Below are 56,730 nucleotides of genomic sequence, written 5' to 3'. Positions count from 1 at the left end.
GCCGTCAGCCTGGCCCGCGCCCTGGGCCTGTCGGAGCTGGTGATCGGCCTGACCGTGATCGCCATCGGCACCTCGCTGCCGGAGCTGGCGACCTCGATCATCGCGGCCTTCAAGGGCGAGCGCGATATCGCCGTGGGCAATATCGTCGGCAGCAATATCTTCAACCTGCTCTGCGTACTGGGCCTGACCGCCCTGGTGTCGCCCCAGGCCGTGGCCGTGGCGGCCAACGCCCTGGCCTTCGACTTCCCGGTCATGATTGCCGTGGCCGTGGCCTGCCTGCCGATCTTCTTCGCCGGTTACCGCATCAACCGCTGGGAAGGTCTGCTGTTTCTCGCCTATTACGTGGCCTATACGGTTTACCTGGTGCTGTCCTCGACCGGACGCCCGTTCGCCGAGGTATTCGGTGACGCCATGCTCGGCTACGCCCTGCCGCTGACGGCCATCACCCTGGTGATCATTGCCGGGCGTGCCTGGCACAAACAGCGCGACGAGGCCGTCTGAGCATGAATAACGACCGCGAACAGGGACTGCAAGTACGCCGCGAGGTAATGGGCGATGCCTTTGTCGACCGCGCGCTGAATAACGCGACCGACTTTACCCAGCCGCTGCAGGACTTCGTCAATGAACACGCCTGGGGCGGCGTGTGGACCCGCGAGGGCCTGGACCGCAAGACCCGCAGCCTGATCACCCTGGCCGCCCTCACCGCCCTGAAATGCCCGCAGGAACTCAAGGGCCATGTACGCGGCGCCCTGAACAATGGCTGCACGGTGGCCGAGATCCGCGAAGCGCTGCTGCACTGCGCGGTCTATGCCGGGGTACCAGCGGCCATCGACGCCTTTCGTGCGGCCCAGGAAGTCATCGAAACCGAACAATCCTCCTAGTTTGGCGCAGCGGAACACGCAGACGACTAGACTGAATGGAACCTTCGACCATCGCTTATAGGTTCCTCATGAAACGGCTGCTTGGACTGTTACTGGCAGCGCTGTCCACCCTCAACATCGCGCAGGCAGAACGGGTCATATGGCTGGGGGCGGAGTTCCCGCCCATGGCTATCCACCGGGGCCCACATGCCAACCAGGGCTATATCAATGCCCTCTACGACTATCTCAGGCAGGCCCTGCCCGAGTACCAGTTCTCCGAGCAGATCCTGCCCTGGAGCCGCGCCATGCACCTTGCTAGCCAGGGTGGCCCCTACTGCTTGATTGCCGCCTTCAAGACCCCCGAACGCGAGACTTACCTGCGCTTTACCTCGCCCTATGGCTACCTGATGCCTCTGGGGCTGGTCATCCATCAGGACAAAACCGGGGATCTAACGCCCTACCTCAACCAGGCAGGCCAGGTTGAACTGGACAGGCTCCTGGCCAACCCGGAGTTGCGCCCTGGCCTGGCCAATCATCGCAGTTACGGCGCGCAGATCGACCAGTTCCTGCGGCAAGCACATGATGCGGGTCGAGACAGCCTGACGCGTATTTACCAAGGAGACTCCACGCGCGCGCTATTCGACATGCTGGATCATAAGCGTATCGACTACGGCTTCGGCTACCCCAACGAAATCGTCTATTACTCGCAAAACCATCAACACCTGCGCTTCTACCCCATAGCCGGTGGCGACGCTTTATTGCCTGGGCGTTTTAGCTGTACCCGCAGCCCGGAAACCGACCGTGTCTTCGCCGCGCTTGAAGGCCTGTTACACGACCAGGCGCATCGGCAAATCTTTCGCAGCAGCTACGAGCGCTGGCTACCAGCAGACCTACGCCAGCGCTACGCACAACAGCTCAGGCAATTGCCGCCCAATGCCCATTGAGCCCATTAGTCCTAGATCCACCCTGCCCATTGCAAGGCGAACAAGCCGATATTGGTGCTGAGCACCGAGGCCAGGGTGGTGATCACGATAATCACTGCCGCCAGCTGGTGATTGGCCCCCACCGCCTTGGCCATGACAAAGCTGGCCGCCGCCGTGGGGCTGACGAAGTAGAGAAACAGGATCGCCAGCTCCGCCTCGCGAAAGCCCCAGAACCAGGCGCCCAGGGTGGCCAGCAGGGGCAGCCAGAAGACCTTGAGCAGACTGGAACTCAGGGCCACCCCACTGCCCTCGCGCAGCGAGGCCAGGGTCAGGGTGCCACCAATGCAGATCAGCGCCAGGGGCAGGCTCATCTTGGCGAAGTACCCACCGGAGACCAGCAGCCACTGGGGCAGCGGAATCTGCCACCAGGCAAAGGGAATGGCCGCCAGCACACCGATGATCAACGGGTTGCCGAGCACACTCTTGAGCAGACTCCAGGGGTCGGTCTTGGCCTCTGGGCTGTAGATGGCCAGGACGATGGCCGACAGCGTGTTGTAGCTGAGAATCACCAGGCCGCCGAGCACCGCCCCCAGCGACAGGCCATAGTCGCCATACATGCTGGTGGCCAGGGCCAGGCCGATAATGCCGTTGTTGCCGCGAAAGGCACCCTGGGTATAGACCCCGCGATCCTCCCGCGGGCAGCGCCATAGCGACCAGCCCCAGGCCAGGAGAAAGCAGGCGATGGTGGCCAGCAGGAAATACAGCAGCAACGCGGGTTGCAGGGCGCGACTCAGGTCGGCGTTGACGATACCGAGAAACAGCAGGGTCGGCAGGGTGCCGCGAAACACCAGGGTCGAGGCGGTATTGATAAAGGCCGCATCGATCAATCCCCAGCGCTTGAGTGCCACGCCGAGAAACAGCATGGAGAAGACCGGCGCGGTCACCGCGAGGGTTTGCTGAAGGATGGCGAGCATGGCGGTTCCCAAAAGAGCAAAGCAGGGCCGCGCAGCATATCAGGGGCAAAGCCTGCCAAGCTTTCAGCAGGCTTTCAGGAGAGCTTTTTTCGCCTTATTCAGCGCCTAACCGGACGCTTCTGCAGCTTGCGCTGCAGGGTACGCCGATGCATGCCCAGGGCGCGGGCGGTGGCGGAGATATTGCCTTCGTGTTCGGTCAGTACACGCTGGATATGCTCCCACTGCAGGCGGTCCACCGACATCGGGTTGTCCGGCACCAGGCTGTCCAGATCGGCATGCTGGGTCAGCAGCGCAGCCAGCACGTCATCGGCATCGGCCGGCTTGCACAGGTAGTTGCAGGCGCCGCGCTTGATCGCCTCAACTGCGGTGGCAATGCTTGAATAGCCGGTGAGGATCACCACGCGCATCTCGGCATCCAGCTCCAGCAGCTTGGGCAGCAGCACCAGGCCGGAGTCGCCCTCCATCTTCAGATCCAGCACCGCGTAGTCGGGCATATCCTGCTCGGCCAGGGCCAGGCCCTCTTCCGCCGAGCCCGCAGTGGAGACACGCAGGCCGCGACGACTCATGGCCCGGGCCATGACCCGGGTAAAGGTGGGGTCGTCGTCCACCAGCAGCAGGTGGGGTTGTTCGTCGCCGTCGAACAGGACTTCGTCACTCATACGCAATCTCTCCTAACAGACATGCCGCCCTCATCCGTCGCTGCGCGCCACCTTCTCCCACAGGGAGAAGGACAAAATTGATGGCGTCGCCATGCGACTTCTAGCTCAACCTCGGCCATAGGCACGGGGCAGCTTCAACTCGGTCAGGGTGCCGCCTTCTTCGTGGTTATACAACTTAACCGTGCCACCGGCACGGGTGACGCTGGCCTGGCTGAGAAACAGGCCCAGGCCGAAGCCCTTGCCCTTGGTGGTAAAGAAGGGCCGACCCAGCTGTTCGGCGATGGCCAGGGGCACCCCGGCACCGAAGTCGCGGATGCTCAGGCGCAGCCACTGGTGATCCCAGTCCAGACGAATATCAAGGTTGTCCGGGCAGGCATCGGCGGCATTGTTGAGCAGGTTGAGCAGGGCCTGGGTCAGGTCGGTGGGCGGCATCAGTCGCGGTGGCGTGCCACGGCCCAGGCACTGATAGCGATAGCTGGCCTCGGGGCGCATCAGGTGCCAGCGCTTGAGCGCCGCCTCCAGCCACTCCACGCAGGACTGCTCGACCACCGCCTGGCGCCGGTCGGCCTCAGCGGCGCGCACCAGTTGCTGCAGGGTCTCCTTGCACAGCTTGACCTGCTCCTGCAGCAGCGCCAGGTCTTCCTGCAGGGTTGGCTCCTGATGTTCGCGGCGCAGCTCCTTGATCAGCACGCTCATGGTCGCCAGGGGCGTGCCCAGCTCATGGGCCGCGCCGGCGGCCTGGGTGGCCACGGCCAGCAACTGCTGATCGCGCATGCCCTCCTCACGGCGCTCGGCGCGCAACTCCTCCTGACGGCGCAACTCCTCGGCCATCTTGGCCACGAAGAAGGTGATCAGCCCCGCAGCCAGAGCAAAACTCAGCCACATGCCGTAGATCAGCAGGCTGTCGCGAGGGCCAGGCGGCACTTCCAAGGGGTGGGTCCAGACCAGCAACAGGGTATAGCCGGCCAGGGCCAGGCCGGACAGGACAATGGTATAGAGCCAGGGCAGGGTCGCCGCAGCGATGGTCAGCGGCACCAGGTAATAGGACACGAAGGGGTTCGTCGAGCCCCCGGTGTAGTACAGAAGCACGCTATGGATGACCAGGTCGCAGCCCAGCTGCAGGGCATATTCCTGCTCGGTCACCGGCCAGGGACCGCGCAGGCGCAAGGCAGTGCCCAGACACAGCAGCAGGGACACCAGCAGGGTGATGCTCAGGGCCTGCCAGGGCAGCGGCAACAGCCCGGACTTGTAAGCCAGCCCCACCGAGCCGGCCTGGGCGGCCAGTACCAGAATACGGATCAGGGTCAGACGCCAGAGGTTTTGCCGGCTGGCCGAGAGTAACTGCACGGGTGCGAGCATAGACACTCCATAAAGCGCGTGAACCGGGCGGCCGAAGTATAACCAAGGCCTGGGAGCCTGTCGGGCTTAGGACTGTCCTACTGCGGCAACACGCCGCAGGCGAGTTCACCCGACACCGAGCAAGGCGCATAATCGCCAGCATGACCCTCAATCTGCTCAGCCCCTGCCAGTACCAGGAAGAAATTCGCAAGAGCCGTTTCCTCGCCCTGGCCGCCCCCGTCGACTCCCCCGCCGCCGCCCAGGCCTTTATCCAGGCCCATAGCGACGGCTCGGCCTCACACAACTGCTGGGCCTGGAAGGTCGGCGCCCAGTACCGTTTCAGCGACGACGGCGAGCCCGGCGGCACCGCTGGCCGGCCGATCCTCGCCGCCATCGAAGGCCAGGGTTTCGATCAGGTGGTGGTGCTGGTGATCCGCTGGTACGGCGGCATTCAGCTGGGCACCGGAGGCCTGGCCCGGGCCTATGGCGGCAGCGCGGCCAAGTGTTTGCAGAGCGGCCAGGCGGTGGAACAGGTGCTGCGCAGCCGCTGCCAATTGCACTGCAGCTTTGCCGAGCTGCCCCTGCTCAAGGCGCGCCTGGATGAGCTGCAGGCCCTGCTGGAAAGCGAAACCTTCGACGCCGAAGGCGCCCTGCTGCAGCTGGCCCTACCTGAGGCCCATGTGAGCGCGCTGGAGCAGTTGCTGGCCAACCTCAGCCGTGGGCGCAGCCGGGTACAGCGCCTGTAGAGCGGCTGCGGAAGGTTTAAACTGCACCCCATCATCAAGGAGAGCGCCGCCATGTACGACTGGATCACCGCCCTGCCCAAGGCCGAACTGCACCTGCACCTGGAAGGTTCCCTGGAGCCCGAACTGCTGTTTGCCCTGGCCGAGCGCAACAGGATCAAGCTGCCCTGGAGCGATGTGGAGGCCCTGCGCGGGGCCTATGCCTTCAATAACCTGCAGGAGTTTCTCGACCTCTATTACCAGGGCGCGGACGTGCTGCGCACCGAGCAGGACTTCTACGACCTGACCTGGGCCTATCTGCAAAAGTGCAAGGAACAGGGCGTGGTGCACACCGAGCCCTTCTTCGATCCGCAGACCCACACCGAGCGCGGCATCCCCTTCGAGGTGGTGCTGCGCGGGATTCAGCAGGCCCTGGTGGATGGCGAGAAGCAGTTAGGCATCAGCCACGGCCTGATCCTCAGCTTTCTGCGCCACCTGTCCGAGGAAGAAGCCTTCGCCACCCTGGCGCAGGCCATGCCCTTTCGCGAGGCCTTTATCGCCGTGGGCCTGGACAGCTCGGAGCTGGGCCACCCGCCGAGCAAGTTTGAGCGGGTATTCGCCAAGGCGCGCAGCGAAGGCCTGCATGCCGTGGCTCACGCCGGCGAGGAAGGCCCACCGGAATATATCTGGGAGGCCCTGGATCTGCTCAAGGTCAAGCGTATCGACCACGGCGTGCGCGCCATCGAGGATGAGCGGCTGATGCAGCGCATTATCGACGAGCAGATCCCCCTGACTGTCTGCCCGCTGTCCAATATCAAGCTGTGCGTGTTCGACGATATGCGCCAGCACAATATCCTGGCGATGCTCGAACGCGGGGTGAAGGTGACGGTGAACTCGGACGATCCGGCCTACTTCGGCGGCTATGTCGGGGAGAACTTCGCCGCCCTGCATGACAGCCTGGGCATGACCGAGGAACAGGCCAAACGCCTGGCGCAGAATAGCCTGGAGGCGCGGCTGGCCTGAGGCGGACGCAATAGCGTAGGAGCGGGCCATGCCCGCGAAGGGTTGATCGCGGGCATGGCCCGCTCCTACGGGGTCTTAACCAGCGCGCAGCCGAATCAGAAACTGAAATCCAGCTTGGTCCATAGCGTACGCCCCGGTTCGTTGACCGCCTGAGGATCGTCCATGGAGAAGCCGAAACCGGCATTGCCGGCCAGGTTCAGGTGCTCGCTGTAGGTCCGGTCGAACAGGTTGTCGACCCCGGCACTGAGTTTCACCTCCGGGCTGATGCGGTAGGCCGCGTTCAGGGAAAACACGGCAAAGCCACTGCTGCTGCCGAAGTCCTTGCCCACCACATTGCCCCTGCCCTCATCCACGCGGTTCTGCGCCGCCACCACGCGCCACAGGGCACCGGCGCTCCAGTCATGCTGCTCATAGGCCAGGCCGAAGCGCGCCTCCAGCGGTGGCGTCTGCGCCAGCGGCCGGTCATCAGAGCTGTTCTTGCCCCAGGCATAGGCCAGGCTGGCATCGGTTTGCCAGTTGCTGTCCAGGCGATAGCTCATGCCCAGTTCGCCACCCATGATGCGCGCATCGATATTGCTGGCCTGCGAACGCACATGCCCGGGCATCATCCCTGGCCCATAGCTGAACTGGATGTAGTCACGCACCTGACCAATATAGGCCGAGGCCCAGGCCTGCAGTTTTTCACCGCCGTAGTTGATGCCCAGGTCCAGCTGGGTGGTCTTTTCCGGGTCGAGACTTTCCATCGGCTGCACAAAGCCAATGGGGCCGGGGCTGGCGGAGAACAGTTCCCAGTAGTCCGGGAAGCGCTGGCTGTGACCGAGGCCGGCATACCAGGTGGCCGGCAGACGCTGCAGATCCTGCTCGTAACGCAGAAATCCACTGGGCAGCGTGTCGCGGCGGGTCTTATCGGCAGTGGGGTTGGCCCGCAGGGTCATGCCGCTGCCCAGGGTTTGCCGGTAATCCTTGACCGCGGCGCGATCCAGCCGTGCGCCCGTGACCCAGCGCTCACGTTCGCTGACCTGCCAGGTCAACTCACCGAACAAGCCGTAATTGTGGAACTCAGCGTCCTTGTCCCAACGGAACTGGTCATAGTCGGTGTACACCTGGGTCATCATATTGAAGCTGGAGGCGCGCTTGCGGTGCTCATTGCGCTGGGCATCGACGCCGGCCTTGAGCTCAAGGTCCTGCCAGTTCCAGGTGCCAATCAGACGCCCACCCAGGGTGCGCCGATCGACATTGCTGGCCATGGGGTTGCGCATCATCACCATCACGTCCTGCGGGTTGGGGCTGCGCAGGCTGAAGTTGTCCATCACATGGTCGGCGTAGTTGTAATACAGCTGCCCTTCCAGGCTGCTGAAAACCTCGCCAAGGTTGTCCAGTTGCACGCGCAGGCCCAGGCTCTCGCGCAAAAACTGGCTGCCATCCATTCCGCGCCCGGCATAGCGGGCCTCGCCATCACCCCGGCCGGCACTGAGTTCGATCAGCGTGTCGGCATTGGGTGTCCAACCGAGCAGCACATCGCTGTTCCACTTGCTCCAGCGTGAAGGCAGCGTGTCGCCATTGCCATCGGCATAGTCATCGGCCTGGGCGCGGTTGGCCAGCAGGCGCAGATAGCCCTGGCTGCCGCCGGCCGTGGCATCCAGGCGACGGTCGAAGCGGCCGTTGCTACCGGCCAGCAGGCTGCCATCGAGCCGCCCACCCAGCTCGTTGAAGCGTGGCGTATCGCGCTCGAAGAGGATGGTTGCCGCCGAGGCGCCCGGCCCCCAGAGCACGGTCTGCGGGCCCTTGATCAGGGTCAGGCGATCGAAGTTTTCCGGCGACAGGTAGGACGTGGGCGCGTCCATGCGATTGGGACAGGCCCCCAGCATCAGGCCGCCGTCACTGAGGATATTCAGCCGCGAACCGAACAGGCCGCGAAACACCGGGTCGCCATTGGCGCCGCCATTGCGGATGGCGGTAAAGCCGGGAATGGTCTTCAGGTAGTCGGCGCCATCGGCCGCCGGCATCGGCTGGCGCGGCTGCTTGGGATCGCTGACCAGGGTCAGCGGTGACTGCCTGGGGGCGTCGAGCGGCTCGCTCGCCTGGGGCCGGCCATGGCTGATCACCAGCGCGGGCAGCAGCAATGGGTCATCAATCGGGGCCTGGGCAGCTGGGGCCTGGGCAGCAAACAGCAGGGACGCACTCAGGGGCGCCAGGGCAAAGAATGCAGAGCGGGACATGGTCTTTCCATCATCAAGACAAAGGCAGGCTGTACCCGCCTGGAACAGGCGGGTACAGGGATACACAGCGATTGAGTCAGGACAGACCGGGGGGCGCGCGCCCGTAGGCGGCGGGATAGACCCAAGGCGCCAGGGCGGCCTGGGGCCTGCGCGGCAACAGCGGCGCCGAACGCGCCCAGTGACCCAGCGCCAGCAGCGGCGCCGGGCTGCTCAGGGCAGGCGAGCTGAACAGCAGGGTGCAATAGCCGCACTTGGCCCACAGCGGATCATGGCTGTGCCGTTCAGGGTCACTGCTGCCTGGCTCGCCTTCGTCATGGCAAGCCAGTTCGCTCAACCAGGCAGGCGCGACCGGCACCAGCCACTGCGACAGCAACGGGCCGAGGTTGAGCAGCAGCATGGCCGCCAGGGCCAGGCTGGCGGCACGCGGCAGCAGGCTTAGCCCAGGCATGGCTCAGGCATCCACCACCCCGTCAGCGCCAGTGCAGCGATACCCAAGCAGATCAATGCTGATGCTCGCCATGGGCCTGAGGCTTGGCCTGAGCGCCATGCCCGGCATGGGCGTCTACCGACTCGGCAGCGGGCGCTGCGTCGGCCTGCACAGCCACGTCCACCTCGACTTCACCGGCCTTCTCGAAGGTCAGGGTCAGCGGGAAGCGCTCGCCGTCCTTGGCCTGCTGCTGCAGGTTGAACAGCATGACGTGATAACCCATGGGCTCGAAGCGGATCTCGCCCCCGGCGGGAATATCCACCGCCTGCACCTGCTGCATCTTCATCAGGCCATCGGCATGCACATGCTCGTGCAGCTCGGCCTTGCCGGCATGAGGCGTGCTGACCCCAAGCAGGCGATCGGCCTCGCTGCCCTTGTTGTGCACGACAAAATAAGCCGCCGCCGTCGGCGCCACCGGCGGCATCGCCCGCGACCAGGGGTGCTCGATATGCAACGCGCCGGCGTCGTATTCGTGGGCCAGGGTGGGCAGGCCGGCAGCCATCAGGAGGGCGAACAGCAGGGTCTTCTTCAACATGGACATCTCCAGTCAGATCTATCAACTATCGGGGCAGGTCGGTATCAGGCGCAGCCACATGGCCACACAGGCGCTGCCCGGCTTCGCGACAAGAGCGAGCCGGGCCAGCAGGTGTCAGGCGAAGAAGGGAGACGCGCGGGGATTGGCCGAAGGCCAGAGATAGCGGACAGGCCGGGGGATATGGAGGACGGCCCGTAGCGGCGCTTGGCTGGTCATCAGCAGGCCCAGCAGACCGAAGAACGCCGCGAGGATGATGGCACTGAAGGTGGAGCTCAGGGCGCAGCCGGCACCCGTGGCAGGATTGGCCGCGACTATCCCGGCGTCGCCGAGATCGGCACCAGCGCCGAAGTTGCCCTCGAAGGAGCAGTACTGACCACTCAAGCCGCTCAGCTGCAAGCCCGCCATCTGCCCATGGCCGATGCTGCAGGCGAACGCACTGAACAGCACGCTGAAATACAGCATCCAGGCAAGCAGGCGGCGTTGGGCGAGAGAGGGCTTCATGGCGAGCCACTCTAACAGCCCGCCAGCACCACGCCAATCGTCCGGGCGCGACCCGCTGTCGCATCAGGGCCTGCGCCCTGAGCTATGCTTAGGGCGTTTATTGCCGAGCATCAGAGGGTGCCAAGGATGCAGCCGACACTCAAAGGCCCCCTGCGCCTGGCAGGCGCTTATGTGCTGTTCAGCAGCGCCTGGATTCTGGGCAGCGACTCATTGCTGAAGAACCTGACCCGTGATGCCGAGCAAATGGCCAGCCTGCAAACCGTCAAGGGCCTGGTCTTTATCCTGCTCAGCAGCCTGCTGATTTTCATCATTGCCTACCGCGACCGCCTGACCCAGCAGCAGTTGCTCAACCAGTTGCTGCGCAAGAGTCGGCAGATGCAGCAAAGCCTGCGCAATGCCGCCCTCGCCCACTGGGAATACAACGACAATTTCTACTGGAGCGACGAGGCCCTGGCCCTGCTGCATCAACCGCCCGAACGCAACCCAAGCGATCTGGAGCAACTGCTCAGCTGGCTGCACCCCGGCGAACGCCCTGCCGTGCAGCGGGCCATGCAGGCGCTGATTTTCAAGCACGAGCCCCTGTCCATCAGCGCACGCCTCAATCAGCCCCAGCAGGCGCCTACCCTCTGGTTGATGCTGCGTGCCGAAGTGGATGAGCAGGGCAAGATCCTCGGCACCGTGCAGGACATCAGCGGGCAGAAGCGCGACGAAAGCGCCCTGCGCGAGAGCGAACAGCGTTTCCGCCAGCTGTTCGAGCAGACCCCACGTATCGCCGTGCAAGGCTATGACCGCGAGCGTCGGGTGATCTACTGGAACCAGGCCAGCACCCAGCTGTACGGCTACAGCCTGCAGGAGGTGATGGGCAAGCGCCTGGAAGAACTGATCGTGCCGCCCGCCGAGCGACGCAAGGTGGCGGACGCCATCAATCGCTGGCAGCTGGGCGGCCCACCCATTCCAGCGGCAGAGATCGAACTGCAACGCAAGGACGGCAGCCCGGTCTGGGTATTTTCCAGCCACCTGATGCTGCGCAACAGCCGCGAGCAACTGGAGCTGTATTGTGTGGACATCGACCTCAGCCAGCAGAAGCGGGTCGACAGCCAGTTGCACCTGAGTGAAACCCGCTACCGCGAGCTGGTGGAGCACCTCAGTGACGCCATCTTTATGACCGATGATCAGCAGCGCTTGGTTTTTCTCAACCCGGCCTGGAGCCGCATCACCGGCTATCCGGCCCATGCCAGTCTGGGCCAACCCTTACAGCGCTTTATCCCCGAGATCGTGCAGCCACCGCTGCACCTGTACCTGCAGGAGTTGAGTCAGGGCAAGCGTGAGAGCCTGCGTCACGAGGCCTATCTGCATAATCCCCAGGGACAATTGCGTCGGGTCGAACTGCAACTGCAACACAGCGAAACCGGCCAGGGCCTGCGCGGCAGCCTGCGGGATATTCACGAGCGCTATCAGACCCAGCAACTGCAGCAGGCGCGCAATGCGGTGCTGGACAAGCTGCTCGGGCAGTACCCGCTGGAGCAGATTCTGGAGGCGATCAGCCTGCGCCTGGAGGCTCTCAATCCGCATATGCTGGTTTCCATCATGCTGCTCGACGAACAACAGAACATGCATGTGGGCGCCGCCCCCAGCCTGCCGATGGACTATCGCCAAGCCGTGGAAGGTATCCGCGCTGATCTGCAGGTCGGCTCCTGTGGCCACGCCCTGAGCACGGGCGAACTGGTAATCGCCGAGGACATCGATCAGCACCCCTACTGGCAGGACTATCTGGAGCTGACCCGCGCCGCCGGCCTGCAGGCCTGCTGGTCGCTGCCATTCAAGGATGACCGCGGCCAGGTGCTCGGCACCTTTGGCATCTACGGCCGTCAACCCGGTCGCCCGGCACCCGCCGATATCGCTCTGGTCACCGAGTTCACCCGCCTGGCCGGGCTGGCGGTGCGCATGCAGCGCAGCCGACCAACGGCTGACCATCAGTCGCCGACTTGACGCAAATCAGGGTATCCACCCAAGCCGGGTCTAGACTGAGCCTTCACCCACCTGGAGGCGCGTCCCATGAAGCTTGCTCTGGAGCCCATCGACAGACCCGACGGCCGTTGCTGGCAGGTGCGCCTGGATCAGCACTGCGTCAGCTTTCGCAGTGAAGCCGAGGCCCGCCAGTTTCTCGCCACCCTGCAGGCACGCCTGCAAGCCCCGCATGCACTGCCGGGCAGTCGTTTAAGGGCGGCCAGCTAGCAGGCGCCGCTCGACCCGCCGGGTCAACAGCGAAAAGCCCAGGGACAGACAGCCGCAGAGAAAGATCACCCAGGCCAATGGCTGCGCCGTGCCGTCATGCAGCCAGGCCACCAGGGCCGCAGCGCTGGCGGCAATGCCGAACTGCAGACTGCCGAGCAGAGCCGAGGCGCTACCGGCACGCTGGCCCTGGCCGGCCATGGCGCTGGCCGAGGCGTTGGGCATCAGAATGCCCAGGCAGGCGATGCAGCAGAACAGGGGGATCAGCAAGGGCCACAATGCGGCCGGCTGAGCGCGGGCCACCAGCAGCAGGGCCAGGGCGCTGAGCAGGTAGATCCACACCGCCCGGTGCAGCCAGTAGACCGGGCCGTGGCGCGCCACCAGCCAGGCATTGAGCTGGGCCACCAGCACAAAGCCCAGGGCATTGCTGCCGAACAGCCAACCATAGTGCTCGGCCGGCACGCCGTAGAGTTCGATAAAGATAAAGGGCGAGCCGGCGATATAGGCGAACATCCCGGCAATGGCAAAACCGCCGCTCAGGGCATAGCCCAGATACGCGCCATCCGCGAACAGCCGCCGATACTGCCCCAGCGCCCCGCGCAGAGGCGCCGCCGGGGCGTTACGGGCCAGGGTCTCCGGCAACCACAGGGCCACTGCCAGCAGGCACAGCAAACCGAACAGGGCGAGCACGACGAAGATCGACGGCCAGCCCAGGGTCTTCAGCAACAGGCCGCCGGCCAGCGGCGCGAGAATCGGCGCCAGGCCCATGACCAGCATCAGCTGGGAAAACACCTTGGCCGAGTTGATCGGGTCACACAGGTCGCGCACCACCGCCCGCGACACCACCATGCCGGCGCAGCCGCCCAGGGCCTGGACGAAGCGCCCGGCGATCAGCCACTCCAGGCTCGGCGCCAGGGCGCAGAGCAGGGAGGCCAGGGTAAACAGCAGCACCCCGCCCAACAGTGGCCGGCGCCGGCCAAAGCGGTCGGCCAACGGCCCATAGACCAGCTGACCGATGGCCAGGCCGATAAAGTAGGCCGCCAGGGACAGCTGAACCTGCTCCACATCGGTGGCGAACTGCCGGGCCAGCGCCGGAAAGCTCGGCAGGTACATATCGATGGCCAGTGGGCCAAAGGCGCTCAGGGCGCCGAGAATCAGCAGAATGCGTAAGGTCATGGCGGCTTAATGGTTCGGGTCGTCCAGTAGGGTGCGCCGTGCGCACCGATTATTGGCCAAGGTGCGCACCGCGCACCCTACCCCTTCTTTGTGCTCAGCCTCGCAGCCAGGGATTCCACCAGCAGGTAGAACATCGGGATCAGGAAGATTGCCAGGAAGGTCGCGGCCAGCATGCCGCCGATCACCCCCGTGCCGATCGAGTGACGGCTGGCCGAACCGGCGCCGCTGCTGATGGCCAGGGGCACCACACCGAGGATAAAGGCCAGGGAGGTCATGATGATCGGGCGAAAGCGCAGGCGCGAAGCCTCCAGCGCCGCCTCGAAGATACCCATGCCCTGCTGCCGCGCGAGCACGGCAAACTCGACGATCAGGATGGCGTTCTTCGCCGCCAGGCCGATCAGGGTCACCAGGCCGACCTGGAAGTACAGATCGTTCTCGATGCCACGCAGCCACACCGCCAGGATCGCGCCGAACACGGCAAAGGGCACCGCCGTGACCACCGCCAGGGGCAGGGTCCAGCGCTCGTACTGGGCGGCGAGAATCAGGAACACCATGATCAGGCCGAAGATAAAGGCATTGCTGCCCGAACCCTGGGTGGCGATTTCCTGGTAGGCCGAGCCGGTCCAGCCGATGCTGTAGTCGCTGCCCAGCACCTCGGCCGCCACTTCCTGCACCGCCACCAGGGCCTGGCCGGAACTGTAGCCGGGGGCCGGGCCACCGAGGATCTTCGCCGCCGGGTAGACGTTGAAGCGGGCATAGGTGTCCGGCCCGAGAATGCGCTCGACCCTTACCAGGCTGGACAGCGACACCAGCTCACCACTGGCCGAGCGCACATAGACCTGGGACAGATCCTCCGGCTTGCGGCGGAACTCGGCCTCGGACTGCAGGCTGACCTGAAAGGTGCGTCCATACAGGCTGAAGTCGTTGACGTAGTAGCTGCCGAAGGTGGCCTGCATGGCGGTGAACACATCACTGATCGGCACGCCCAGGGCGCGGGCCTTGGTGCGATCCAGATCGATGTAGTACTGCGGTACGTTGGCGCTGAAGGTGCTCTGCACCCCGGCCAGTTCCGGGCGCTGACTGGCCGCGGCGAGGAAGGCCTTGACCTTCTCCGCCAGCTTGGCGGTACCGGCGCCGCTACGGTCCTGGATATAGCCCTCGAAGCCGCCGGTGGTGCTCATGCCGGTGATGGGTGGCGGGTTGAAACTCATCACCATGCCGTCCTTCTGCGCCGCGCCCATGGCCATGAACTCGCGGGTCAGGTTGCGCGCATCCAGCTCCGGCGTGGTGCGTTCACTCCAGTCCTTGAGCGGTACAAAGGACACCCCGGCGTTGCTGCGGGTGCCGAAGGTGAGCACGTCAAAGCCGGCGAAAGTCACCACGTTTTCCACCGCGGGGTGGGCCACCAGCTGCTCGGTCACCGCACTGGTAAGTGCGTCGGTGCGGGTCAGGGAAGCCGCAGGCGGGAGGAAATAGGCGTTGATCACATAGCCCTGGTCCTCGTTGGGCACCAGGGCGCTGGGCACCCGGCTGAACAGCACGAGCATCAGGCCGATCATCGCGCCGAACAGCAGCAGGCCGATGCCTGCGCGCTTGAGAAAGAAGCGCACCCCGGCGGTGTAACCGCTGGTCAGCCGGTCGAACACCCGGTTGAAGGCGCGAAACGGCGCGGCCGGTTCGTGATGCCCGGGCTTGAGCAGCAGGGCACAGAGCGCCGGGCTCAGGGTCAGGGCGACGATGCCGGAGATCAGCACCGAAATGGCGATGGTGATGGCGAACTGTTTGTACATCTCCCCGGCCAGGCCACCGAGAAAGCCCACCGGCACAAAGACCGCGCAGAGCACCAGGACGATGGCGATGATCGGCCCGGTGACTTCCTCCATGGCCTTGACCGTGGCTTCACGCGGACCGAGCTTGTCGGTGTTCATCACCCGCTCGACGTTCTCGATCACCACGATGGCGTCGTCCACCACGATGCCGATGGCCAGCACCATGCCGAACAGGGTCAAGAGGTTGATGGAGAAGCCGAGCAGATACATGCCGGCGAAGGTGCCGACCAGCGACACCGGAATGGCCAGCACCGGGATCAGCGTGGCGCGCCAGTTCTGCAGGAAGATAAACACCACCAGCACCACCAGCACCAGGGCCTCGAAGAAGGTCTTGATCACCTCGTCGATGGACACCCGGACAAACTTGGTGGTGTCGTAAGGCACCTTGAACGCCATGCCACTGGGGAAGTTGCGCTCCAGGCGCTGCAGGGCCTCGGTCACCGCCGCCGCCGTATCCAGGGCATTGGCACCGGGCTGCAGGTATACCCCGAAGGCCGCGTTCTGCTGGCCGTTGAGGGAGGTGATCAGGGAATAGTCCTGGGCGCCCAGCTCGATTCGCGCCACATCCTTGAGCAGCAGGCTGGCGCCCGTCTCATCGGCCCGCAGGATCACGTTCTCGAACTCGGCCGGGTCGGTAAAGCGACCCTGGGTGGTCACCGTGTAGGTGAAATCCTGGGGCTGGCCCAGGGGCTGCTGACCGAAGCTGCCGGCGGCGAACTGCGAGTTCTGCTCGCGGATGGCCGCCACCACATCGCTGGGAGTCAGGTTGTACTGCGCCAGTTTGTCCGGGCGCAGCCAGATGCGCATGGAATAGTCTTTCGAGCCGAACTGGGTGACATCCCCGACGCCGGGCAGGCGCTTGAGCTCGTCGATCACGTTGATCAGCGCGTAGTTACTGATATACACCGGGTCGCGGGAACCGTCCGGGGAGTACAGGGTCACCACCTGGAGAATGTCCGAGGACTTCTTCTGTACCTTGACGCCCTGCCGGCGCACCTCCTCCGGCAGTTTGGCCAGGGCGGCCTGGACCCGGTTGTTGACGTCGATGGTGGCCTGGTCCGGGTCGCGGCCCACCTCGAAGTACACCGACAGGCTCATGGCATTGCCGCCGGAGTTGGACTGCTGGTAGATCATGCCCTCAACGCCGTTGATCGACTGTTCCAGCGGCGCGGCGACCGTCTCGGCGATCACCTGGGCGCTGGCCCCGGCATAGCTGGCGCTGACCGACACCTGGGGCGGGAGGATCTGCGGATACTGGGCGATCGGCAGGCTGCGCATGGCCATCAGGCCGGCCAGGACGATGACCACCGAAATCACCGCGGCAAACACCGGGCGATCAATAAAGAAGCGTGAAATCACCGGGTTACTCTCCTGCGGCCTGGGCGGCACTCGGCGCGGCGATGCGTACCGGGCTGTCCGGACGCACCTTGGCCAGCCCCTCGACGATCACCCGCTCGCCCTGCTGCAGGCCGGCGTCGATCACCCAACGCCCCTGCACGGTATGCCCGGTGCGCACCTCGCGCATACGCGCAATGCCGGCCTCGTCCACCACATAGACAAAGGTGCCGCCCGGGCCCTGGGCAATGGCCCGTTCCGGCAGGCTGATGGCACTGGGCATCTGCAGGCCCAGGACCTGTACCCGCACGAACTGACCCGGCAGCAGCTTCTGCTCGGGGTTGGGCACCACCGCCCGCACGCTGACGCTGCCGGTGCCGCGATCCACCAGGCTGTCGGTGAAATCCACCTTGCCTTCCAGGGGATAGACGCTGCCATCGCCCAGGATCACGCTGACCGCCAGGGTACCGTCCTGCGGACGCTGCACCGCGCCACTCTGCAGGCCGCGGCGCACGGCTTCCACCTCGGAATCCGGGGCGGCGAAGTTGACGAAGATGGGATCGAGCTGGGTGATCTGGCTGAGCAGGCTGGCATTGGGATCGCCGGCCACCATCAGACTGCCCTCGGACACCGTCTCGCGACTGGTGATACCGGAAATCGGCGCGCGCACCGTGGTGTAGTCGAGGTCGATCTGCTTGGCCTGCACCTCGGCCTCGGCGGCCTGGATATTGGCCTTGCTCTGCTCGAAATTGGAGATGGCATTGTCCAGCTCGCTCTCGCTGGCAAAGCCCTTGCGCTGCAGCTCGCGAATACGCTTGAGATTACGCTCGGTCTGCCGGTAGCGCGCCTGCTCCTGCGCCAGCGCGGCCTTGGCCCGGGCCAGGGCCGCCTGATAGGTGCGTGAATCGATGCGGAACATCACCTGCCCCTGCTTGACCGCACTGCCCTCCTGATAGGTGCGCTCCTGCAGGATACCGCTGACCTGGGCGCGCACCTGCACCTCGCGATAACCGGCGGTACGCGCCGAGTACTCCAGCTCCAGCGGCAAGGGTTGGGGAGCCACCACTTCCACCACCACTTCGGGAGCAGGCGGCGCCTCGGCAGCCAGAGCCGCAAGGCTTACCAGCGACAACAACACGACCCCGCACAGTGCGGGGAAAACGCGAGAGAAATGCATGAGGTGTCTCCAGAACCGCGCAGGCGCTACTTTCAAGGCCGGCAATGCTATATACATACATGAATGTTTGTAAATAGATTGTTCCTCTCGGATTCATTACACTTTGCCGACCCGCTCCCTGAGCCTAGCCAAAACCCGACCAGTCGCCATGCGCCGAACCAAAGAAGAAGCCGAACAAACCCGCTGCGCCCTGCTGGCTGCTGCCGAGGCACTTTTTCTGGAAAGGGGGGTGGCTCATACCAGCCTGGATCAGATCGCCCGCCATGCCGGCGTGACCCGCGGCGCGCTGTACTGGCACTTCGAGAACAAGGCCCATCTGTTTCACGAAATGCTCAGCCAGGTGCGCCTGCCGCCGGAACAGCTGGCCGAGCGCATGCGCGGCTGCGCCGAGGATGATCCGCTGCTGAGCCTGCGCGACCTGTGCAGCGAAGCCATCGCCAACCTGGCGCGGGACGCCCAGAAGCGGCGCATCTTCACCATTCTGCTGCGCCGCTGCGAATTCACCGCCGAGCTGCGCGAGGCGGAACAGCGCCACGAGGCCTTTATCAATCTGTTTATCGAGCTGTGCGAGCAGCAGTTCGCCCAGCCCGCCGTCAGCCCGCGCCTGCAGCCCGGCATCAGCCCGCGCCTGGCAGCCCGCAGCGTGCACGCCATGATCGTCGGTCTGTTTCACGACTGGCTGCGCGACCCCAACCTGTTCGACCCGCTGCAGGACGCCACACCGATGATCAATGCCTGCTTTCGTGGCCTGATCAGGGATTGGGATTGAGGGAGCAACTGCAGCGATCGGCTTGTAGGCATTTGTAGGAGCGGCCCATGGCCGCGAAGAATAGACCATGCACGCCAAAGCTATCGCGGGCATGGCCCGCTCCTACAGGTCAATCTCAGGCCTTGAACACCGACACCTGGCGCTGCAGCTGCACCGACAGCTCGGCCAGTTCCTGACTGGCGATGGAACTCTGCCGCGAACCTTCGCCCACTTCGGCGATACCGCCCTGGAAGCGGGTGATGTTCTCGTTGATCTCGTTGGCCACCGAGGTCTGCTCCTCGGTCGCGGTGGAAATCTGCGCGTTCATATCGGCAATGGTTTCCACCGCCTGGGTAATGGCCTCCAGGATATTGCCGGACTCACCGGCCTGGGTGGCGCTGTGCTTGGCCTGTTCACTGGCCTCTTCCATGGCATCCACCGCCTGGCGGGCCGAGGCCTGCAGCTCGTCGATCATGGTGCGGATCGACTCGGTGGCCTGCTGGGTGTTGCCCGCCAGGCTGCGCACTTCATCGGCCACCACGGCAAAACCGCGTCCGGCCTCACCGGCGCGGGCGGCCTCGATGGCGGCATTGAGGGCCAGCAGGTTGGTCTGTTCGGCCACCCCGCGAATGGTGGTCAGCACCTGGCTGATGTTTTCCGACTGCCGATTGAGCTGCTCGATCACCTGGGTGGCGCTGCTGACCCGCTCGGACAGCGACTGCATGGCCTGCACGTTGGCGCGCACGGTACTGCTGCCGGCCCGCGCCTTGCCATCAGCATCGGTGGCATGCTGAGCGGCATTCAGGGCATTGCTGGCCACCTCCTGAATCGCCGCTGTCATCTCGTTGATGGCCGTGGCCACCATGATCACCTGCTCCTCCTGGGCACTGGCCGAGTGGCTGACCTGCTGACTGATCGAGCTCATCTCCTCGGAGGAGGAGGCCAGCTGTTCGACGGCCCGACCCAGCTCGCCCACCAGGGCCTGAAAACGGTCCATCATGCTGTTGAAGGCCAGCCCGGTCTGCGCCAACTCATCGCTGCCCTCGATCTGCAGGCGGCGAGTCAGGTCGGCATGCTCGGAGATGTCGCTGATCACCTCATGCATATGTCCCAGGGGACGGCTGATGGAGCGATAGATGGCCCAGGCCAGAAAGGCCAGCACCAGCACCACCAGGCCACAGGCGATGACATAGGCCTTGACCAGCCCCTGGTAGTCGGTTTCGGTTTGTTGATTAAACTCACTGGCGAACTTGACCTGATAGGAGTACAGGGCATCCAGGGCGTCAAGTAGCGGGTCATAGGCTTCATAGGTCTGACGGTTGAAACTCGGCCCGTTCTGGCTGAGCAGTTCACCGCTGTCCACCTGCTGCAGGCGCGCGTCGATCAGGTTGCGCACAGGCACCTTGGCCTGCTTGACCACCTCCATCAGGCGCGCCTCATCACCGGTGATATAGGTCTGCTCATAGGCATCCCAGGCCGACTCGGCGCGCTGCAGCGAGGCCTGAACCTCGCGGCGGAAGGTGCCGGCATCGATCAGCTCGGCGCGGTATTTATGGCTCAGGTCAATCAGCGCGTTGGCATAACCATTGTTGACCGTAATCAACTGCTCCATGGGCTCAACACGATCCACATAAAGGCTGTGGATACCCTGATTAAGGCTGCTCATCTGCCCCAGGGAGATCGCCGCCAGTAACACCAGCGCCAGCAGGGGCAGCAAGGCCAGCAACAGCAGACGAAATTTCACGGACATTTGGCCAAGCATGGGCACACCTCATCAGGTCTAGTCAGGAAAGCCATTCAGCACACAGGCCCCAACGGTCAGCCTCTCTGGCCTGTACAGCTTCATCCCTGAACAACAGCGGCGCCCAAGCGGAGCTGACGCACACGCATCAACTCAGTGTCGGCAATGATCAAAATCGGGGTAGCAACCTCGGCAGCGCACACAACGCCCCGGAGCTAGGTTCAATATCGGCTAGGCCTTATTATTCTTAAGGCTTTTCTCCAGCCCCCAGCGCCAGAACCCTGACCCGCGCCTCGTTGGCCCGCCACCAGCAGCATCGGCCACTCCATCTTCGTATCCGCTGCCAGTCTCTGCCTCAGGAAAAAGGGCCAAGCCAACCAGGGGCCGGCGCAAAGGGTCATGCGCGGGTAAAAACCCTATATAATTTGCGGCTTCTTAATCGAACCTGCCGCGAGAACGCCCCTTGAGTACCCTGCCCCCCTGCCCCCAGTGCAATTGCGAATACACCTACGAAGACGGCAGCCTGCTGATCTGCCCGGAATGCGCCCACGAATGGTCCCCCCAAGCGACAGCGAACGATGCCGATGACGCCAAGGTGATCAAGGACTCGGTGGGCAACGTGCTGCAGGACGGCGACACCATCACCGTGATCAAGGACCTCAAGGTCAAGGGCTCCTCCCTGGTGGTCAAGGTGGGTACCAAAGTGAAGAACATCCGCCTGTGCGACGGTGACCATGACATCGACTGCAAGATCGACGGCATCGGTGCGATGAAGCTGAAATCGGAGTTTGTGCGCAAGGTCTGAGATTCCGCTATGGATGCCCTGCGCTGAGCTAGGCTAAAAGCCAGAAGCCCCTGCGGAGGTCTGCCCCGTGCGCTATCTCAGCCTTGCTCTGCTCCTGATCCTGGCCGGCCCGACCTGGGCCCAGGACTGGAAGGTCGTAGGGGACGCGCAGTTCGCCCCCTACAGCTTTATCCTCGACCCGGACGACAGCCAGCCCAAGGGCCTGGATGTGGAACTGGTGCAAGCCGTGCTGAATGAAGCCCAGGTCAGTTATGAATTGCGCCTGTATCCCTGGGAGAGGGTCAAGCGCATGCTTGATCGGGGCCAGGCGCAGATGGCCTTCCAGTTCACGGGAACAGCCGAGCGACGGGCACAGTATGAACTGGTGGGGCCGATTCGCATGGGCTCGACCGTCTTTATGACCACGCACAAGACGGCAATCCAGGACTGGCAGGCCGTAGAGGACCTGTCGCCCTACACCATTGGCCAGGTGCGCGGTTATGCCTATGAATCCAGCTTCGACAAGGCCGGCCTGTCCCGCGACACCAGCGCGCAAAATCCACGACAGCTGGTGTCCATGCTGCTGGCCGGACGCATCGACATCATTGTTGGCGACAAGGTACAGCTGCTGTATTTCGTCCGCGAGCAACTGGCCGAACAGCAGGTACGCTTTCTCCCCACCCCCTTGGTGGAAATGCCCCGCTTCGTGGCCTTCGCCAAGGGCGACGTGGAGCGCGCCCGGCAGTTCAGTGACGCGCTGGAGCGTCTGCGCGCTCAGGGCAGCCTGACCACCATCGAGCAACGCTGGGCACAGTAGGCCTTACTGCACCGGCAGGAAGTTGAGAAACAGCAGCCCTTGAGCATAATTGACGCCGATGCGCCGGTAGCGCTCATCCAGCACATCGGTCAGCAGGTCCAGCCTGGCCACGATCTTGCCGAACTCCACCGCATAACTGAGGTTGTTCCCCTGTTCCGACATCTCGTTGGACAGCAACCAGGGATTGCCCTGCTCGTCGCGCCGATTGGCCAGCATCCAGGCGGCCTTTTCCACATTGCGTGCGGCGTTGTGAATAAACTGCACGTCCAGCGAATGGGCCAGATAGTACTCGGTGCGCCCACCATGGGCGGCAATCAGCATGCTTCCCAGGGCATAGATATAGGCCGCAACCCGATCACCCTGGTAGTCGGCGCTGAGTGCGTAGCCAAGCGCCTGGACATCACGGCGTCCGGCCAAAGCCGGCAGCGAACGGCCCTGCTCGATGGCGTCATGTACCTGCTGCTTGGCCTGTTCCGCGCTGGCAAAGCCACTCTTGCGCCACTCCCGCGGATTGCGCGCATACAGTTTGTCCATCAGGCGATACAGGCTGTTGAGGTTGTTGCGCATGGCCAGGGTTGCCATACGGTCGGCATGGCTTTGCAGCAACTCGCTCGCCTTGATCGGGCTGCTGTTGCTGACAATCGACTGATGATCCAGCCGTTCGCTGCAGCCCCCGAGGCCTCCCAGCAGCAACAGCAACAGGGCCACTCTCGGCCGGCCAGAGCGGTACCCGGAGCGCGTTCGGGCCAGGCCCGATATGGAGTTAGACAGTGACGGCATCAGCAGCGCCCTCCCAGTACGGGGCTAATCTGCGAACTAAGGCTAGCTAAATCCTGCAGTTACGCTACTTTCATCATCCATTTTGTGTTCTGTATCACTCAGGACAACGCTGGGCTGGGCCGGTGTGGTTAGCTAAACTGGCCACTTTCCCGATAAATGAGACCGCTATGGGCCTGTTCCGTCTGCTGTTCTGGATCGCCATTATCTGCGCTGCCGTATGGCTCTGGCGGCGCTTTACCCGCGCACAGCAGTCACGCCGCACGCCCCAGGACAATCCTCTACCGATGGTGCGCTGTGCCCATTGCGGTGTGCATATTCCCCAGGCCAGCGCCCTGCCTCAGGAACAACACTGGTACTGCAGTCAGGCTCACCTTGAGCAGGGCCCGTCTTCCAATGGGCGCTGAAGCACACTCACTCACCGGCGCACAGGGCCGGCGCATTCTGCGCATCTACCACCTGTACCGCCTGATCATCGGCATCACCCTGGCCCTGCTGGTCGCCAGCAACCTCGATGAAGAGTTGCTCGACCTGGCCAATGCGCAGCTGTTTCAGCAAGGCAGCTGGCTGTATCTGATCCTCAATGTGCTAGTGATCGGCCTGATGCGCGACCCCAGGCGCCTGGCTCAGATCTTCGTCCTCGCACTGGTGGATGTCACCCTGCTATCCGGCCTGTTCTATGCCGCCGGCGGTACTCCCAGCGGGATCGGCAACCTGCTGATAGTCGCCGTGGCCATCGCCAATATCCTGCTGCGCGGGCGAGTCGGCCTGCTGATTGCAGCAGCCGCCGCCATTGGCATGATCTACCTGACCTTCTATCTCAGTCTCAGTCGCCCCGCGGCTGCAGCGCAGTATGTGCAGGTCGGCGCCCTCGGTGCCCTGTGCTTTGCCGCCGCACTGTTTATCCAGGCCCTGACCCGGCGCCTTCAGGTCAGTGAAAGCCTGGCCGAGCAGCGTGCCGCCGACGTGGCCAATCTGGAAGCCCTCAACGCCCTGATCCTGCAACGCATGCGCACCGGCATTCTGGTGCTGGATGAACAACACCGGGTGCTGCTGGCCAACGAGGGGGCGCGCCACCTGCTTGGCCATGACAACCTCACCGGCAAAATCCTCGACCCGCACTGCCCGGAGCTGATCAAGCGCCTGCAGCAATGGCTGCATAACCCAAGCCTGCGCCCGGCCAGCCTCAAGGCGGCGACCAATGACCGGGTTCTGCAGCCCAGCTTTATCACCCTGCAGCGCGGTGAACACCAGCACACCCTGGTCTTTCTCGACGATATTTCGCAGATCGCCCAGCAGGCCCAGCAGCTCAAGCTGGCGTCCCTGGGCCGCCTGACCGCTGGCATCGCCCATGAAATCCGCAATCCACTGGGGGCCATCAGCCATGCCGCGCAGTTGCTGCAGGAGTCGGAAGAGCTGCACGGCCCCGATCAACGCCTGGCGCAGATCATCCAGGACCACTCCCGGCGCATGAACCTGGTGATCGAAAACGTATTGCAACTGTCACGCCGGCGCCAGGCAGAGCCCCAGCTGCTCGATCTGAAATACTGGCTGCACCGCTTCGCCAGCGAGTTCCGCAGCACAGCGGCGCATGATCAGACCCTGCATCTGGATACACCCGCAGGCAGTATTCAGACCCGCATGGACCCCCACCAACTCGACCAGGTGCTGAGTAACCTGGTGGAAAACGGCATGCGCTACAGTGCGCAAAAGAATCGCCAGGCTCAGGTCTGGCTCAAGCTTTATCGCGACACGGAGAGTGACCTGCCGGTACTGGAAATACTGGACGATGGCCCCGGGATCAGCACAGAGCTGCAACAGCACCTGTTCGAACCGTTCTACACCACAGAAAACAAGGGCACCGGCCTGGGCCTGTATATTTCCCGTGAACTGTGCGAGAGCAATCAGGCTCGCCTGGACTATAAACTGCGCGAAGGTGGTGGCAGCTGTTTTCGCATCACCTTCGCCCATTCGCGCAAACTGAGCTGACCATGACCCGGCAAAGAGCCCTGATCGTCGACGACGAACCCGATATCCGCGAACTCCTGGAAATCACCCTGGGGCGGATGAAGCTCGATACCCGCAGCGCGCGCAACGTCAAGGAAGCCCGTGAATGGCTGGCCAAGGAACCGTTCGACCTGTGCCTGACCGACATGCGCCTGCCCGACGGCACCGGCCTCGATCTGGTGCAGCATATCCAGCAGCGCCACCCCCAGGTCCCCGTGGCCATGATCACCGCCTACGGCAGCCTGGATACCGCGATCAACGCGCTCAAGGCCGGGGCCTTCGACTTCCTGACCAAACCGGTGGACCTGGGACGCCTGCGCGAACTGGTTGCCACCGCCCTGCGCCTGGGCCAGGCCGAGGGCGTGGAGCTGCCCGTGGACAACCGCCTGCTCGGTGACTCGCCACCGATGAAGGCCCTGCGCAAGCAGATCCTCAAATTGGCCCGCAGCCAGGCTCCGGTTTACATCAGCGGCGAATCAGGCAGCGGTAAGGAGTTGGTGGCACGTCTGATCCACGAGCAAGGCCCGCGCGCGGAGCAACCCTTCATCCCGGTCAACTGTGGCGCCATTCCCAGCGAACTGATGGAAAGCGAGTTCTTCGGCCACAAGAAGGGCAGCTTCACCGGCGCCATCGAAGACAAGCAGGGCCTGTTCCAGGCAGCCAACGGCGGCACCCTGTTCCTCGACGAAGTGGCCGACCTGCCCCTGGCCATGCAGGTCAAACTGCTGCGTGCGATTCAGGAAAAAGCTGTGCGCGCCGTCGGCGGCCAGCAGGAAGTGGTGGTGGATGTACGCATCCTGTGTGCCACCCATAAAGACCTGGCAGCCGAAGTGGCCGCCGAGCGTTTCCGCCAGGACCTGTACTACCGCCTGAATGTGATCGAACTGCATGTCCCCTCACTGCGCGAGCGGCGAGAGGATATTGCCCAACTGGCCGACGTCATGCTCAAGCGCCTGGCCGAAGGCAGTGGCCTGAATCCGGCACGCCTGGCCCCCGAGGCGCTGGACAAGCTCAAAAGCTATCGCTTCCCCGGCAACGTGCGCGAACTGGAAAACATGCTCGAACGCGCCTACACCCTGTGCGAAGACGATCTGATCAGCGCATGCGATCTGCGCCTGAGCGACACCTGCCACGGCGGCGAGGCAGGCGAAACCAGCCTGGCGCAGATCGACAACCTGGAAGATCACCTGGAAAACATCGAACGCAAGCTGATCATGCAGGCCCTGGAAGAAACCCGCTGGAACCGTACCGCAGCGGCCCAACGCCTGGGCTTAAGCTTTCGCTCGATGCGCTATCGCCTGAAAAAGCTGGGCATCGACTGACCAGGCGCCGGTCTCGCGAAGGGTACACCACCTGTGGAGCTGGAAAATCTGGGTAACACCTGCCGGTAGCCCGGACAAGCGCAGCGCCGTCCGGGTACCGGCCCAATCGGCAGCCTATCCCCTTAAAACGGCGCCAGGCGCCCCGCCGGGGCATAAGGCGCCGGATCGACAATCGTCTCGCACCCCAAAAGCAGATCCGCCAACAACCGGCAGGACGCCGGCGCCAACACCAGACCGTTGCGGTAATGTCCGCAGTTGAGCCACAACCCTTCATACCCCGGCACAGGCCCGATAAAGGGAATGCCCTCAGGCGAGCCAGGTCGCAACCCGGCCCAATGCCCCACCACCTCGGCAGCAGCCAAGGCCGGCAATAACTCGATAGCTGACGCTTTAAGACTGGCCAAGGCCTCATCCGTCGGGGTCTTGTCGAACTCGGCATGCTCCAACGTACTGCCGATCAGGATATGTCCGTCGCGCCGAGGGATCGCATAACGCCCCTTGGCCAGCACCATGGCTGGGAGAAAACCTTCGGCGCACTTGTAAAGAATCATCTGACCTTTGACCGGCACCACTGGCAACTCAAGCCCCACTTCGCGCAGCAACTCACCGCTCCAGGCACCAGCGGCGAGCACCACCCGCTGCGCATAAAAATCCCCGGAAGCACTGCGCACGCCAGCCACCCGTTTATCCTCGCGCACAAACCCGGTGACCGCGCAGTGCTCATGCAGGCTGACATTGGGCATTTGCAGCAAGGCCGCACGCAGCGCCTTGAGCAAGCGCGGGTTGCGCACATTGGCCACATCGGGCATATGCACAGCCCGAGTAAATCCCGCCCCCAAAGCCGGCACCGCAGCGGCTACACGGGCCAATTCCACTCGTTCAAGCACTCGCCCCTCGCGGGCAGCCCAATTCAAAGCCTCAGCCTCATCCTCCAAGTCCAGCCAGTACAAACCGGTCGCATGGACCTCGGGATCGATCCCCGTCTTGCCCAGCAGCGTCTCGGCAAAGTTCGGGTAGAACTGTTGCGACCAATGGGCCAGAGCCGTCACGGCTGGCGAATAACGCCAGGGATACAAGGGCGAAACAATGCCACCACCGGCCCAAGAGGATTCCAGCCCAGTTTCACGGCGCTCCAGCACCGCCACCCTCAAGCCGCCAAGCGCCAGGTTAAATGCACTCAAAAGCCCTATCGCACCGCCACCTACCACTACAACGTCATGTGTTTCTCGACTTGGCATTCGCAAAATCCGCTCTAGACTCAGTTTTGACTACGACACCCTCTGGCAAGGACGCTGGAATTATGACAACTGAAAACGGCCACTCATTGATCGAGGCTATGGCCAGCCTGTTGATTGGCGGCATTATCCTCGCAACTGCCCTCCCCGGTCTCGGCTCATTACGCGAGAAGAACCAGCAAACACAAACGGCCAATCAGCTGACGGGCGCGCTGCATTATGCCCGCAACACTGCAGTGCTGAAGCGGGCAACCGTGACCCTCTGCCCGGGCACCGAACAGTGCCTGGCAACCCAGCGCTGGGATAAGCATGTTCTGCTATTCATCGACCATAATCAGGACGGAAAGCTCGACCACACGGATGAGCTCCTACAGCGCGTGGAGCTGGCAAACAACTACAGCTGGTACTGGTCGAACTTTCGTCAGCGCCCCTACCTGCAGTTTGCTGCCAACGGCAGAACGCGAGCACTCAATGGCACCTTCTCCCTTTGCCGGGACAAGGTCAGCACCCGGCAAATCGTGATAAATGTCACAGGCAGAATGAGAGCTCAGGCACATCAAACGCCGCTCCCCTGCCGCTGAACTGCAACTCGTCGACCATTTGGCTCGCTGGTCGCAGGCCCATGGCTTTGCCCCGCCACGGCGCTAAGCTAGTCCATGGGTCAAAATGGATAGCCAAGCATGCCAAACACCAGAGGTTTTACCCTCATTGAGTTGATGATTGCCATTGCCATCATGGCGATTATGGCCACCGTTGCCATTCCCGCCTATCAAACCATGGTGCAGAACAACCGCATCGTGACCACCACCAATGGCTTGCTCGGCGCACTGCAACTGGCCAGAAGCGAAGCGGTGAAACAACGCCGCACCATTACCATTTGCCCCAGCAGCGACATGGCCACCTGTGACGCTGGAGAGCCATGGCATGGCGGCTTGATCGTACTGGAAGGCGCCAATCTATTGCGGGTAGTGCCAGCCACGGGAACTGAAGTAGAAATACTCAGCGCAAGCACTCAGCTGGATTACCTGCCAACTGGCCGCCTCAATGGTCCTGATCCCGCATTCAGTATCGAAGACAGTCGTGGTGTTGGCACCACTTCCCGCGTCGTGTGTATCAACCTGCTGGGACAAGTGAACAGTGCCCGAGGAGATGAAGGATGCTAATACTCCCTCGCCAGGCAACAGGCTTCACCTTGATAGAAGTACTGATTGCCTTGTTTGTTCTGGCCATTGGCCTGCTCGGCATGGCTACTCTGATGATGGCGAGCATGCAGTCCAGCCAAGGGGCATCCCAACGCAGCGCAGCCACCGTTGCGGCTTACGACCTGGCTGAGCGGATGCGCAGTAACCGTGATGAAGCAATTGCCGCTGCCTCGCCTTACCAAGGTGATCCATCGGCTGCTGTATTACCAGCCTGCTTTGATGCAGCGACAAAAACCAGCAACTGCAGCGCAGCCGATACAGTGGATCTCGACCTCGCCCAGTGGTCAGCAAATCTGCAGAACAACCTGCCGGGCGCAGAGGCCTTTGTTCAACAGATTAATAATTCCACATTCTGCCTGGTGATTTTTTGGGATGAGCCAGGTGTTACAGAGACTGACAGTGTTCTAGCCGAGCCATGCGGTGTAGATGAAGCTGACGTCGATGACCGTGCGTTCTATAACATGCAGGTAATCCTATGAGCCTACACAAACCGCAACTGGGATTTTCCTTGATCGAGCTAATGATCACCATCATCCTCAGCTCACTGCTGTTGCTGGGTGTGCTGCAGCTCTATATCAACACCAGCGCCACCGACCGCACCAGCAATGAACTCGCCCGGGTACAGGAAAGTGGCCGTGTGGCCCTTGAGCTGATTGCCCGAGAGGCGCGCCGGGCAGGTTATCAGGGCTGTGTAGGGGCAGGCACAACCACCGAAGCAGGCGGTATCACCTACCCCGATGGCGCCCTGGTTGGCGCCCTGGTTGGCACCGCCGACTCAATCACCTTTCACTATGCACGCCCCAACCCAGCAGGCACATTCCCGAATCGTACCTGTTTTGACAGCGATGGCGATGGCGCCCTGGATCCCATGGAGCCTTATCAGGTCACCTTCAGCGACTGCGGTGACAACCTCTGCATCTCAGCCCCCGACATTGGCCTTAACCAGCAGCTGGTGGCCAACGCCAACTTTGCCAACATTGGGTATATCGAAGCCTGCGGCGCCAATACCTGCCTGCGCGATGCGGCCACAGCCGATATGGCCAACGTCAGAAAGCTTCAAATCACTCTTGCGGTGAATGACTCGCGCGGCGAGTTTGCCGTGCCCCGCACCTTTACATCGGTTATTGAGCTGAGGAACCGTCTGTGACAAAGCTGCCCAATCAACAACGCGGTATGGTGCTGCTGGTCAGCCTGATCCTGCTGCTATTGCTAACGATCCTGGCCATTACCGCCGCCAGCACCTCCAGCCTGCAACAGCGCATGGCCAACAATGCCCAGGAGCAGAACACTGCATTCCAGGCAGCGGAAAGCGGGCTGGCCACTTGGTTGACCCTATTCCTCAGCGAAACCGCCATTCCTGCCAGCTGGCAAAATGCCGGGGCTAATGCCCAATTCCAACTTGCTACCGAGCAACAAGCTCACTGCGTAGCCGGCTCGATCGGTGTAGGAAGTGGCTTTATCTTCGATTGCTATCACACCACCAGCGACGCCCGCACCGACACAGGCGCCAGAAGCCGCCATCAGATGGGTTACATGACCCGCCTTGGCCAATAAGCCTTGGCTCATGGGAGAACAAGCATGAATCGTTCATTCGCACAAAATATGCGCACCGTTCTAGGCAGCACTATTGCCAGCGCTCTGCTGCTCAGTGCCAGCCTCAGCTACGCCGACGATACCGAAATCTTCTTTGGCGGCCCCAATATCGAAGAAGGCGTTCGCCCCAACGTGTTGTTTATCCTCGACAACTCGGGCTCCATGCAATGGCGCACCGCCAGTAATAACAATCCGCTTGCCGGCGAACAATCGCGTATGCAGATTCTTAAAGAGTCGCTGACCAGCGTGATCAACAATGCCGGCCCCATTAACGCCGGCATTATGGTGCTCAACCCGCGTTCGGAGTACGACAACTCTCGGATGGTCTATCCGGTGACCTATATCGACGAGCCCCTGCCCAGCTCGGTAACCCAGGTGGCCAGCCAGCCGCAAATTCTGGTGAGTGGGGATGATGGCAGCCAGAGTAGCCTGGGAGGCGGTGCCAATATCACAGCCCCCAGCCTGCAGATGGGTTATGTCAAAACCACCAGCAACGCACTCAATAGCAAACGCAGCGTGCTGAAACTGCGTCAGGGTTTCTTCCAGAGCCAGGATGGCGGCATAAACTATGCCTGCCGAATGAACGAGCCAAACAATGACCATCGCAGCAGCAATAGCGATGCTTGCGGTAATACCGACAAGGCCAATATTGACATCCGGCCCGGCGGCGATACCAACGAAGATAATGACAACCCAATCCGCGGCACCGCGCTGATGTACTTCACCGGGCTCAATGTACCGGCCAGCGCCGCAGCCGCGCCGGACTTTCGCGCCTACCTACATCTACGCCCGCTTAACACCCAAAACACTAGTCGCCGCCCAACTCTGCGCGTAGATATTCAAGACAGCAAAACGCCCGCCGAGCCGCAGACGTTGACGCCAATCGATGTGGGCCGCAGCTATATTTCGGAAACCTTTCGGCCAGGCAACCGCTGGGAAACCTCCAGCATCTATCAGGTGGATATCACCGATCAGGTCAAGGATGTGCTGGACAATGATGGACTGCCCCTGGGCGATCTGTTTTTGAAATTGCGCGCCACCGAACAAAACCGCGAATATCGCTTCTGCATGAGCGGCAGCGACAGCCAGGATCCAGACGATGGCCTTCAGTGCGGTACGACTGGCGGCATTCCCAACGCACCGACCCTGGTAATCGAATGGACGGCACCGGCCACCATAGAAGAGGAGTACAGCACTGCTCTGCGCTTCCAGAGCGTCGGCATCCCTCGCGGCGCCACGGTACAGAGCGCCCGCCTGGACTTCGTTCCAGCAGCCAGTAACGACACCGCGGTTAATAACGATGAGCAGTTGACCCTGCAGGTTCGTGCTCAGCTAATCGGTGATGCCGCTCAAATAAGCGCTGGTGAGGACGTCGTTGGGCGCTCCCCAAAGACAAGTGCCATAACCACATGGGACGTACCAGAATGGTATGTTGAAAGCCCACCCACCCATCAGCCGGGACCGGATGTCACCAACCTGGTACAGGAAGTGGTCAATCTCGGCAGTTGGTGTGGCAACAATGCCATGGCCTTTGTCCTTGAGCCAGACAGTGGCAACAGCGCGCGCCAGGCCTTTAGCCTGGACGGTGCCCCAGGTCTGCAACCGACGCTGACGGTGACCTATACAGGCGGTGAAGGCGGTTGCCTTAACCCGATCATTGAAGCCCAGGTGCTGGGGCCAAAAGACGATGCGCGCCAAGACTCCAACGGCTATATGCAACTGGATGGCAATAGCCTACCGGTCACAACCTATGGTCTGGGCGCCCGCTTTACTGGTGTACCCATCAAGCAAGGCGCGACCATTCTTGATGCACAACTGATTATTACGCCGTCCAACAGTGACTCAGCGACGACCACCCGGATCAGTGTGCAGAATGCTGACTCAGCGCCCCCCATCCAGGGCAACCGCTATAACTTGTCTTCCGGCCGCAGCTATACCTCTGAAGCTGTCTGCAGCCTGAACACCTGGATTGAGAATATTCCGTTCGTCTGCGACCAAACCGAGATTCGTAGTGGCTTGCAGAGCGTAATCAACCGCCCCCTCTGGCAACCGGGTAATGATCTGCTGGTGCGTTTGCGCCAGACCTCAACCAGCGGCCTGCAAGCGACGGCTTATGAAGGCAACCCCAGCCAGGCGATCAAACTACGGATGAAGATTGCCCAAGGCGGGCTGGAGGAAAAGGGTTACACCGTACGCAACCACCTTAACGCGCTGGTTGGGGCCATGGTGGCCAGCGGTGGCACCCCTATTGTGCCCACCTATCTGGAGGCGGCGCGCTATCTGCGCGGTGAGCGCTCAGGCTTGCCATCACCTCGCACCAGTGTCTGCCAGCCAACCCATGTAGTGATGCTGACGGACGGCCAGGCCAATGGCACTTCCACATCGGCACAAAATAGCATCGACGACTTGGCTGGAAGCTGCAGTGTAGCTTTGCGGGCTGACGGGATAGCCGATACGACATCGACAATTAACGACGAGCGCTGTGCCCGCAAACTGGCCGAGTTTATGGCGGAAACCGATCAGTCCCCGCTCGACGGTCTGGATATCATCAATACCCATACCATCGGCTTTGCCATGGGTGCACTGGGTAGCAATACAGGCCCGGCGGACTTTATGCGCGACCTTGCAGACAATGGCGAAGGCGGCTTTTACCTGCCCAACAATGCCAGCGAACTGAGCAAGGCCTTTAGCGATATTCTGCAGAGCGTACAGGATGTCGACACCACCTTTGTGAGTGCCAGCGCACCGGTCAACTCCTTTGAGCGGCAAAACAACAAGGACGAGCTGTACTTCTCGCTATTCAAGCCTTCGGAGACCAACCGCTGGCCGGGTAACCTGAAGCGTTATCGCTTTGCCCTGACCGACAGCTCGGGTAATGACAACCCGCAAATTGTTGATGCCGACAACGTGGCTGCAGTAGACCCTACAAGCGGCAACTTCAAGAGCACCGCACGTAGCTTCTGGTCAGCCACTACCGACGGCAACAACAGCGCTGCGGGTGGCGCGGCATCACGCCTTCCGGCACCGGCCAGCCGCAAGCTGTATACCTATATCGGCAGCGAACCGGCTGCACCGGTCAACCTGACCGCCTTCCCGATCAATACCAGCGTGGTCAGCAAAGCCAATCTTGGCGATGCGGCCATGAGTGACGATGAATATAGCGATCTGATCAGTTTTATTCGCGGCACAGACCCGACAACAGGCACGGCACGTAAAGCCATGGGCGACCCGATCCACTCATCCCCGCGCCTGGCGACTTACAGCTGCACCACCCCCAACGCAGTCGACCCAAGCAAGTGCGATGTAGAGGACCAGGTGGCCTTTATCGGCACCAACGAGGGCTTTGTTCAGGCCATCAACACCAGCAACGGGCAAGAAGTCTTCGCCTTTATGCCGCAAGAGCTGCTGACCAATATTCACCTGCTTAAAAATGATGCGAAAACCAGCTCGAGCACACGGCCCAAGCCTTACGGCATGGATAACCCGGTAACCCTCTGGGTCAATGACCTTAATGGTGATGGCAAGATACTGGATACCCCCGGGGCCGGTAGCCCGCAAACGGATGAGTTTATCTATGCCTATGCCACCATGGGCCGAGGCGGACGCGGTATCTATGCGCTGGATGTCACCAACAGAAACCAACCCAAACTGCTGTGGAATATCATTGGCGGCCAGACACCGGGCTTCGACCGCCTGGGGCAAACCTGGTCCGCACCCGTCAAGACACGTATCAAGATTGGTACCGACATCACCGATGTACTGGTGTTTGCCGGCGGCTATGACCCGGTATGGGATAACGCTAGAACCCGCCCAACCACCCCGACCCAGGGTAATGCGCTCTATGTTGTCAATGCCAAGACAGGTGAACTGATCTGGTCCGCCAGCCCTGAAGCTAACAACCCAAGTGCCGATGGACATCGGCAAATGCTGAAGATGCGCTACAGCATGCCGGCATCACCGCGCGTGATCGACCTGCAGCAGTCAGCAAGCGGGCAGTTGATACAGGACAAAGACCTTCTGGCAGACCAGATTTTTATTGGCGACCTGGGCGGCCAGGTATGGCGCTTCTTTATCAACAACAGCGGCGTCACCGGCGCAGCGCTGATTACTGCAGGCGGAACCGCCAACGACGGTGTCTTCGCCAGCGTCACCCCCAGCGGATACGACGGCCTCAGCCTGACTGACAAGGAGAACACACTGCAGCGGCTGTACAATGAGCCGGATGTTGCATTGCTCAGCAAGAATGGGCGACTTGCACTGGCGGTCAATATCGGCTCCGGCCATCGTGGCCATCCGCTCTATATGGACACGACAGATCGGTTTTACTCCTTGCGAACTCGCAACCTAACCAACGCGAGCTTCAATGAAGGAACGCTGTTTGAAGCCGATCTATTGGATGTCACCAGTGACCTGGCTCCAGCGGCAACCGAGCAGAAACTATCACTGACTGGAGGCCTGGAAAAAGGCGGCTGGTTTATCTCTTTCTCAAGCAATCCAGGTGAGAAAGTACTAACCCGAGCATTGACGGCTGGCTCCAACAGTACCGTCTTCTTCAGTACCTACCAGCCGGCGACTACGAACGCCAACCCGTGCGAAGCTGCCTTCGGCACAGCGCGTGGCTACGCCGTTAACCTGTTCGATGGCAGCCCGCTGGAAATTGCCGACCCCAACAATCCAACAGCCGAAGATCGCTTCTCAGTGCTGAAAATTCCGGGCATCCCGCCGCAACCTGAACTTCTCTGCATAGGCGATAAGTGCTTTGTGATTCGCGGCCCCGGTGATATTGAGGAGGTCGAACTGCCTGCACCCGGCAAGCTGTACTGGATTGACCAAACCGAACTGGATTAAGGAAGAGCTATGAAAAATGCAGTACCCAGAGGTTTTAGTCTGATAGAACTGATGATCGCAGTCGCTGTTATCGCGGTACTTGCGGCCATTGCTCTGCCCAACTATCAGGGCTATCTGACACGCACTGTCTGTGAGGACGCCAAGGGGGTTCTTGCTGGTGCCGCTAGCAGCCTGGAGCGCTACAGAGCACAGAATAATACCTATGTAGGGGCTAACCTGGCTGACCTTGGCTATGCGCAAAGTCCAGTAGACGGCAATGCGCAGTTCAATTTGGTGGCTAACCCACTCACCGCTACAGGCTACACCTTGACGGCAACTCCCGTGGCAGGGGGACGCCTTGCTGGGAGAGGCACGTTAACGCTGACCTCCACAGGCATTAGAGGCGCTACAGATGGAGCAATAGCCCCCGGCTTCGACACTGCAGATGTATGGAATAGCAGCTGTCGCGGCCTCTAAGCCAATAACGTAAAAAGCAAAAGCCCCGATTAAATCGGGGCTTTTGCTTTTTGTAACCCTTACACAATCAAAGCTGCCTGACCCGCAACTCCTTCGGCATGGAGAAGGTCACGTTCTCTGGCCGGCCGGCCACTTCCTCGGCCCCCTGCGCGCCCCAGTTGTGTAGCTGGGTAATCACCCCCTGCACCAGCACTTCGGGAGCCGAGGCGCCGGCGGTGATACCGATGCCGGCAACGCCGTCGAACCATTCGCGCTTGAGGTCTTCGGCGCCGTCGATCAGGTAGGCCGGCGTCCCCATACGCTCTGCCAGTTCGCGCAGGCGGTTGGAGTTGGAGCTGTTTGGGCTGCCCACCACCAATAGCACATCGCATTCCGCCGCCAGCTGTTTGACCGCATCCTGACGGTTCTGGGTGGCATAACAGATATCGTCCTTGCGCGGCCCGCCAATGGCGGGAAACTTGGCGCGCAGGGCGTCGATCACCTTGCTGGTGTCGTCCATGGACAGGGTCGTCTGGGTGACAAAGGCCAGAGCTTGCGGGTCGCGCACCTCTAGCGCCGCCACATCAGCCTCATCCTCCACCAGATAGATGGCGCCGCCGTTGCTGGCATCGTATTGGCCCATGGTGCCCTCCACCTCGGGATGCCCCTGGTGACCGATCAGGATGCATTCGCGCCCCTCACGGCTGTAGCGCACCACTTCCATATGCACCTTGGTCACCAGCGGGCAGGTGGCATCGAAAACTTTCAGACCGCGACGCTCGGCTTCATTGCGCACGGCCTGGGACACGCCATGGGCGCTGAAGATAACGATGACGTCATCCGGCACCTGATGCAGCTCTTCCACAAACACCGCACCGCGGGCACGTAGGTCTTCAACCACGAATTTGTTGTGCACCACTTCATGGCGCACATAGATGGGCGGGCCGAAGACTTCCAGGGCGCGGTTGACGATCTCGATGGCGCGATCGACGCCAGCACAGAAGCCGCGGGGGTTGGCGAGTTTGATTTGCATGGTTGTTGCCTCGGCACGCGTGGCACAGGATTTGGCCAATTTAACGCGAGGCCACTAGACGCCTCACGCTTTTCGTAGCCCGGATGCAATCCGGAGTACAGATCAGAGCGCTTTAACTTCGATGATCTCCACCTCAAAGCTCAGCTGCTTGCCGGCCAGGGGGTGGTTGAAGTCGATGGTCACCTGAGTGTCGTCGAAAGCTTTGACCACACCTGGCAGCTCGGCGTTGGCGGCGTCGTTGAAGATCACCAGCAGGCCTTCGGACAGTTCCATACCGTCAAACTGGCTGCGTGGCATCACCTGCACATTCTGCGGGTTGCCCTGGCCGAAGCCCTGCTCCGGGCTGATGGCCAGGCTGCGCTTGTCGCCGGCCTTGAGGCCGTAGATGGCCTGCTCGAAACCGGGCAGCAGGTTGCCGTCGCCAACCTTGAAGGTGGCCGGTTGCTTGTCGAAGGTGCTGTCTACTACATCGCCGTTATCCAGTTTGAGGGCGAAATGCAGGGTCACTTCACGATCCGGGCCGATCCGTACGTCAGTCATGGGCTTTTTCTCCGGACTTCTCAGTTTTGAACATATCCAGCGCCAGGAGGATGGCGCCGCCGGTGATGGCCATATCGGCCACGTTGAATGCCGGGAAATACCAGCGGTGCTGCCAGTGCACCAGAATGAAATCCACCACATGGCCGAACACTACCCGGTCGACCAGGTTGCCCAGGGCACCGCCCAGCACGAGGGCCAGGGCCAGAGCCAGCCAGGTTTCGTCGGGTTTCAGGCGCTTGAGCCAAACCAGCAATACGCCGCTGACAATCAGCGCGATGGCTGCGAAGAACCAGCGCTGCCAGCCGGCGGCATCGGCCAGGAAGCTGAAGGCCGCGCCGGTGTTGTAGGCCAGGGTCCAGCTGAAGTAATCGGGGATGACCACGATTTGCTGGTACATGCTCAGGTTATTGTCGAACCAGAACTTGCTGACCTGATCGACCACGAACACCAGCAGGCTTAGCCAGAGCCAGGGCAGTTTGCCGAAGCGGGCGCTCATAAGCAGACTTCCTTTGCTAGCAAGACCGAGGCCGACGCTGCCCCTCTCCCCCGGCCCCTCTCCCAGAGGGCGAGGGGAGACAAGCGCACATCACGCATAGTGACGCACCTCACCGGCGCCTTCGATATTGTCCACGCAGCGGCCGCAGATTTCCGGGTGCGCCGGGTTGCTGCCAACGTCCTCCCGGTGATGCCAGCAGCGCCCGCACTTGGCATGTTCGGACTTGAGCACCTTGAGCTTGAGGCCGGCCACTTCGGTGTCCACGGCATCAGCCGGGGCACTGGACAGCGGCGCCAGGCTGGCGGTGGAGGTGATCAGCACAAAGCGCAGCTCGTTGCCCAGTTTGTTCAGATCGGCGATCAGGCTGTCTTCGCCGTACAGGGTCACTTCAGCCTGCAGATTGCCACCGATGGCCTTGGCGTTGCGCTGGTTTTCCATTTCCTTGTTGACCGCCACCTTGACCGCCATCACCCGCTCCCAGAAGGCGCGATCCAGCTCGAAGCCCTCGGGCAGCTCACTCAGGCCCTGATACCAGCCATTCAGCATCACCGACTCATTACGCTCGCCCGGCAGGTACTGCCAGATTTCATCGGCGGTAAAGGCCAGGATCGGCGCGATCCAGCGCACCAGGGCCTCGGCGATATGGTACAGGGCGCTCTGGCAGGAACGGCGCGCCACGCTTTCGGCGGCGGTGGTGTACTGGCGATCCTTGATGATGTCGAGGTAGAAGCCGCCCAACTCCTGCACGCAGAAATTGTGCACCTTCTGATAGACGTTCCAGAAGCGGTAGCTGTCGTAGGCTTCCTCGATTTCGCGCTGCAGCAGCAGGGCGCGGTCCACTGCCCAGCGGTCCAGGGCCAGCATGTCGGCTGCCGGCAGCAGGTGCTGGGCCGGGTCGAAGCCGCTGAGGTTGGAGAGCAGGAAGCGCGCGGTATTGCGGATGCGTCGGTAGGAGTCGGCGCTGCGCTGCAGGATCACCTTGGACACGGCCATCTCGCCGGAATAGTCGGTGGAAGCCACCCACAGGCGCATGATATCGGCGCCCAGGCTGTCGTTGACTTCCTGCGGGGCCACCACGTTGCCCAGGGACTTGGACATCTTGCGGCCGTTCTCGTCCACCACAAACCCGTGGGTCAGCAGCTGCTTGTAGGGCGCGTGACCGTCGATGGCGGCGCCGGTGAGCAGGGAGGAATGGAACCAGCCACGGTGCTGGTCGGAGCCTTCCAGGTACAGGTCGGCGCGCGGGCCGCTGGCGTGGCCCAGGTTGTGCGAGCCGCGCAGCACATGCCAGTGGGTGGTGCCGGAGTCGAACCAGACATCCAGGGTGTCGCTGATCTTGTCGTAGTCGGCCGCCTCGTCACCGAGCAGCTCGGCAGCGTCCAGCTTGAACCAGGCCTCGATGCCTTCTTGCTCGACACGCTTTGCCACTTCCTCCATCAGCTCGGCGCTGCGCGGGTGCAGCTCGCCGGTGGCCTTGTGCAGGAAGAAGGGAATCGGCACGCCCCAGTTGCGCTGACGCGAGATGCACCAGTCCGGGCGACCGGCGATCATGCCATGCAGGCGCGCCTGGCCCCAGGCGGGAACGAACTGGGTCTGCTCGACGGCGTCCAGGGCGCGGCGACGCAGCGAGCTGCCATCGCTGATGACCTTGTCCATGCCGACGAACCATTGCGCGGTGGCGCGGTAGATCAGCGGGGTCTTGTGCCGCCAGCAATGCATATAGCTGTGCTGGATGGATTCGTGCTTGAGCAGTGCGCCCACTTCGGCAAGCTTCTCAACGATGGCCGGGTTGGCCTTCCAGATAAACTGGCCGCCGAAGAACGGCAGATCGCTGACATACACGCCGTTGCTCTGCACCGGGCTGAGGATGTCGTCGTTGCTCATGCCGTAGCCTTTGCAGGAACGGAAGTCGTCCTCGCCATAGGCCGGGGCCGAGTGCACGATACCGGTACCGGCGCCCAGCTCGACATAATCGGCCAGGTAGACCGGAGCAAAGCGCTCGTAGAAGGGGTGACAGAAACGGATCAGTTCCAGCGCCGCGCCGGGCGCCGTGGCGATGACCTCGCCCTGCAGGCCATAACGGGCCAGGCAGCTCTCGACCAGTTCCTCGGCCAGCACCAGCAGCTTGTCGCCGGTATCGACCAGGGCGTAGGTGAATTCGGGGTGCACGTTGAGCGCCTGGTTGGCCGGAATGGTCCAGGGCGTGGTGGTCCAGATCACGATGCTGGCGGGCTTGGCCAGATGGGCCAGGCCAAAGGCAGCGGCCAGCTTGTCGGCATCTTCCACCCGGAAGGCCACGTCGATGGCATCGGATTTCTTGTCTTGGTACTCCACCTCGGCCTCGGCCAGGGCCGAGCCGCAGTCGAAGCACCAGTTGACCGGCTTCAGGCCCTTGAACACGAAGCCTTGCTTGACCATTTCGGCCAGGGCGCGGATCTCGCCGGCTTCGTTGGCAAAGTCCATGGTCTTGTAGGGGTTGGCCCAGTCACCGAGTACGCCCAGGCGGATAAAATCGGCCTTCTGCCCTTCGATCTGCTCGGCGGCATAGGTGCGGCAGCGCTCGCGGGTCAGATCCGCCGGCTGGTTCTTGCCGAAGGTGGTTTCCACCTTGTGTTCGATGGGCAGACCATGGCAGTCCCAGCCCGGCACATAGGGCGCATCGAAACCAGCCAGAGTCTTGGAGCGGGTGATGATGTCCTTGAGAATCTTGTTGACCGCATGACCGATATGGATGCTGCCGTTGGCATAGGGCGGGCCGTCGTGCAGGACGAACTTGGGCCGCCCCTCGCCTTGCGCGCGCAGCTTCTGATACAGGCCAATCTCGTTCCAGCGCTGCAGCATCTGCGGCTCGCGCTGCGGCAGGCCGGCCTTCATCGGGAATGGGGTATCTGGCAGGTTAAGCGTGGCTTTGTAGTCGGTCATGTCAGGCTCTTCGTAAGCGATTGGCACCCAGCCGTTGACGCAGGGTACTTAAACGCGCCAATGGGCACGGGCGGCGGCAATATCGGCAGCAATAGCCGTCTTCAAGGCCTCAAGGGAGGCGAAACGCTGCTCATCACGCAGCTTTTGGTGGAAAGCCACCGTCAAACGCCGGCCATACAGATCACCGGCAAAATCCAGCAGATGCACTTCCAGGTGGGCACTGCCGTCACCGGCCACGCTGGGGCGCACGCCGATATTGGCCACGCCCGGCCAGACGCGGCCGTCTATCTCGGTGCTGACCAGGTAGACCCCGGTCAGCGGGACACGCTTGCGCTTGAGCTGCACATTGGCGGTCGGCGCATCCAGCTGGCGACCGAGTTTCTGTCCGTGCAGCACCCGCCCGGCGATCTGGAAGGGGCGCCCCAGCAGGTGTTCAGCCAGGGCGAAATCGCCGGAGGCCAGGGCTTCGCGCACCCGCGTGCTGCTGACCCGCTGGGCATCCAGGGCCACGGTATTGGCCGCTTCGACGCTGAATCCCTCACGCTCACCGGCCTCGGCAAGAAAGGCAAAATCCCCGGCGCGGTCGCAGCCAAAGCGGAAATCATCGCCCACTTCCAGATGCTTGACCGCCAGGCCATCGAGCAGCACCTTCTGCACAAACTCGGCAGCGGACAATTCCCGCAAGCGCCGGTTGAAGCTCAGGCATAGCACCCGATCCACCCCCTCGGCGGCCAGCAGGGCGAGCTTGTCGCGCAGGCGGGTCAGCCGCGCCGGCGCGGCCTGGGGGGCGAAAAACTCCCGCGGCTGCGGCTCGAAGATCACCACGCAACTGGGTACGCCAAGGGCCTGGGCACGCTCACGCAGACGCGCCAGGATAGCCTGGTGACCGCGATGAACCCCGTCGAAATTGCCTATGGTGGCGACACAGCCCCGATGCTCGGGACGCAGGTTGTGTAAGCCTCGAACCAGCTGCATAACGCGCTTCTTGCTCAGAAAGTGGCCGATTATACGCACAGCGGGCAGCGGACAACAGGCGCCCGTTCAGCCCTGATCACAGCGCGCTGCGCCGGGCAAAATCACGCACTCGAAAACCCAGCAACCCCAGGCTGGTGAAATAGGCCAGCAGCCCCACCCCCACCAACCCAGCCAGACGCAGCAAGCGCCCGAGCATGCTGCCCTCGGCCCAGGCGGGCAGATGGTGCATGGCCAGCAGCAAGGCCGCCGCCATGACCAGCAAGGCCAGCAGCAGCTTGCCGGCAAACAGCGCCCAGCCGGGCTGGGGCTGAAACATCTCGCGCTTACGCAGCTGCCAGTACAGCAGCGCGGCATTCAGACAGGCCGCCAGGCCGATGGCCAGGGCCAGGCCGGCATGGGCCAGGGGAATCACGAAGACAAACAGCACATTCATCGCCTGGGTCGCCAGCAGGGTGAGCATGCCGATGCGCACCGGGGTCTTGATGTTCTGCTGGGCATAGAAGGCCGGCGCCAGAATCTTCACCAGGATGATGCCCACCAGGCCCAGGGAATAGGCGATCAGGGCGCGCTGGGTCATGGCGGTATCGGCGGCGGTGAACTTGCCGTACTGGAACAGCGAGGCAATCAGCGGCTCGGAGATGATCGCCAGAGCCACAGCACTGGGCAGCGCCAGCACCAGGCACAGGCGCAGGCCCCAGTCGAGCAGCTTGGAATAGTCCTCACGACTGGCACCGGCATGGGTCTTCGACAGGGCCGGCAGCAGAATGGTGCCCAGCGCCACGCCTAGCACCCCGGCGGGCAGCTCCATCAGGCGATCGGCGTAGTACATCCAGGACACCGAACCGGCCACCAGAAAGGAGGCGAAGATGGTGTTGATGATCAGCGAAATCTGGCTCACCGAAACCCCGAAAATGGCCGGCCCCATCTGCTTGAGCACCCGCCAGACACCTGCGTCCCTGAGATTCAGGCGCGGCAGCACGAGCATGCCGACCTTTTTCAGATGCGGCAGCTGAAACAGCAACTGGGCCAGGCCACCCACCAGCACCGCCCAGCCGAGGGCCATGATCGGCGGATCGAAATAGGGCGCCAGGTACAGGGCAAAGACGATCATGCTGACATTCAGCAGGGTCGGCACAAAGGCCGGCACCGAAAAGCGGTTCCAGGTGTTGAGCACCGCCCCGGCCAGGGATGACAGAGAGATCAGCAATATATAAGGAAAGGTCAGGCGCAGCAGATCGACGGTCAGCTCGAAACGCTCAGCCTCGGCGGCAAAGCCGGGCGCCGAGGCCCAGACGATCCAGGGCGCAGCCAGAATACCCAAGGCCGTCACCAGCGCCAGCACCAGGGTCAGCAAGCCACTGACATAGGCGACAAAGGTGCGGCTCGCCTCCTCGCCCTGCTGGGTCTTGTATTCCGCCAGAATCGGCACAAAGGCCTGGGAAAAGGCGCCCTCGGCAAAGATGCGGCGCAGCAGGTTGGGCAGCTTGAAGGCCACCACAAAGGCGTCCGAAGCCACCCCGGCACCGAAGATGCGCGCAATGATGGTGTCACGCACAAAACCCAGCACCCTTGAGAGCATGGTCATGGAGCTGACGGCGGCCAGGGATTTAAGCAAATTCATCTGAAATTTCGACTTCCGCTAACGGATACCAACGCGGACAATGCTGTACCGCGCAAAGGCTGCGAGTGTAGCGACCCGCCGCCGGTCAGACCAGCACAGGCAATAGCCAACAGACTTGACAGGCGCCTGGCATGTCGGCATGATTCGCGGCCTTATTCGTTCGTATCCCCCCAGTTTTTTCGAGGAGCTTGACGGTGGCCAATACACCTTCTGCCAAAAAACGCGCAAAACAGGCTGAGAAGCGTCGTAGCCATAACGCCAGCCTGCGCTCCATGGTCCGTACCTACATCAAGAACGTGGTCAAGGCTATCGACGCCAAAGACCTGGACAAGGCCCAGACCGCTTACACCCTGGCTGTGCCGGTAATCGACCGTATGGCCGACAAGGGCATCATCCACAAGAACAAGGCCGCTCGTCACAAGAGCCGCCTGAACGGTCATATCAAGGCACTGGCTACCGCCGCCTGATTACCGTGGCTCTTGAAAAACCGGCCTGATGGCCGGTTTTTTATTGCCTGCAATAATCGCAACAAGCGCCAAGCCAGAAAAAAGCCCGAATCACTTCGGGCTTTTACTCAGGATCGCTCCGGCCAGGGCAGAACCGGAATGGCGGTGACCGCATTCTGCGGACTGCCCTCGATCACCCGGTCGCTATAGACCAGGTACACCAGGGTATTGCGCTTGCGATCGAAGAAGCGCACCACCTGCATGGTCTTGAATACCAGCGAGGTGCGCTCCCTGAACACCTCCTCGCCCTCCTTGAGCTCCCCGACAAAGCGGATCGGGCCGACCTGGCGGCAGGCAATCGAGGCTTCGGCGCGATCCTCGGCCAACCCCAGGCCACCCTTGACCCCACCGGTCTTGGCCCGCGACAGGTAGCAGGTCACGCCCTGCACCTTGGGATCATCGAAGGCTTCGACCAGGATCTTGTCGTTCGGCCCCATGAGCTTGAAAACCGTCGACACCTCACCGATCTGTTCGGCCGCCGCCAGCCCAGGCAGCAGCACCAGCGCACCCAGCCAGTTCTTTACGATTCGCATACCGACCCTCACACCAGAATCATATTGTCGCGATGCACCAGCTCGGGCTCATCCACATAGCCCAGCAATTTTTCGATGGCATCGGAAGGCTGGCCAATGATTTTCTGCGCCTCAAGGGCGCTGTAGTTGGCCAGACCACGGGCGATCTCGCGACCATCAGGCGCCACGCACACCACCATCTCACCACGACGAAAACTGCCCTGCACCGCCCGCACCCCCACCGGCAACAAGCTCTTGGTGCCAGTAGAAAGCGCCTTGACCGCCCCCTCATCCAGCACCAGGGTACCGCGGGTCTGCAGATGCCCGGCCAACCACTGCTTGCGCGCCGCCAGCATGCCACGCTCCGGCGCCAGCAGGGTACCCAGCCGCTCGCCAGCCTTGAGCCGCGCCAGCACCTGCTCGATGGCACCACCGACAATCACCGTATGAGCGCCGGAACGCGCCGCCAGACGCGCCGCGCGCAGCTTGGTCTGCATGCCGCCACGCCCCAGGGCGCCGCCGACGCCACCCGCCACCGCATCCAGGGCCGGGTCATCCGCCCGCCCCTCATAAATCAGCTCGGCATTGGGGTTATGCCGCGGATCGGCGTTATACATGCCGTCGCGGTCGGTGAGAATCACCAGCAGGTCCGCCTCCACCAGATTGGCCACCAGGGCGGCCAGGGTGTCGTTGTCACCGAAACGGATCTCGTCGGTCACCACGGTGTCGTTCTCGTTGATCACCGGCACCACATCCAGATCCACCAGGGTGCGTAGGGTGCTACGGGCATTCAGGTAGCGCTTGCGATCGGACAGATCATCATGGGTCAGGAGGATTTGCGCCGTACGCCGGCCATGCTCGGCAAAGCTCGACTCCCAGGCCTGCACCAGCACCATCTGACCGATGGCTGCCGCCGCCTGCAGCTCATGCATGGCACTGGGACGCGCCACCCAACCCAGCTTGCTCATGCCCGCCGCCACTGCCCCGGAGGACACCAGCACCAGCTCCACGCCCTGCTCGCGCAGCGCCACCATCTGCTTGACCCACACCGCCATGGCGGCACGATCCAGGCCACGACCATCTGCCGTCAGCAGCGCACTGCCGATCTTTACTACCCAGCGCTGCGCGCCAGTCACCTTGTCACGCATGATCATCCAACCCCAGAGCGAACCATCAGCACAAAAACGCCGCTATCAAGCGGCGTTGGGAAAATCGTCAATCCCGGACGTAAATGATTTCCGGGCCGTCATCGGCGTCTTCTTCATCCCAGAAGCCGTCGTCATCATCCACCTCACCGGCTGCCTTGACCCCGGAACGACGCAGCGCACGCTTGTCGTCCAGCGCCTGCAGCTGCGCCCGCGCCTCATCTTCGATGCGCTGATCCAGCTCGGCCAGCTCGGCGGCGAACTCGGGATTCTCGGCGATGCGCTCGGCGCGCGCCTCCAGATAATCCATGATGTCGTAGCAGAGCTTCTCGGTACCCTGGCGCGCCAGGGCCGACACCACATACACAGGCCCTTGCCACTGCAGGCGCCCGACGATCTCGGCGATACGCGCCTCCTGCTCCTCTTCGAGGATCTGATCGGCCTTGTTCAGCACCAGCCAGCGCTCACGCTCAGCCAGAGCCGGACTGAACTTGGTCAGCTCATCGACGATGGTCGCGGCCGCTTCGGCCGGATCGGTCAGATCCAGCGGCGCCATATCCACAAGGTGCAGCAGCAGGCGGGTACGCGACAGGTGCTTGAGGAAACGAATCCCCAGCCCCGCACCCTCGGAAGCCCCTTCGATCAGGCCGGGAATATCGGCGATGACAAAGCTCTTGTAGCGATCGACGCTGACCACGCCCAGGTTCGGCACCAGAGTGGTGAACGGATAATCCGCCACCTTCGGCTTGGCCGCCGACACCGAACGGATAAAGGTGCTCTTGCCGGCATTGGGCAGGCCCAGCAGACCAACGTCGGCCAACACCTTCAATTCCAGCTTGAGATCGCGCGCCTCGCCCGGCTTGCCCGGCGTGGTCTGACGCGGCGCCCGATTGGTACTGGACTTGAAGCGGGTATTGCCCAGCCCATGCCAGCCACCCTGCGCCACCATCAGGCGCTGACCCGGTTTGGTCAGGTCGCCGATCACTTCCTGGGTCGAGGCATCGATCACCGTGGTTCCCACCGGCACCGGCAGGATCAGGTCCTCGCCCTTGGCGCCGGTGCAGTCAGTGCTGCCGCCCTTCTCGCCGTTCTGCGCCTGGAATTTGCGAGTATAGCGGTAGTCCACCAGGGTGTTGAGGTTCTCGTCGGCTTCGATAAACACCGAGCCCCCGTCACCGCCATCCCCGCCGTTGGGGCCGCCCTTCTCGATAAACTTTTCGCGACGAAAAGCCATCATGCCGTTACCGCCGTCGCCGGCTTTTACAAAAATCGATACTTCATCGACGAATTTCATCTTTAAGCCTCCCGCATTTACGCGGGTCATCTGAACCGAGAAACACTAGGTTCTTGCAAAATTGACCTGCATTCAAATCGAACGCCAGCATCCAGGGCAGTTTGGCAAGAACCCCAAGAAACAAAAAAGCCCCGTCGCAAGGACAGGGCTTTTCCAGCAGTCGTGCAATTAAGCCGCTACGACGCTCACGTAACGACGACCGAAGGCGCCCTTAACTTCAAACTTGACCACGCCTTCGACCTTAGCGAAGAGGGTGTGATCCTTACCCATGCCAACGCCGTAACCGGCGTGGAACTGGGTGCCGCGCTGACGCACGATGATGTTGCCTGCTTTGATAGCCTGGCCGCCATACATCTTCACGCCAAGGCGTTTGGCTTCTGAGTCGCGACCGTTGCGGGTACTACCGCCAGCTTTTTTGTGTGCCATGAGTTCAATACTCCTATAAAGGGATCAGGCCGAAACGAATCAGGCCTGGATACCGGTGATTTTGATCTCGGTGTACCACTGACGGTGGCCCTGGCGCTTCATGTGGTGCTTACGACGACGGAACTTGATGATGGTGACCTTGTCGTGACGGCCTTGAGCAACCACTTCAGCCACAACCTTGGCACCGTCAACAACCGGAGCGCCGATTTTCACGTCGTCGCCATTGCCGACCAGCAGAACACGGTCAAAAGTCACGGCTTCGCCAGTGGCCAGCTCGAGTTTTTCGACCTTGAGGAATTCGCCTTCGGTGACTTTGTATTGCTTGCCACCAGTAACAATTACTGCGTACATGGTAAATCTCCGTTAATCCTGCTCACCCAGCGCTTTATAGGAATAAGTGTCGGCTGGCATGGCTGCTCGGGGCCGGAATGACACCCGTGCAATTGCGTAAGGCAGGGAAATACCCAGGGGGGAAGTTCAGGGTGCGCGATTGTACGCAAGCCGCCCGCTCAGTGCAAGCGCCCCAGCCGCTTGCCTTGACAGCCCCTACCCCGCCCCCTAGCATGCCGCGCACCCTATGATTCACAGGTACCAGCGATGCAACCCCAGGCCTTTTACCGCGTGGTGGCGGATGACTTTACCGCCGTTGACGGCATCATCCGCAAACAGGTGGTATCGCGGGTGCCGCTGGTCGAGAAGATCGGCGACTATATTATCTCCGCCGGTGGCAAGCGCCTGCGTCCGCTACTGGTCCTGCTCAGCGGCAAGGCCCTGGGGCTGGAAGGCGATCAGCTGCGCCTGCTGGCCGCCACCATCGAGTTTCTGCATACCGCAACCCTGCTGCACGACGACGTGGTCGACATGTCCGACATGCGCCGTGGCCGCAGCACTGCCAACGCCCAATGGGGCAACGCACCCAGTGTACTGGTGGGCGACTTCCTCTATTCGCGCTCCTTCGAAATGATGGTCGAACTCGGCTCCATGCCGGTGATGAAGATCCTCTCCCACGCCACCCGGGTGATTGCCGAGGGCGAGGTGCTGCAGCTGTCCAAGGTGCGCGACGCCAGCACCACGGAAGACACCTATATGGAGGTCATCCGCGGCAAGACCGCCATGCTGTTCGAGGCCTCGACCCACAGTGCGGCCGCCCTGGCCGGCGCGACAGAAGCTCAGCGCGAAGCCCTGCGCACCTTTGGCGATCACCTGGGCGTGGCCTTCCAGTTGGTCGACGACCTGCTCGACTACAAGGGCGACGCCGCCAGCCTGGGCAAGAACGTCGGTGACGACCTGGCCGAAGGCAAACCGACCCTGCCGCTGATCTACACCATGCGCGAAGGCACGCCCGAGCAGGCTGCCCTGGTGCGCCAGGCGATCCAGAAAGGCGGCATCGAGGATCTGGAAAGCATCCGCGCGGCCGTAGAAGCCGCTGGCGCCCTGGATTACACCGCCCAGCAAGCCCGCGACTACGCCGAACGCGCCATCGCCTGCCTGGAAGTCCTGCCACCCAGCGAGTACCGCGACGCGCTGGTGGAACTGACCCGCTTTGCCGTGGCCCGCACCCACTGACAGAGCCACCCGCCGCAACGCACCTGTAAACGCCCAGCCTGATCACTGGCATTTTGTCACCATGGCTTGATGGAAAGCGCTATCCTCAAGCCATGGCATATTCGTGATCACAAAATGAGCGATACCGCAGTTCCTCGCCAACCTCACGCCTTCAGCCTCTGGCGCGAAGCCCAGGACACCCGGGTGCGCACCCGTCTGGGCGGGGTGTTCTACCTGCTGGCCTGGCTGCTGGTCTGGGGCTTCGCCCAGGCGCCGCAACAGGACATGCTGCTGGGCCTGGGCGGTACCCTGCTCTTTGCCAGCCTCTGGGGCCTGCGCCTGGCCCACGCCCTGCCAACGGAGCAAAGCAGCAAAGCCCTGCAACGATGGCTGGATCGACACTGGGCCCTGATTCTGAGCACCGCCCTGGCCTGGGGCCTGGTTTATGCCATGAGCTTGAGCCAGATGCGCTTCAGCTCCTCGGCCAACATAGCCACCCTCAGCACCATCGCCTTCAGCACAGCCATGGCCTTCAACTTCGCCATGCGCAAGTACCGCGCCATAACGGCCCTGGTACTGCTGTACCTACCTGGCTTGCTGACACTGCTCTGGCACTATCAGGAGCAGTTGGCCACGCTGGTCACCCTCGCCTGCTACTTCGCCTATCTGCTACTGGCACTCAACCGCAGCCACAGGGAATACCGCGCCACCCTTGAACTGGAGCTGCAACTGCTGGAGCAGCAAGCGCGCCTGGAGCAGATCAACCGCACCGACAGCCTGACCCAACTGGGCAATCGTTATCTGTTCAACAACCTGTTCCCGGCCATGCTGGCCAACGCCCAGCGCAGCGGCGAGGCCTTGTCCCTGGTCTTGCTGGATATCGACTTCTTCAAGCAGATCAATGACCAGTACGGCCATATCAGCGGTGACAGCTGCCTGGCCGCCTTCGCCGAACGCATGCGCCTGAACTTCCGCCGCGACAGTGACGCACTGCTGCGCCTGGGGGGTGAGGAGTTTGGCGTTCTATTACCCAATACCAGCCTGGAGCAGGCTCGACTGATGGCCGAGGACTTCCGCCAACAACTGGCGGGCGAGGGTTTCCAGCTGGAAGGGCATCTGCTGCCGCTGACCGCCAGCCTAGGCGTTGGCTGCTTTGACCCGGCGCGCGATCACAGCGCCGAAGGCTTCTTCCGCCGCGTGGACAATGCCCTCTATGCCGCCAAGGCTGCTGGCCGCAATCGGGTGGTAACGGCCTAACAGGCCGTTGAAAAACTACCTACGTGGGCAATCCTGCGTTAAAAACGACCTCAAAATGCTCATGTACAACTGTACACTGCGCTTTCTCGGCCGTTTTTACCTTGTCTTGCCTGCCTCGCCTACGTTTTTCAACAACCTGCCAGCACTCCGCCTTAAAGCTTAAAGCTGCCCATCTGCTTGGCCAGGTCATCGGCCAGGCCACGCAGGGTCTGGCAATCTTCCTTACACGCCTGCACCTCGCCCACGGTGGCATGGGCCAGGTCGGCGATGCCCTGGACATTGCGATTGATCTCTTCGGTCACCGAGCTCTGCTCCTCGGTGGCGGTGGCCACCTGGGTGTTCATGTCACTGATGCGCTCTACCTGCTCGGTAATGGCACTGAGGGACTGACCGGTCTGCTGGCTGGCCTCGACCCCGGTGCCGGTGGCGGCCTGCCCGGCATGCATGGAGCTGACCGCATTGTCCGCGCCCTGCTTGAGGCGCTGGATCATCTGCTGGATCTCGTCGGTGGAGCTCTGGGTACGACTGGCCAGGGTACGCACCTCGTCCGCCACCACGGCAAAACCACGGCCCATCTCGCCGGCCCGGGCCGCCTCGATAGCCGCATTGAGGGCCAGCAGGTTGGTCTGCTCGGAGATGCCGCGGATCACCGCCAGCACCTGATCGATGGAGGCCACCTGCTCGGCCAGCTCGCTCACCGCGGCTGCGGCGTCGCCAATTTCCGCTGACATATGCTCGATATGACCAATGGACTGCCCCACCACCTTGCGCGCCTGCTGCGCCTCATCACGCGCCGCCTGCGAAGCCTGGGCGGCGCTGCTGGCATTGCGCGCGATTTCCTGCACGGTCAGACCCATCTCGTGCACGGCGGTGGCCACCATATCGGTCATTTCCTGCTGCTGACCGGAGCGTCCGGCGGTGTTTTCCACCACCTGAGCCACCTGACCAACTGCACCACGTAGACGCTCACTGGTATTCAGCACATCGCTGATCAGGCTGCGCTGACTGGCGATAAAGCGGTTGAAACCTCGGGCCAGATCGCCCAACTCATCGGCCCGCGACTCGTCCAGCCGGCGGGTGAGGTCGCCTCCGCCGCCGCCAATCTCCACCAACGCCGCGGTGACCTGGCGAATCGGCCGCACCAGCCCCTTGGCCAGCAGCACCACCAGCCCAAGGAACAGCAGTGCCACGCCCAGGCCGATCAGGCTGCTGGTAAGCATGGCCTGGCGCGCCTCGGCATAGACTTCGGCCTCGGGCACCTCACTGACCAGAATCCAGTCCAGGCTGGCAAATTTCTGCACCACCCCCAGATAGGGCTGGCCGTCACGCACAAAGCGCACCGCCTGGCTGCCGCCGGAGAGCACGGCATTGGCCGCATCGCTGCCAAACAGCTCCTGCAACTTGCCAGTACCACTGAGCTCAGAGCGCGGATGCACCTTGATCTCACCATTGCCGTCGATCAGGAACACCTGCCCCTGCTCACCAAAGCGAAAGTCGCTGATCATCTTCGACATATCGGTCAGGCGAAAACCCAGGCCGGCCACCCCCAGGGTGGTATTGCCCTGCTTGATGCGCTGGTTGATAAACAGGGTCGGCAGGCGGGTGGTCTTGTCGATATCGATTTCCAGGGCGCGATCGCGGTCGCTGTCGACCAGGCGGTAGAACCAGACGTTCTCCGGCTGGGCGCGATCCAGGGTGCGCATCAGCCCCTCACCGGTGGTGTAGTTGCCACTGGCCAGGCTGACGATGGAGGTGGTCATGGCCTGCTGCTGGGCACGCACACCTTCCAGATAGCGGGCAAACTCTTCGCGGCGCGCCTCGTCCTCGCCACTGGCCAGCCAGTCCTGCACCAGGGTGTTCTCGGCAATCGAGGCATTGGCGGTAATCGGCGCAGTGAGCACCCGCTCCAAATCATTGCGGATCGCCAGCACCCTGGCCGGCAGCGCTTCTTCGACCAGGTAGCGCTCGGTCAGGCGATTGACGATGGCCGAGTAGATGGCCACCACGATCAGAATGCTAGCCAGCAAGGCCGCGCCCATGCTGAGCATCAGTTGCCACTGGATACTGCGCTTCCAGAGATTCATGGGCGATCACCCTTGTCGTTATTATTTGAAGGCAATATTTGTATACGCAACTGTATACAAAATCAATTTCCACTTATCGCAAAAGGCTATCGGCCAGGGACATTCAGGCTTTACCTGGGCCTGCAATGCAGAATAGTTGCGCCCCCGGTCAGGCGCCATTGAGCCTGATCAGGCCACCGATCGACGTATTTCGACCACTCATTCCCGATTGAAACGATCTGTAAAGAAACGCTCACAGCACTCTGCCATCAAGGCACTAAGGTTAAGACCCTGACCTAACGACGCTATAAGGAAGTTCCTATGCCCGGATCAGTGAGCAATCTTGTCCTGGATCTGAGCGTGCGCAAGAAGCTGCTCAGCGGCTTCGGCCTGGTATTGGTCATCACCCTGGGGGTGGCCGGCCTCGGCTTTAGCAGCCTGGAGAGCACTCTGAGCCGCTTCGACACCCTGCTCAAGGTCAACGAAATCGACAGCAAGCTGTCCCTGGCCCGGCAGCAGGAGAAAAACTTCATCATCCGTGGTGACAGCCAGTACATCGAGCAGGCCCAGAGTCTGGTCGAAGAAATCGAAGCCCTGACCAGCGATGCCTTGAAAGTGCTGAACCGCCCGGAAAGCATCGCCCTGATGGAGGGCATTCGCCAGGATGTGGCCGACTACCGCCAGCAGTTGCAGGCACTGAGCCAGGCCAGCGCCAGCAATCAGACTGCCCAACGGGCCATGGAAGAAGCGGCGCGGGAAGCATTGAAGGAGTTCGATGAACTGCAGGCCCGGCTGGGGCAGGCTGCCGAACAGCAGATACGCGCCAGCGGCGATGAAGACAGCATCCGCACCCTGGGCTACGCCACCCAGGCCAGTAACCTGGCCAAGGAACTGCTCACCGCCCGGCGTTTCGAGAAGAATTTTGTCCTGAGCAGCCAGGCCCAGGATGCCCAGGTGCTGCTGCAGCAATTCGAGACCATCAGCCAGAACGGTCAGAATCTGCGCGACCGCATTAGCGACCCGGCCGCCCGCGCCGATCTGGACTCGGCCATGACCCAGCTGGCCCTGTATCAACGCAATTTCGACAGCCTGCGCCAGGCGGTCGAGAGCCGCGATGCCAGCGAGCGCGCCATGAATGAGCGGGCCCGGGAAGTGGCCAGCGCCTCCGCCGAGTCCCTTGAACTGCAACTCAAGGTGCTGCAAGCCGAAGCTTTCCAGGCCGAGGCCATACTGGTGGGCGCCGCGGTTATCGCCTTTATCCTTGGCTTGCTCTGTGCCCTGTTGATCACCCAGATGATCGTCAAGCCCCTGCAGCGCGTGGTGCAGCTGGCGCGCAAGGTGGCTCAGGGTGATCTGTCGGAAAACATCGAAAGCACCCGCCAGGATGAACTGGGTCAGCTGATGCAGGCCATGCAGACCATGACCCTGAGCCTGCGTGAACTGCTGACCCGCCTGACCAGCGGGATCGAGCAACTGGCCACTGCGGCCGAGGAAATGTCGGCCGTCACCGAGCAGACCAGCGCCGGGGTGACCCAGCAGAAGATGGAAACCGAGCAGGTCGCCACCGCCATGCACGAGATGACCGCCACGGTGCAGGATGTGGCACGCAACGCCGAATCCGCCGCCTACTCCGCCCGTGACGCCGACCAGCAAACCCAGCAGGGCAACCAGACCGTGCAGCAGGCCATCGAACGTATCGAAAACCTGGCCCGCTCCATCGAGCACTCGGCCCAGTCCATCGAACGCCTCAAGCACGACAGCACCAATATCGGCGCGGTGCTGGATGTGATCAAGGGTATCGCCGAGCAGACCAACCTGCTGGCCCTCAATGCCGCCATCGAAGCGGCCCGCGCCGGCGAAATGGGCCGCGGCTTCGCCGTGGTGGCCGACGAGGTGCGCGCCCTGGCCAAGCGCACCCAGGAATCCACCAGCGAGATCGAAGGCCTGATCGCCAACCTGCAGGGTGGCGCCCAGAGCGCAGTCGAGATGATGGACAAGAGCTGCACCGAGGCCACGTCAACCGTAGAGGCCGCCAAACAGGCCGGCGCGGCGCTGGATGCCATCAACGGCGCAGTATCGAGCATTCAGCAGATGAACCAGCAGATCGCCACGGCGGCCGAACAGCAAAGCTCGGTGGCCGAGGAGATCAGCCGCAGCGTGTCGAATATCCGCGATGTGGCCGAACAGTCCGCCGCCGCCACCGAGGAAACCTCGGCGGCCAGCGTCGATCTGGCCCGCCTGGGCGGCGAACTGCAGACCCTGGTCAATCGCTTCAAGCTGGTCTGAACAGAGGAGGTGGTTAATCGCGCTCCAGGCGAAAGGCCAGACGCGCCGTCTGCCCGCTTTCGTCCAGCACGCTGAGCTGATAGTCGCCGCGCTGCTCGAAGCGCTGGACAAAGGTTTCCTGCGCGATGCTTTCGCCGACCGGCTGGCCATTGACGAACCACCAGCGCCGGCCACTGCCGCCCAGGGCCGATAACTGCAGACGCAGGGGTTCGCTGCTGCCGGCAGGACGCTGCAGGCGATCCCCCTCCCGTACCCCGACGATCGACAGCGGCGCCACGGCCACTGGCGCAGGCGGCGCACAAAGCGGATCTGGCGCCGGCAAGCGGGCCCGGCGCTGCTCACGACTCGGCAGCCAGGGCTCCAGAGGCGCGGGCCATAGCGCCAGCTCGCGGCGCTGGGCGCCGGGGCAGTCGGCGGCCACTCTCAAGCCCGCGTCATTGACCCAGTAGACCTCGCGCAACCCCAGGCCCAGTGGCTGGTCCGCCGCCTGCAGGGTCGGCGGCTGGGTGCCCGCCAGGGTCCAGGCAAAACGTTGACGCCTGCAGTTGGGGTCATCCCGCGCAATGGGCTGGCCCAATGGCCAACAGATCGCCGCCACCCCCACCTCGCTCGGCTGCGGATCGGCGGGTATGGCGAGGCCGCGCTGGCTATCGCGATTGGCCAGCAGGTCATGCACCTGCAGCAACAGGGGCGCGGCGGAAGCCAGGCCGAACTGCCCGGGCACCGGCGTGCCATCCGGGCGGCCGATCCACACCCCGATCAGATGGCGCGGCGCCACGCCAATCGCCCAGGCGTCGCGAAAGCCGTAGCTGGTGCCAGTCTTCCAGGCCAGGGTCGGGCGCTGCACCAGCTGCGCCCGCGGATCGCGATCCGGTCGTGCCTGACCGGCAAGGATGCGGCGGATGATCCAGGCCCCACCGGGCGACAGCAGGCGCCGTTCATACAGCGCTTCATCGGGAGCAAAGCGCAGGCGCGCCGCCATACCGCCACGGGCGAAGGCGCTATAGCCACTGAGCAGATCTTCCAGGCGACTGCCGGCACCGCCCAGGATCAGCGCCAGGCTGGGTTCGCTTAGCGGCGGCAGGCGCAGCGCTACACCAGCGCCGCGCAGCTCGCCGGCAAAGCGCTTGGGCCCATAGGCCTCCAGCAACTGTACCGCTGGAAGATTGAGGGAGCTGGCCAGGGCCTCGCTGGCCGACACCGGTCCCTGAAAGCCGCTGGCGAAATTACCCGGACGGTAATCACCGTAACGCCGCGGCACGTCCTGCATCAGGGACTCGGAATGGATCAGTCCCTCGTCCAGGGCCAGGCCATAGAGAAAGGGCTTGAGGGTCGAGCCGGGCGAGCGCAGCGCACTGACCATATCGACATGGCCAAAGCGCCGGGCATCGCCGATATCCACCGAACCCAGGTAGGCGCGCACCGCCATGCCGGGGTGTTCGGCCACCAGAATGGCCGCAGACGTATGCTCCGGCAAACGTGCCCGCCAGCCCAGCAGCAGATCCTCCAGGCGCCGCTGCAGGGCGGCGTCCAGGGTGGTACGGATCAGCGGTGGGCTGCCCGGGGTGTTCAGCCGCCGCGCCAGCAAAGGGGCCAGCCGGGGTTCCTGGCGTGGTGCCAGTAGCACCGGTTCCTCCCGGGCTTCGGCCACGGCTGGCGCCGGCCACACACGAAAATCGGCCAGACGCTGCAGCACCTTGTCGCGAGCAGCCTGGGCCCGCTCGGGGTGCCGGTCCGGGCGCAGCCGGCTGGGGGCCTGGGGCAACACCGCCAGTAGCGCGGCCTCGGCCCGGGTCAGCTGCCCCGGCCCCTTGCCCAGATAGGCCCAGCTGGCCGCCGCCACCCCCTGCAGGGTGCCGCCAAAGGGGGCGCGATTGAGATAAAGGGCAAGGATTTCATCCTTGGACAGGTGCCATTCCAGCTGCAGGGTGCGCCACAGCTGCTTGAGCTTGCCGGCATAGCTGCGCGCGTGAGGATCAAGCAGACGCGCCACCTGCATCGACAGGGTGCTGCCGCCGGACACGACGCGCCCGCCGCGTAGGTTCTGCCAGGCCGCACGCCCCAGGGCGAGAGGGTTGACCCCGGGGTGCTGGCGGAACCAGCGGTCTTCGTAGGTCAGCAGGGCTTCCAGGTAGTAGGGGGAAACCTCATCCGGACGCACCGGATAGCGCCACACCCCGTCGGCATCGGCAAAACGCCACAGCGGCGTGCCATCCTCGGCCAGCACCACCCGGGCCAGATCGTCCTGCGGCAAGGGCAACGGCCAGAGGCGGTCGGCCAGATACAGGCCCAGCAGCACCAGCAGGGGCAAAGCCAGCCAGGGCCGGCGCAGCCGGGCGGCCGACAGGCGCACAGGCTGCAGCATGCCGGCAGTCCCTTGCCCGAGCGGCATCTATCAGACCTTGAGGAAGTGGTCGCGGTAGTACTTGAGTTCGGCGATGGACTCGCGGATATCGTCCAGGGCCAGGTGGGTGCCCTTCTTCTGAAAGCCTTCCTTGATCTTCGGCGCCCAGCGGTCGGCGAGGATCTTCAGGGTCGAGACATCCAGATAGCGGTAGTGGAAGTAGGCTTCCAGTGTCGGCATATAGCGGTAGAGAAAGCGCCGATCCT

51 protein-coding genes and 2 pseudogenes (2 of these 53 only partly in view) are annotated in these 56,730 nt (G+C 62.7%); 25 read left to right on the top strand and 28 right to left on the bottom strand.

The window, feature by feature from the left end:
• The 3 genes in view from GJV18_RS05260 to GJV18_RS05250 are tightly spaced (at most 35 nt apart) and all read left to right on the top strand, a layout consistent with a single transcriptional unit that may run on beyond the window.
• Positions 1–501, top strand: partial view of a calcium/sodium antiporter gene (locus GJV18_RS05260; RefSeq protein WP_160343653.1) — the end only. Its footprint begins 600 nt before the window's first position; only the last 501 of its 1,101 coding nucleotides appear in the window; its start codon lies off the left edge, out of view; it ends in the stop codon at positions 499–501.
• A 2-nt stretch (positions 502–503) separates the two neighbouring features.
• Entirely contained in the window at positions 504–881 is a 378-nt protein-coding gene (gene pcaC / locus GJV18_RS05255) for a 4-carboxymuconolactone decarboxylase (protein ID WP_160343652.1), read from the top strand.
• 35 nt (positions 882–916) lie between these two features.
• Complete coding sequence (locus tag GJV18_RS05250) at positions 917–1,804, top strand: TIGR02285 family protein (RefSeq protein WP_325065242.1); 888 nt, start codon at positions 917–919, stop codon at positions 1,802–1,804.
• Positions 1,805–1,815: 11 nt separating this feature from the next.
• On the opposite strand, the gene GJV18_RS05245 is transcribed toward GJV18_RS05250, so the two are convergent.
• The 3 genes from GJV18_RS05245 to GJV18_RS05235 all read right to left on the bottom strand — a co-directional run bounded on the left by GJV18_RS05245 (position 1,816) and on the right by GJV18_RS05235 (position 4,775).
• Positions 1,816–2,757 (bottom strand): AEC family transporter, encoded by a 942-nt coding sequence (locus GJV18_RS05245; protein ID WP_160343650.1) that lies wholly within the window; start codon positions 2,755–2,757, stop codon positions 1,816–1,818.
• Between the two features lie 98 nt (positions 2,758–2,855).
• A complete protein-coding gene (locus GJV18_RS05240; RefSeq protein WP_160343649.1) occupies positions 2,856–3,416 on the bottom strand; it encodes a response regulator transcription factor in 561 nt (186 codons plus the stop codon).
• 105 nt (positions 3,417–3,521) lie between these two features.
• Positions 3,522–4,775, bottom strand: a complete 1,254-nt coding sequence (locus GJV18_RS05235; protein WP_160343648.1) for an ATP-binding protein — start codon at positions 4,773–4,775, stop codon at positions 3,522–3,524.
• A 140-nt stretch (positions 4,776–4,915) separates the two neighbouring features.
• Between GJV18_RS05235 and GJV18_RS05230 the strand changes: the two genes are divergently transcribed.
• Positions 4,916–5,500 (top strand): IMPACT family protein, encoded by a 585-nt coding sequence (locus GJV18_RS05230; protein ID WP_160343647.1) that lies wholly within the window; start codon positions 4,916–4,918, stop codon positions 5,498–5,500.
• Between the two features lie 51 nt (positions 5,501–5,551).
• Complete coding sequence (locus GJV18_RS05225) at positions 5,552–6,499, top strand: adenosine deaminase (protein ID WP_160343646.1); 948 nt, start codon at positions 5,552–5,554, stop codon at positions 6,497–6,499.
• A 95-nt stretch (positions 6,500–6,594) separates the two neighbouring features.
• Here GJV18_RS05225 and GJV18_RS05220 read toward each other — a convergent pair whose 3' ends face one another.
• The 4 genes from GJV18_RS05220 to GJV18_RS05205 all read right to left on the bottom strand — a co-directional run bounded on the left by GJV18_RS05220 (position 6,595) and on the right by GJV18_RS05205 (position 10,241).
• Positions 6,595–8,718 carry a TonB-dependent copper receptor gene (locus GJV18_RS05220; RefSeq protein ID WP_160343645.1) on the bottom strand — a complete coding sequence of 708 codons (2,124 nt, stop codon included), beginning with the start codon at positions 8,716–8,718 and terminating at the stop codon, positions 6,595–6,597.
• 76 nt (positions 8,719–8,794) lie between these two features.
• Positions 8,795–9,166 carry a DUF2946 domain-containing protein gene (locus tag GJV18_RS05215; protein ID WP_160343644.1) on the bottom strand — a complete coding sequence of 124 codons (372 nt, stop codon included), beginning with the start codon at positions 9,164–9,166 and terminating at the stop codon, positions 8,795–8,797.
• 52 nt (positions 9,167–9,218) lie between these two features.
• Positions 9,219–9,740: a copper chaperone PCu(A)C gene (locus GJV18_RS05210; protein ID WP_160343643.1), complete on the bottom strand. Its 522-nt coding sequence runs from the start codon at positions 9,738–9,740 to the stop codon at positions 9,219–9,221.
• Positions 9,741–9,854: 114 nt separating this feature from the next.
• Positions 9,855–10,241: a DUF2946 domain-containing protein gene (locus tag GJV18_RS05205; protein WP_160343642.1), complete on the bottom strand. Its 387-nt coding sequence runs from the start codon at positions 10,239–10,241 to the stop codon at positions 9,855–9,857.
• Between the two features lie 126 nt (positions 10,242–10,367).
• On the opposite strand from GJV18_RS05205, the gene GJV18_RS05200 reads away from it, so the two are divergent.
• A complete protein-coding gene (locus GJV18_RS05200; protein WP_160343641.1) occupies positions 10,368–12,230 on the top strand; it encodes a PAS domain S-box protein in 1,863 nt (620 codons plus the stop codon).
• 66 nt (positions 12,231–12,296) lie between these two features.
• Positions 12,297–12,476, top strand: coding sequence for a hypothetical protein (locus GJV18_RS05195; protein WP_160343640.1), 180 nt, complete (start codon positions 12,297–12,299; stop codon positions 12,474–12,476).
• On the opposite strand, the gene GJV18_RS05190 is transcribed toward GJV18_RS05195, so the two are convergent.
• From GJV18_RS05190 to GJV18_RS05180, 3 genes are all read right to left on the bottom strand, one after another.
• Positions 12,459–13,649: a Bcr/CflA family multidrug efflux MFS transporter gene (locus tag GJV18_RS05190; RefSeq protein ID WP_160343639.1), complete on the bottom strand. Its 1,191-nt coding sequence runs from the start codon at positions 13,647–13,649 to the stop codon at positions 12,459–12,461. The two genes, GJV18_RS05195 and GJV18_RS05190, sit on opposite strands and share 18 nt — an antisense overlap.
• Positions 13,650–13,726: 77 nt before the next feature.
• Positions 13,727–16,837 (bottom strand): efflux RND transporter permease subunit, encoded by a 3,111-nt coding sequence (locus tag GJV18_RS05185; protein WP_160343638.1) that lies wholly within the window; start codon positions 16,835–16,837, stop codon positions 13,727–13,729.
• A 4-nt stretch (positions 16,838–16,841) separates the two neighbouring features.
• Positions 16,842–17,990 carry an efflux RND transporter periplasmic adaptor subunit gene (locus GJV18_RS05180; RefSeq protein WP_160343637.1) on the bottom strand — a complete coding sequence of 383 codons (1,149 nt, stop codon included), beginning with the start codon at positions 17,988–17,990 and terminating at the stop codon, positions 16,842–16,844.
• Positions 17,991–18,138: 148 nt separating this feature from the next.
• Between GJV18_RS05180 and GJV18_RS05175 the strand changes: the two genes are divergently transcribed.
• The gene (locus GJV18_RS05175) at positions 18,139–18,759 is read left to right on the top strand and encodes a TetR family transcriptional regulator (protein ID WP_160343636.1); all 621 of its coding nucleotides are present in this window, start codon (positions 18,139–18,141) and stop codon (positions 18,757–18,759) included.
• Between the two features lie 115 nt (positions 18,760–18,874).
• Here the strand turns inward: GJV18_RS05175 and GJV18_RS05170 are convergent, their stop codons facing one another.
• Positions 18,875–20,488 (bottom strand): methyl-accepting chemotaxis protein, encoded by a 1,614-nt coding sequence (locus GJV18_RS05170; protein WP_160343635.1) that lies wholly within the window; start codon positions 20,486–20,488, stop codon positions 18,875–18,877.
• Positions 20,489–20,942: 454 nt separating this feature from the next.
• Here GJV18_RS05170 and GJV18_RS05165 point away from each other — a divergent pair, with 454 nt between their 5' ends.
• Positions 20,943–21,284 (top strand): zinc ribbon domain-containing protein YjdM, encoded by a 342-nt coding sequence (locus GJV18_RS05165; RefSeq protein ID WP_160343634.1) that lies wholly within the window; start codon positions 20,943–20,945, stop codon positions 21,282–21,284.
• 67 nt (positions 21,285–21,351) lie between these two features.
• On the top strand, positions 21,352–22,080 hold the full coding sequence (locus tag GJV18_RS05160) for a substrate-binding periplasmic protein (protein ID WP_160343633.1): 729 nt from the start codon (positions 21,352–21,354) through the stop codon (positions 22,078–22,080).
• A gap of 3 nt (positions 22,081–22,083) precedes the next feature.
• On the opposite strand, the gene GJV18_RS05155 is transcribed toward GJV18_RS05160, so the two are convergent.
• Positions 22,084–22,860 (bottom strand): hypothetical protein, encoded by a 777-nt coding sequence (locus tag GJV18_RS05155; protein ID WP_407692333.1) that lies wholly within the window; start codon positions 22,858–22,860, stop codon positions 22,084–22,086.
• Between the two features lie 167 nt (positions 22,861–23,027).
• Here GJV18_RS05155 and GJV18_RS05150 point away from each other — a divergent pair, with 167 nt between their 5' ends.
• Genes GJV18_RS05150 through GJV18_RS05140 form a run of 3 tightly spaced genes read left to right on the top strand, consistent with a single transcriptional unit; the run spans position 23,028 to position 26,186 of the window.
• The gene (locus tag GJV18_RS05150; protein WP_160343631.1) at positions 23,028–23,264 is read left to right on the top strand and encodes a PP0621 family protein; all 237 of its coding nucleotides are present in this window, start codon (positions 23,028–23,030) and stop codon (positions 23,262–23,264) included.
• On the top strand, positions 23,254–24,846 hold the full coding sequence (locus GJV18_RS05145) for a sensor histidine kinase (protein WP_160343630.1): 1,593 nt from the start codon (positions 23,254–23,256) through the stop codon (positions 24,844–24,846). Before GJV18_RS05150 ends, GJV18_RS05145 begins: the two co-directional genes overlap by 11 nt.
• A gap of 2 nt (positions 24,847–24,848) precedes the next feature.
• Positions 24,849–26,186, top strand: coding sequence for a sigma-54-dependent transcriptional regulator (locus GJV18_RS05140; RefSeq protein WP_160343629.1), 1,338 nt, complete (start codon positions 24,849–24,851; stop codon positions 26,184–26,186).
• Positions 26,187–26,308: 122 nt separating this feature from the next.
• On the opposite strand, the gene thiO is transcribed toward GJV18_RS05140, so the two are convergent.
• Positions 26,309–27,424, bottom strand: a complete 1,116-nt coding sequence (gene thiO / locus GJV18_RS05135) for a glycine oxidase ThiO (protein WP_160343628.1) — start codon at positions 27,422–27,424, stop codon at positions 26,309–26,311.
• A 62-nt stretch (positions 27,425–27,486) separates the two neighbouring features.
• Between thiO and GJV18_RS05130 the strand changes: the two genes are divergently transcribed.
• The 7 genes from GJV18_RS05130 (at position 27,487) to GJV18_RS05100 (ending at position 35,520) form a co-directional block, all read left to right on the top strand.
• The gene (locus tag GJV18_RS05130) at positions 27,487–28,002 is read left to right on the top strand and encodes a GspH/FimT family pseudopilin (protein ID WP_160343627.1); all 516 of its coding nucleotides are present in this window, start codon (positions 27,487–27,489) and stop codon (positions 28,000–28,002) included.
• Between the two features lie 99 nt (positions 28,003–28,101).
• Positions 28,102–28,584: a GspH/FimT family pseudopilin gene (locus tag GJV18_RS18615; protein ID WP_325065241.1), complete on the top strand. Its 483-nt coding sequence runs from the start codon at positions 28,102–28,104 to the stop codon at positions 28,582–28,584.
• Positions 28,578–29,102, top strand: coding sequence for a type IV pilus modification protein PilV (gene pilV, locus GJV18_RS05120; protein ID WP_160343626.1), 525 nt, complete (start codon positions 28,578–28,580; stop codon positions 29,100–29,102). Before GJV18_RS18615 ends, pilV begins: the two co-directional genes overlap by 7 nt.
• The gene (locus GJV18_RS05115) at positions 29,099–29,770 is read left to right on the top strand and encodes a PilW family protein (RefSeq protein WP_160343625.1); all 672 of its coding nucleotides are present in this window, start codon (positions 29,099–29,101) and stop codon (positions 29,768–29,770) included. Before pilV ends, GJV18_RS05115 begins: the two co-directional genes overlap by 4 nt.
• 26 nt (positions 29,771–29,796) lie before the next feature.
• Positions 29,797–30,177 carry a PilX N-terminal domain-containing pilus assembly protein gene (locus GJV18_RS05110; protein WP_160343624.1) on the top strand — a complete coding sequence of 127 codons (381 nt, stop codon included), beginning with the start codon at positions 29,797–29,799 and terminating at the stop codon, positions 30,175–30,177.
• A 24-nt stretch (positions 30,178–30,201) separates the two neighbouring features.
• Positions 30,202–35,064: a pilus assembly protein gene (locus GJV18_RS05105; RefSeq protein WP_160343623.1), complete on the top strand. Its 4,863-nt coding sequence runs from the start codon at positions 30,202–30,204 to the stop codon at positions 35,062–35,064.
• A 9-nt stretch (positions 35,065–35,073) separates the two neighbouring features.
• Positions 35,074–35,520, top strand: a complete 447-nt coding sequence (locus tag GJV18_RS05100; RefSeq protein WP_160343622.1) for a type IV pilin protein — start codon at positions 35,074–35,076, stop codon at positions 35,518–35,520.
• A gap of 67 nt (positions 35,521–35,587) precedes the next feature.
• Here GJV18_RS05100 and ispH read toward each other — a convergent pair whose 3' ends face one another.
• From ispH to murJ, 6 genes are all read right to left on the bottom strand, one after another.
• Complete coding sequence (gene ispH, locus GJV18_RS05095) at positions 35,588–36,532, bottom strand: 4-hydroxy-3-methylbut-2-enyl diphosphate reductase (RefSeq protein WP_160343621.1); 945 nt, start codon at positions 36,530–36,532, stop codon at positions 35,588–35,590.
• Between the two features lie 102 nt (positions 36,533–36,634).
• Complete coding sequence (locus GJV18_RS05090) at positions 36,635–37,072, bottom strand: FKBP-type peptidyl-prolyl cis-trans isomerase (RefSeq protein ID WP_160343620.1); 438 nt, start codon at positions 37,070–37,072, stop codon at positions 36,635–36,637.
• A complete protein-coding gene (lspA, locus tag GJV18_RS05085; RefSeq protein WP_160343619.1) occupies positions 37,065–37,568 on the bottom strand; it encodes a signal peptidase II in 504 nt (167 codons plus the stop codon). Before lspA ends, GJV18_RS05090 begins: the two co-directional genes overlap by 8 nt.
• 90 nt (positions 37,569–37,658) lie before the next feature.
• Positions 37,659–40,490: an isoleucine--tRNA ligase gene (ileS, locus tag GJV18_RS05080; protein ID WP_160343618.1), complete on the bottom strand. Its 2,832-nt coding sequence runs from the start codon at positions 40,488–40,490 to the stop codon at positions 37,659–37,661.
• A gap of 48 nt (positions 40,491–40,538) precedes the next feature.
• Positions 40,539–41,465, bottom strand: coding sequence for a bifunctional riboflavin kinase/FAD synthetase (gene ribF / locus GJV18_RS05075; RefSeq protein WP_160343617.1), 927 nt, complete (start codon positions 41,463–41,465; stop codon positions 40,539–40,541).
• Between the two features lie 76 nt (positions 41,466–41,541).
• Positions 41,542–43,086 carry a murein biosynthesis integral membrane protein MurJ gene (gene murJ / locus GJV18_RS05070; RefSeq protein ID WP_160343616.1) on the bottom strand — a complete coding sequence of 515 codons (1,545 nt, stop codon included), beginning with the start codon at positions 43,084–43,086 and terminating at the stop codon, positions 41,542–41,544.
• Positions 43,087–43,280: 194 nt separating this feature from the next.
• Here murJ and rpsT point away from each other — a divergent pair, with 194 nt between their 5' ends.
• Positions 43,281–43,553, top strand: coding sequence for a 30S ribosomal protein S20 (gene rpsT, locus GJV18_RS05065; protein ID WP_160343615.1), 273 nt, complete (start codon positions 43,281–43,283; stop codon positions 43,551–43,553).
• 107 nt (positions 43,554–43,660) lie between these two features.
• Here rpsT and GJV18_RS05060 read toward each other — a convergent pair whose 3' ends face one another.
• The 5 genes from GJV18_RS05060 to rplU all read right to left on the bottom strand — a co-directional run bounded on the left by GJV18_RS05060 (position 43,661) and on the right by rplU (position 47,320).
• A complete protein-coding gene (locus tag GJV18_RS05060) occupies positions 43,661–44,125 on the bottom strand; it encodes a CreA family protein (RefSeq protein ID WP_160343614.1) in 465 nt (154 codons plus the stop codon).
• 8 nt (positions 44,126–44,133) lie between these two features.
• Positions 44,134–45,252, bottom strand: a complete 1,119-nt coding sequence (proB, locus tag GJV18_RS05055; RefSeq protein ID WP_160343613.1) for a glutamate 5-kinase — start codon at positions 45,250–45,252, stop codon at positions 44,134–44,136.
• Between the two features lie 67 nt (positions 45,253–45,319).
• Positions 45,320–46,543: an Obg family GTPase CgtA gene (gene cgtA / locus GJV18_RS05050; RefSeq protein ID WP_160343612.1), complete on the bottom strand. Its 1,224-nt coding sequence runs from the start codon at positions 46,541–46,543 to the stop codon at positions 45,320–45,322.
• Positions 46,544–46,711: 168 nt separating this feature from the next.
• Positions 46,712–46,969 (bottom strand): 50S ribosomal protein L27, encoded by a 258-nt coding sequence (rpmA, locus tag GJV18_RS05045; protein ID WP_011912146.1) that lies wholly within the window; start codon positions 46,967–46,969, stop codon positions 46,712–46,714.
• A gap of 39 nt (positions 46,970–47,008) precedes the next feature.
• Entirely contained in the window at positions 47,009–47,320 is a 312-nt protein-coding gene (gene rplU, locus GJV18_RS05040) for a 50S ribosomal protein L21 (RefSeq protein WP_160343611.1), read from the bottom strand.
• 246 nt (positions 47,321–47,566) lie between these two features.
• Here rplU and GJV18_RS05035 point away from each other — a divergent pair, with 246 nt between their 5' ends.
• Together GJV18_RS05035 and GJV18_RS05030 are read left to right on the top strand one after the other, a co-directional pair.
• Positions 47,567–48,535 carry a polyprenyl synthetase family protein gene (locus GJV18_RS05035; RefSeq protein ID WP_160343610.1) on the top strand — a complete coding sequence of 323 codons (969 nt, stop codon included), beginning with the start codon at positions 47,567–47,569 and terminating at the stop codon, positions 48,533–48,535.
• A gap of 114 nt (positions 48,536–48,649) precedes the next feature.
• On the top strand, positions 48,650–49,771 hold the full coding sequence (locus GJV18_RS05030; protein WP_160343609.1) for a GGDEF domain-containing protein: 1,122 nt from the start codon (positions 48,650–48,652) through the stop codon (positions 49,769–49,771).
• A 152-nt stretch (positions 49,772–49,923) separates the two neighbouring features.
• On the opposite strand, the gene GJV18_RS18835 is transcribed toward GJV18_RS05030, so the two are convergent.
• Both GJV18_RS18835 and GJV18_RS18830 read right to left on the bottom strand, forming a co-directional pair.
• A complete protein-coding gene (locus tag GJV18_RS18835) occupies positions 49,924–50,652 on the bottom strand; it encodes a methyl-accepting chemotaxis protein (protein ID WP_407692349.1) in 729 nt (242 codons plus the stop codon).
• Between the two features lie 135 nt (positions 50,653–50,787).
• Positions 50,788–51,810: pseudogene (locus GJV18_RS18830) on the bottom strand (cache domain-containing protein); the annotation flags it as partial.
• A 345-nt stretch (positions 51,811–52,155) separates the two neighbouring features.
• On the opposite strand from GJV18_RS18830, the pseudogene GJV18_RS18825 reads away from it, so the two are divergent.
• A pseudogene (locus tag GJV18_RS18825) lies at positions 52,156–53,262 on the top strand (methyl-accepting chemotaxis protein); the annotation flags it as partial.
• Positions 53,236–54,120, top strand: coding sequence for a methyl-accepting chemotaxis protein (locus GJV18_RS18820; RefSeq protein WP_407692348.1), 885 nt, complete (start codon positions 53,236–53,238; stop codon positions 54,118–54,120). The pseudogene GJV18_RS18825 and the gene GJV18_RS18820, both read left to right, overlap by 27 nt.
• 13 nt (positions 54,121–54,133) lie before the next feature.
• Here GJV18_RS18820 and pbpC read toward each other — a convergent pair whose 3' ends face one another.
• Together pbpC and orn are read right to left on the bottom strand one after the other, a co-directional pair.
• Complete coding sequence (gene pbpC, locus GJV18_RS05015; RefSeq protein WP_160343606.1) at positions 54,134–56,485, bottom strand: peptidoglycan glycosyltransferase PbpC; 2,352 nt, start codon at positions 56,483–56,485, stop codon at positions 54,134–54,136.
• A gap of 30 nt (positions 56,486–56,515) precedes the next feature.
• Positions 56,516–56,730, bottom strand: partial view of an oligoribonuclease gene (gene orn / locus GJV18_RS05010; RefSeq protein WP_160343605.1) — the 3' portion only. Its footprint extends 328 nt past the window's final position; 215 of the gene's 543 nt are visible here — the last part of the coding sequence; the start codon falls outside the window, past its right edge — the gene reads right to left on this strand; its stop codon occupies positions 56,516–56,518.

It is taken from the genome of Pseudomonas xionganensis (assembly GCF_009763245.1).
Taxonomy (GTDB): domain Bacteria; phylum Pseudomonadota; class Gammaproteobacteria; order Pseudomonadales; family Pseudomonadaceae; genus Aquipseudomonas; species Aquipseudomonas xionganensis.
This window is presented reverse-complemented; position numbering and strand designations above follow the sequence as displayed.

What these genes read in the sequence shown, in the direction of transcription:
- pcaC (WP_160343652.1), top strand. Translation starts at nt 504, where the DNA reads ATGAATAACGACCGCGAACAGGGACTGCAAGTACGCCGCGAGGTAATG.
- GJV18_RS05250 (WP_325065242.1), top strand. Translation starts at nt 917, where the DNA reads ATGGAACCTTCGACCATCGCTTATAGGTTCCTCATGAAACGGCTGCTT.
- GJV18_RS05245 (WP_160343650.1), bottom strand. Translation starts at nt 2,757, where the DNA reads ATGCTCGCCATCCTTCAGCAAACCCTCGCGGTGACCGCGCCGGTCTTC.
- GJV18_RS05240 (WP_160343649.1), bottom strand. Translation starts at nt 3,416, where the DNA reads ATGAGTGACGAAGTCCTGTTCGACGGCGACGAACAACCCCACCTGCTG.
- GJV18_RS05235 (WP_160343648.1), bottom strand. Translation starts at nt 4,775, where the DNA reads ATGCTCGCACCCGTGCAGTTACTCTCGGCCAGCCGGCAAAACCTCTGG.
- GJV18_RS05230 (WP_160343647.1), top strand. Translation starts at nt 4,916, where the DNA reads ATGACCCTCAATCTGCTCAGCCCCTGCCAGTACCAGGAAGAAATTCGC.
- GJV18_RS05225 (WP_160343646.1), top strand. Translation starts at nt 5,552, where the DNA reads ATGTACGACTGGATCACCGCCCTGCCCAAGGCCGAACTGCACCTGCAC.
- GJV18_RS05220 (WP_160343645.1), bottom strand. Translation starts at nt 8,718, where the DNA reads ATGTCCCGCTCTGCATTCTTTGCCCTGGCGCCCCTGAGTGCGTCCCTG.
- GJV18_RS05215 (WP_160343644.1), bottom strand. Translation starts at nt 9,166, where the DNA reads ATGCCTGGGCTAAGCCTGCTGCCGCGTGCCGCCAGCCTGGCCCTGGCG.
- GJV18_RS05210 (WP_160343643.1), bottom strand. Translation starts at nt 9,740, where the DNA reads ATGTTGAAGAAGACCCTGCTGTTCGCCCTCCTGATGGCTGCCGGCCTG.
- GJV18_RS05205 (WP_160343642.1), bottom strand. Translation starts at nt 10,241, where the DNA reads ATGAAGCCCTCTCTCGCCCAACGCCGCCTGCTTGCCTGGATGCTGTAT.
- GJV18_RS05200 (WP_160343641.1), top strand. Translation starts at nt 10,368, where the DNA reads ATGCAGCCGACACTCAAAGGCCCCCTGCGCCTGGCAGGCGCTTATGTG.
- GJV18_RS05195 (WP_160343640.1), top strand. Translation starts at nt 12,297, where the DNA reads ATGAAGCTTGCTCTGGAGCCCATCGACAGACCCGACGGCCGTTGCTGG.
- GJV18_RS05190 (WP_160343639.1), bottom strand. Translation starts at nt 13,649, where the DNA reads ATGACCTTACGCATTCTGCTGATTCTCGGCGCCCTGAGCGCCTTTGGC.
- GJV18_RS05180 (WP_160343637.1), bottom strand. Translation starts at nt 17,990, where the DNA reads ATGCATTTCTCTCGCGTTTTCCCCGCACTGTGCGGGGTCGTGTTGTTG.
- GJV18_RS05175 (WP_160343636.1), top strand. Translation starts at nt 18,139, where the DNA reads ATGCGCCGAACCAAAGAAGAAGCCGAACAAACCCGCTGCGCCCTGCTG.
- GJV18_RS05170 (WP_160343635.1), bottom strand. Translation starts at nt 20,488, where the DNA reads ATGTCCGTGAAATTTCGTCTGCTGTTGCTGGCCTTGCTGCCCCTGCTG.
- GJV18_RS05155 (WP_407692333.1), bottom strand. Translation starts at nt 22,860, where the DNA reads ATGCCGTCACTGTCTAACTCCATATCGGGCCTGGCCCGAACGCGCTCC.
- GJV18_RS05150 (WP_160343631.1), top strand. Translation starts at nt 23,028, where the DNA reads ATGGGCCTGTTCCGTCTGCTGTTCTGGATCGCCATTATCTGCGCTGCC.
- GJV18_RS05145 (WP_160343630.1), top strand. Translation starts at nt 23,254, where the DNA reads ATGGGCGCTGAAGCACACTCACTCACCGGCGCACAGGGCCGGCGCATT.
- GJV18_RS05140 (WP_160343629.1), top strand. Translation starts at nt 24,849, where the DNA reads ATGACCCGGCAAAGAGCCCTGATCGTCGACGACGAACCCGATATCCGC.
- thiO (WP_160343628.1), bottom strand. Translation starts at nt 27,424, where the DNA reads ATGCCAAGTCGAGAAACACATGACGTTGTAGTGGTAGGTGGCGGTGCG.
- GJV18_RS05130 (WP_160343627.1), top strand. Translation starts at nt 27,487, where the DNA reads ATGACAACTGAAAACGGCCACTCATTGATCGAGGCTATGGCCAGCCTG.
- GJV18_RS18615 (WP_325065241.1), top strand. Translation starts at nt 28,102, where the DNA reads ATGCCAAACACCAGAGGTTTTACCCTCATTGAGTTGATGATTGCCATT.
- pilV (WP_160343626.1), top strand. Translation starts at nt 28,578, where the DNA reads ATGCTAATACTCCCTCGCCAGGCAACAGGCTTCACCTTGATAGAAGTA.
- GJV18_RS05115 (WP_160343625.1), top strand. Translation starts at nt 29,099, where the DNA reads ATGAGCCTACACAAACCGCAACTGGGATTTTCCTTGATCGAGCTAATG.
- GJV18_RS05110 (WP_160343624.1), top strand. Translation starts at nt 29,797, where the DNA reads ATGGTGCTGCTGGTCAGCCTGATCCTGCTGCTATTGCTAACGATCCTG.
- GJV18_RS05105 (WP_160343623.1), top strand. Translation starts at nt 30,202, where the DNA reads ATGAATCGTTCATTCGCACAAAATATGCGCACCGTTCTAGGCAGCACT.
- GJV18_RS05100 (WP_160343622.1), top strand. Translation starts at nt 35,074, where the DNA reads ATGAAAAATGCAGTACCCAGAGGTTTTAGTCTGATAGAACTGATGATC.
- ispH (WP_160343621.1), bottom strand. Translation starts at nt 36,532, where the DNA reads ATGCAAATCAAACTCGCCAACCCCCGCGGCTTCTGTGCTGGCGTCGAT.
- GJV18_RS05090 (WP_160343620.1), bottom strand. Translation starts at nt 37,072, where the DNA reads ATGACTGACGTACGGATCGGCCCGGATCGTGAAGTGACCCTGCATTTC.
- lspA (WP_160343619.1), bottom strand. Translation starts at nt 37,568, where the DNA reads ATGAGCGCCCGCTTCGGCAAACTGCCCTGGCTCTGGCTAAGCCTGCTG.
- ileS (WP_160343618.1), bottom strand. Translation starts at nt 40,490, where the DNA reads ATGACCGACTACAAAGCCACGCTTAACCTGCCAGATACCCCATTCCCG.
- ribF (WP_160343617.1), bottom strand. Translation starts at nt 41,465, where the DNA reads ATGCAGCTGGTTCGAGGCTTACACAACCTGCGTCCCGAGCATCGGGGC.
- murJ (WP_160343616.1), bottom strand. Translation starts at nt 43,086, where the DNA reads ATGAATTTGCTTAAATCCCTGGCCGCCGTCAGCTCCATGACCATGCTC.
- GJV18_RS05060 (WP_160343614.1), bottom strand. Translation starts at nt 44,125, where the DNA reads ATGCGAATCGTAAAGAACTGGCTGGGTGCGCTGGTGCTGCTGCCTGGG.
- proB (WP_160343613.1), bottom strand. Translation starts at nt 45,252, where the DNA reads ATGCGTGACAAGGTGACTGGCGCGCAGCGCTGGGTAGTAAAGATCGGC.
- cgtA (WP_160343612.1), bottom strand. Translation starts at nt 46,543, where the DNA reads ATGAAATTCGTCGATGAAGTATCGATTTTTGTAAAAGCCGGCGACGGC.
- rpmA (WP_011912146.1), bottom strand. Translation starts at nt 46,969, where the DNA reads ATGGCACACAAAAAAGCTGGCGGTAGTACCCGCAACGGTCGCGACTCA.
- rplU (WP_160343611.1), bottom strand. Translation starts at nt 47,320, where the DNA reads ATGTACGCAGTAATTGTTACTGGTGGCAAGCAATACAAAGTCACCGAA.
- GJV18_RS05035 (WP_160343610.1), top strand. Translation starts at nt 47,567, where the DNA reads ATGCAACCCCAGGCCTTTTACCGCGTGGTGGCGGATGACTTTACCGCC.
- GJV18_RS05030 (WP_160343609.1), top strand. Translation starts at nt 48,650, where the DNA reads ATGAGCGATACCGCAGTTCCTCGCCAACCTCACGCCTTCAGCCTCTGG.
- GJV18_RS18835 (WP_407692349.1), bottom strand. Translation starts at nt 50,652, where the DNA reads ATGGTGGCCACCGCCGTGCACGAGATGGGTCTGACCGTGCAGGAAATC.
- GJV18_RS18820 (WP_407692348.1), top strand. Translation starts at nt 53,236, where the DNA reads ATGCAGGCCATGCAGACCATGACCCTGAGCCTGCGTGAACTGCTGACC.
- pbpC (WP_160343606.1), bottom strand. Translation starts at nt 56,485, where the DNA reads ATGCTGCAGCCTGTGCGCCTGTCGGCCGCCCGGCTGCGCCGGCCCTGG.